Source organism: Pseudomonas kuykendallii (genome assembly GCF_900106975.1).
GTDB classification, from domain to species: Bacteria; Pseudomonadota; Gammaproteobacteria; order Pseudomonadales; family Pseudomonadaceae; genus Pseudomonas_O; species Pseudomonas_O kuykendallii.
Map to the genome: position 1 here is coordinate 170,529 of NZ_FNNU01000005.1, position 57,671 is coordinate 228,199.

Consider the following 57,671-nt stretch of genomic DNA (forward strand, 5'->3'; position numbering starts at 1 on the left):
AGGCACGCCGATGCTGGTCGCCGGTGACGAATTCGCCCGGACCCAGCATGGCAACAACAATGCCTACTGCCAGGACAGCGAGATCGGCTGGATCGACTGGAACCTCGACGAAGACGGCGAAGCCCTGCTCGCCTTCGTTCGTCAGGCCATTCAGCTGCGTCTGAAGTACCCGATGCTGCGTCGAGGGCGTTTCCTGGTCGGCGCCTACAACGAGGAACTGGGCGTCAAGGACGTCACCTGGGTCGCGCCGAATGGCGAGGAAATGACCGTCGAGCAATGGCACGATCCGCACGGCAAATGCCTCGGCATGCTGCTCGACGGCCGCGCCCAGCCGACCGGCATTCGCCGCGCCGGCGCCGACGTCACCCTGCTGCTGATCTTCAACTCGCACTTCGACGTGGTGAATTTCCGCCTGCCAGCGGTGCCCGAGGGCGAGCACTGGACCTGCCTGGTGGATACCAACCGCGCGGACGCCAGCGGTGAGGAACTCTTCGAGTTCGACACCGAGTACGGCATCACCGGCCGCTCGCTGTTGCTCTTCGAACTGCAGAAGGTGAAGTCGGAGTGAATGAACGGGCTCTGTTGCCCGCAGCGCTGGGCGAATGGCTGAACGGCCGCGAGGATGGCCACGCGGGGCTGGGCGAGTTGATCGCCTGTCTGCGCGAGCTGCGCCTCGCCGGCCTGGACGATCTCCCTCTGCCCGGTTCCGGGCAGACCCTTCAACGCTGGCGCGCGCTCTCCTGCGTCGCCAGCCATGACCTCAACCTGTGCAAGCTCTACGAAGGCCACACCGACGCGTTGGCGGTGATGGCCGAGCTAGGCGCGCCGGCACCGGAGGAAGATTCGCTGTGGGGCATGTGGGCGGCCGAACCGCCGCAGGCCAAGGTGCGCATCGTTGCCGAGTCCGGCGGCGAAGTGCGCCTGGACGGCACCAAGGCCTGGTGCTCGGGTGCCGACCAGCTCACCCACGGCCTGCTCACCGCCTGGAACGCCAACGGCGAGCAGCAGTTGGTGGCGGTGAAGATGGACCAGCCTGGCATCAGCACAAACAGCGCTAGCTGGCAGGCGATCGGCATGGGCGCCACGCAGAGCGTCGAGGTCAGTTTCCGCCGTGCCCACGGCGTGCTCGTCGGCGGACCGGGCGATTACCTTCGTCGTCCCGGATTCTGGCAGGGCGGTGGCGGCATCGCGGCCTGCTGGCACGGTGCGGCTCAGGCCCTGGCGGAGTACCTGCGCGGCCAGGGGCGTCGCGGCGAGCCGCACACCCTGGCCCACCTGGGCGCGGTGGACGCGGCCTTGCAGGCCAGCGCCGCGCTGCTGCGCGACTGCGCCGAGTGGATCGATCGCAACCCCACCGCCAGTGCCGAATTGGCGGTCCGCCGTTCCCGTGCCGTGTGCGAGGACGCCGCGGAATCGCTGCTGCGGCACGTCGGCCGCGCGCTCGGCGCTGCGCCGCTGTGCCTGAACCGGCGCTACGCCCGGCTGGCCACCGATCTGCCGGTATTTCTGCGCCAGAGCCATGCCGAACGTGACCTGGCCGCACTCGGCGAACTGGTGGTGAGGGATCCGGCGGGCAGCTGGCTGCTATGAAGGCCAATCCCATCGTCGGCAGCGGCACCTCGATCGAGGCCTGGGCCGGGTCCCGGCACCTGGCGGAAGTGGAAGAAATCGACCTGCAGCACCTGGTCCCGACCGGCAGTCGCGCGGTGATCGTCGCGCCGCATCCGGACGATGAGGTGCTGGGGTGCGGCGGCCTGTTGCAAGCGCTGTCGCGCGCCGGCAATCCGCTGCTGCTGATTTCCGTCACCGACGGCGATGCCAGCCATCCCGGTTCGCGGCGCTGGCCGGTGGAACGGCTGGTCCAGGCCCGCCCGCTGGAAAGCGCCGAGGCGTTGCGTCGGCTGCAGATCGATGTCGACGCACTGCCGTGGATTCGCGCCGCGTTGCCCGACAGCGCCGTGGCCTCCCGGGAAGACAAGCTGCGAGCCCTCATCGCCGGGGCCTTGCAGCCGGGCGACGTGGTTTTCGCCACCTGGCGCGAGGACGGCCACTGCGACCACGAAGCGGTCGGTCGCGCCGCGGCGGCGGCTGCGAGCGCGGCAGGTGCCCGCCTTGTGGAAGTACCGATCTGGGCCTGGCACTGGGCGGACCCCGAGGACCCACGCCTGCCCTGGCAACGCGCCCGCAAGCTGGTCATCGACGAGGCCATGCTCGCGCGCAAACGCCAGGCCATGCAGGCGCACGCCAGCCAGTTGGAGGGCGATCCCGACATTCATCTGCCACCGGTGCTGGACGCGCATGCGCTCGAGCGCCTGTTGCGACCCTTCGAGGTGTTCTTCCTATGAGCGTGGGCGATGCCTATTTCGATGAACTGTTCGCCGGCAACGATGATCCCTGGGCGTTTCGCCAGCGCTGGTACGAGCGTCGCAAGCGCGCCCTGACCCTGGCCGCCCTGCCCCGCGACCGCTTCGCCGCGGCCTTCGAGCCCGGCTGCGCCAATGGTGAACTGAGCGCGGAGCTGGCCGAGCGCTGCGACAGCCTGCTCTGCGGCGATACCTCGGCCGCCGCCGTTCGGCTGGCGCGCCAGCGTCTGGAAGGGTTTCCCCACGCCCGCGTCGAGCAGATGCGCCTGCCGCAGGGGTGGCCGGAGCAGCGTTTCGACCTGATCGTCCTCAGCGAGGTCGGCTACTACCTGGCGCAGGACGATCTTCTGGCCCTGGCCGAGTGCATGCGCTCGTCGCTCACCGAGGACGGGATTCTCGTCGCCTGCCACTGGCGGCATCCCATCGACGGCTGCCCGCTGGTGGGCGACCAGGTGCACCGGCTGCTGGGCGAAGCCTTGCAGATGGAGTGCCTGATGACCCATCTCGAGCCGGATTTCGTCATGCAATCGTGGTCGCGCGACGGCGCCAGCGTGGCCGCACGCGAAGGCCTGGCCTGATTCACGTTCGGCGGCGCTGATCCTCATCGCCGAAACGCCGCTCCTCCCCGTCATCGCCCTCTGGCACGTCTCGTGCCGGAACCCTCTTCCTCCTGATCAGTCGGAATAACTAGGCGCCCATTGCGGGCGCAGCCTGCGGCCTTGCGGCTGCAGCGCCGGTTTTTCGCAAATGGAGCCAGCCCATGAAGATCAATCAGATCATGACCCGCAACGTGCAGACGCTGCGTCCGGATCAGAGCATTCGCGATGCGGCGACGCTGATGGCGAGGATCGACACCGGCGCCCTTCTGGTTCACGAGAACGGCCGCCTGGTGGGCATGGTCACCGACCGCGACATCACCCTGCGCGCCGTCGCCCAGGGTCTCGACGCTGACACGCCGGTACGCCGGATCATGAGCTCGGGGGTGCGCTACTGCTTCGATGACGAGGACGTGCAGCAGGTCGCCCGCAACATGGCGCACAACCAGATGCGCCGTCTGCCGGTCCTCAATCGCGAGAAGCGCCTGGTTGGCGTGGTGTCGCTCGGCAACATCGCCAGCACGTTCAGTGATCGCGCCCAGAGCACCGTGCTGCTCGGTGTGGCCCAGGCCCACTGAGCGCCCCGCACCGGCAAAGACGCCAAGGAGTTCGGATTTGAATTTGCAAAGCTCTCAACTGGATGCGCACCTGGCAAGTTCGGTGCATTCGCTGAAGGTGCTGACGGTGAACACGCACAAGGGTTTCACGCTGTTCAACCGGCGCTTCATCCTGCCCGAGCTGCGCGATGCGGTGCGCAGCATTTCCGCCGACATCGTGTTCCTGCAGGAAGTCCACGGCACCCATGAGAAGCACGCGCTGCGGTTTCCCGACTGGCCGGCCACCTCGCAGTACGAGTTTCTCGCCGACAGCATGTGGAGCGACTTCGCCTATGGCCGCAACGCGGTCTACCAGGATGGCGACCACGGCAACGCGCTGCTCTCCAAGTTTCCGATCCTGCGCTACCAGAACCTCGACGTGTCGATCAGCGGTCCGGAGCGGCGCGGGCTGCTGCACTGCGAGTTGCAGGTGCCCGGTCATGACGCCTTCCACGCCATCTGCGTTCACCTCGGGCTGCGCGAGGCGCACCGCCAGCAGCAGCTGGGTCTGCTCTGCGAACTGATCTCCAGCCTGCCACCGGATGCGCCGGTGGTGGTGGCCGGCGACTTCAACGACTGGCGGCTCAAGGCCAGCCCGGTGCTGGAGCGCGGCGCGAACATGCACGAGGCCTTCGCCCGGGAGCACGGCATCGTCGCCCGGAGCTTCCCGGCGCACTGGCCACTGCTGCGCCTGGACCGCGTCTACGTGCGCAACGCCACCACGCGCAACCCGCAGGTTCTGTCGAACCGGCCCTGGTCGCACTTGTCAGACCATGTACCCCTGGCCGTGGAGATCCACCTATGAAATTCAGCTGGCGTGATGGAAACCGCCTGCAGTTGCTGGAAAACGGTGAGGAGTTCTTCCCACGCGTATTCGAGATGATTCGTCAGGCGAAAAAGGAAGTCCTGCTGGAGACCTTCATCGTCTATCAGGACAAGGTCGGCAACGAGCTGCGCGACGTGTTGATCGAGGCCGCCCAACGCGGTGTGCGCGTCGACATCACGCTGGACGGCTATGGCTGCGCGGACCTGACCCCGGACTACATCTCCGGGCTGACCTCCGCTGGCGTGCGCCTGCACCTGTTCGACCCGCAGCCCAAGTTCCTAGGCATGCGCACCAACCTGTTCCGCCGCCTGCACCGCAAGATCGTGGTGATCGACGGTGAGCGCGCGTTCATCGGCGGAATCAACTACTCCGCCGATCACCTGGCCGATTTCGGCCCGGAGGCCAAGCAGGACTATGCCGTGGAGATCGAAGGCCCGGCCGTCGACGACATCCACCGCTTCGCGCTGAAGACCATCGCCCCCCGCGAGCATCCGAAGCGCTGGTGGCAGCGCCGCGTACAGGAGTCCATCGGGCGAACCTACAACCACAGCCGGGGCAACGCCCGGGTGCTGTTGGTCACTCGGGACAACGAGAACCATCGCAATGACATCGAGGAGCACTACCTCGAGGCGATCCGTTCGGCGCGCAGCCACCTGCTGATCGCCAACGCCTACTTCTTCCCCGGTTATCGTGTGCTCCGGGAAATTCGCAATGCGGCCCGCCGTGGCGTGCGGGTTCGCCTGATTCTGCAGGGCCAGCCGGACATGCCGATCGCCAAGCTCGCCGCACGGATGCTCTACAACTACCTGCTGCGCGACGGTGTGCAGATCTTCGAATACTGCCGGCGCCCACTGCACGGCAAGGTGGCGTTGGCGGATCACGACTGGTCCACCGTGGGTTCCAGCAACCTCGACCCGCTGAGCCTGTCGCTGAACTTGGAAGCCAACGTGATCGTCCGCGACCCGGTGTTCAACCGGCACCTGCACGAGCGCCTCGACCTGCTGATCCAGGACCACTGCAAGACGGTTCCCCTGGAGCGCATGGTGCGCGGCTACTTCTGGCGTGCGCCGCTGGTGTTCCTGATCTTCCACTTCCTGCGCTATTTCCCCTCGATGATCGCCAAGTTGCCGGCTAGCCCGCCGCGCCTCGCACTCATCGAACCTCCGACGGTGGAATCCCCCGCCGTCGCCAATCTGCAGCGAGACGGCCAATGAGCGCATCCAGCGGAACCCGGCAGCCTTCGTTCGCCGAACGCCATCGATGGTGGCCGGTCGCGAAGAAACTGCTGACCTATGCGTTCTTCATTATGGTGGTGGTGCTGCTGGTCGCCCTGGCGAAGAAGGTGGACTGGGACGAAGTGGTGACCACCCTGCGTGCGTACAGCATGAAGACGCTCCTGCTGGCCGGCCTTGCGACGCTGGGCAGCTACCTCGTCTACACCAGCTTCGACCTGCTGGGTAAGCGCTACACGCGGCACAGCCTGCCGGCATCGCAAATCCTGCCGGTGACCTTCGTCTGCTATGCCTTCAACCTCAACCTCAGTGCCTGGGTGGGCGGTATCGCCTTCCGCTACCGGCTGTATTCGCGCCTCGGCCTGAAGAATTCGGTGATCACCCAGATCTTCACCCTGAGCCTGATGACCAACTGGCTTGGCTACATGGCGCTGGGCGGGACGGTATTCGCCCTGGGCTGGGTGAAGATGCCGGAAAGCTGGTCCATCGGCACGGGCACCTTACGTCTGATCGGCGTGCTGCTGGTCGCGGTGACGCTGATCTACCTCGGCCTCTGCGCCTTCTCCAAACGCCGTGCCTGGACCATCCGTGGCCATGAGATCGGCTTGCCGTCGCTGCGCATGGCCGCCAGCCAACTGGTGCTTGGCGGCTGCAACTGGGGGCTGATGGCGCTGGTGGTGTACATCATGCTGCAGGAGAAGGTCGATTATCCGACCGTGCTGGGCGTCCTGCTGATCAGCAGTATCGCCGGGGTCGTCACCCACATTCCGGCCGGGCTTGGGGTGCTGGAGACGGTGTTCGTGACCCTGCTGCAGGGGCAGGTTTCCAAAGGCAGCATGCTCGCCGCGCTGATCGGCTATCGCGTGCTCTACTTCCTGATCCCGCTGTTGCTCGCCTCGCTGGTGTACCTCCTGCTGGAGTCCCAGGCGAAAAAACTGCGCAACATGAACAGCGACAAACAGGCCGTCTGATCCTCGCCCGGCACGCTCCGCCCGGCCCGTGCGCCACCGGGCGGAATGCCGCTTCGCTTCGTTGAAATGTCACCAAATACGGCTAGCCTTGTTGGACACTACGAACGTGGGTGAGCCAACATGATGACGATCTCTTTTCAGGAGGCTCGGCAAATCATCGAGCTGTCCTTCGTACCGCTTGCCTGCGAATGCAAGGAAGAGGAACAGGGCATTACTGTCCGTCTGTTCCACGCGCAGAGCGGCGAACCGCAACTGGTGGTCACGGCCATCGCGCCCGAGCGCTATGCCAGCATCCGTGCGATTTCCCAGCTGGTCTTGGAGATTCGCCAGGAGCTGTCCGTTGCCAAACTCCGCAAGCAGATGAGCTACAGCCTCTAAGCCCCTGCCCGACCGTGTTCACGGTCGGGCTTTCGCCCTTCCCGCCCCGACCTATCCTTGAATGCAAAACGCCGGACGATCATGTCCGGCGTTTGCTTTTCAGGGAAGGCGCGCGAGGCAGCCGATCAGGCGGGGCGCAGGATCAGCACGCCAAGCGGTGGCAGGTTGAGGGACAGCGACTGCTTCTCGCCGTGGCTATCGATGCTCTCGGCGAGGATCGTCCCTGAATTGCCCAGGTTCGAGCCGGCGTAGCATTCGGCGTCACTGTTGAACAGCTCCTGCCAGTTGCCTCCACGCGGCACGCCGATGCGATAACCGTGACGTGGCACCGGCGTGAAGTTGGCGACCACCAGCAAGGGCTCGCCCGCCAGGCTCCAGCGCAGCCAGGCGTAGACACTATTCCCCGAGTCGTCCCCGATCAGCCACTGGAAGCCTTCCGCATCGCAGTCGCGCTCGTGCAACGCGGGCTGCTCGCGATACAGCCGGTTGAGGTCGCTGACCAGGCGCTGCACGCCCTGGTGATCGGCGTACTTCGTCAGGTACCAGTCCAGTTCGCGGTCGTGGCTCCATTCGCGCCACTGGCCGAACTCGCAGCCCATGAACAGCAGCTTCTTGCCCGGATGCGTCCACATGAACGACAGGTAGGCGCGCAGGTTGGCGAATTTCTGCCAGCGATCGCCGGGCATCTTGTCGATCAGCGAACGTTTGCCGTGCACCACTTCATCGTGGGAGATCGGCAGCACGAAGCGTTCGGAGAAGGCGTACAGCAGGCCGAACGTCAGCTTGTCGTGGTGATAGCGGCGGTTGATCGAGTCTTCTTCGATGTACTTGAGGCTGTCGTGCATCCAGCCCATGTTCCATTTGTAATCGAAGCCCAGCCCGCCTTCCGAGGTCGGCTTGCTGACGCCCGGCCAGGCGGTGGATTCTTCGGCGATCACCAGGGCGCCGGGCGCCTCGACGTTCACCACATCGTTCAGGTGGCGGAGGAAGTCGATGGCTTCGAGGTTCTCGCGCCCGCCGAAGCGGTTCGGCACCCATTCGCCCTGCTTGCGCGAATAGTCGCGGTAGAGCATCGAGGCCACCGCATCCACGCGCAGCGCGTCGATGTGGAAGTCCTTCAGCCAGTGCAGCGCCGAAGCGATCATGAAACCGTGCACCTCGGTGCGGCCGAGGTTGTAGATGTAGGTTTCCCAATCCTGGTGGAAGCCTTCCAGCGGGTTTTCGTACTCGTACAGCGCGGTGCCGTCGAAGCGCGCCAGGCCGTGCGGGTCGGTGGGGAAATGCGCGGGCACCCAGTCGAGAATCACACCGATGCCGGCACCGTGGCAGGCGTCGACGAAGGCGGCGAAGTCCTGTGGTGTGCCGAAGCGTCCGCTCGGGGCGAACTGCGACAGCGGCTGGTAACCCCAGGAACCGCCGAACGGGTGTTCCATGATCGGCAGCAGCTCGATGTGGGTGAAGCCCATTTCCTGGACGTAGGGAATCAGTCGCTCGGCCAGTTCCCGCCAGTTGTAGAGGCGCCCTTCGTCACCGCCCTCGCGGCGCCAGGAGGCGGCGTGCAACTCGTAGATCGACAACGGCGCGCTCACCGCCTGGCGCTGCCCGCGCTGCTCCATCCACTCGCGGTCCTGCCAGTCGTGGCGCAACGGCGCCGCAACGATGGACGCGGTGCTGGGTGGCGTCTCCGTGGACAGCGCCATCGGGTCCGCCTTCAGTGGCAGCACACCGTCCTGGCCGAGCAGCTCGAACTTGTAGGGTTCGCCGGGCTGCAGCCGCGGAATGAAGATCTCCCACACACCGCTAGGATGGCGCAGGCGCATCGGGTGGCGACGACCGTCCCAGCCGTTGAAGGCGCCGACCACCGAAACGCGCCGGGCATTCGGTGCCCACACGGCGAAGCGCACGCCCTCGACGTCGCCCAGCGTGACCACCTGCGCGCCGAGGCAGCGCCCCAGGTCGCGGTGATTGCCTTCGGCGAACAGGTAGAGGTCCATTTCGCCCAGCAGCTCACCATAGCTGTAGGGGTCTTCGGTGATCTGCTCGCCGGTCGCCCAGCGGATGTGCAGCAGGTACGGCTGGGCGATGTCGAGACGGCAGAAATACAGGCCGGGCGCCTGCGCCTGGTCCATCGCGCAGATGCGGTTGCCGGTGTCGCGTTCGAGGACATCCACCCCCAGCGCGTTGGGCAGGTAGGCGCGGATGATCAGCCCGTCGCGGTCCGGGTGTGGACCGAGAATCGAGAACGGGTCGCCATGCTCGGCGCGAATCAGCGCCTCCACGGCGGAATCGTCGGGCAGCAGGCCGACCCCTGGGAGGGAAATGGCCGGGCGGTCACTCATGAGTTGGTGTCTCCATCGGATAGCTGTTGCGCCAGGTCGAGCAGGCCCTGCACCGGCACGCTTAACCACGCCGGGCGGTTCTCGGCTTCGTAGGCAATTTCGTAAGCGGCCTTCTCGAGGCTGAACAATACCAGCGCAGCCTCGTCTCCACCCTCCTCTGACCACGCGTGCGGCAAATCGGCAGCAGCGGCCCGGTAGGCTTCGAGGAAAACCAGACCAGCCGTCTGCCGATAGGTCTCGGCGATCTTGCGTCGGGCGGCATCCGCCTCGGCGGAAACGTCCGCCGTATGGGTGCTCCTGATCGCCATCGCGGCGGCGTAGTCGAACGAGCGCAGGATGCCGCTGACGTCCTTGTACGGGCTGTGCTTGGCGCGCCGCTCCGCCAGCGACCGGGCCGGCTCGCCCTCGAAGTCGATGAAGTAGGCATCGCCCTTCACCACCAGCACCTGGCCGAGGTGCAGGTCGCCATGCACACGAATGCGCAGGCCACCCACCGCCCGCTTGGCCAGCGTATCGACGGCGCCGAGCAGGCGTTTGCGCTGCTTGAGCAGCGCGGCGATGGCCTCTCCCGTTTCCACGTCGACAGTGCTGCGGCCTTCGAGAAGGGAGAACGCATGCTCGAGCTGCTGGCGAATGCTCTTCGCCAGGGCGGCGCCGTCCTTCTTGCTGGTCGCCTCCGCCTTGAAGTCGGCATTGTCGGTCGGCGCGGCGAGCACCGTGTGCATCTCACCCAGGCGCTGCCCGAGCAGGCGCGAGAAGTCCTGCAACTCGGCGAGGGTGCTGTACTGGTTCTCGTGGCCGGAGAGCCCGCCGGCGATCTCGTCGCGGATCGCCCGTTCCAGGCTGTTCTGCGTCCACTCCCAGGCATCGCCCTGGTTGGCCATGTAGCGCTGCAGGATCATCAGCACGTGGCCTTCGCCGTTGGCGTCTATGCGCTGCACTTCGCCCAGCACGGCGGCGATGTTGGGGAATTCCCCGGCGGTGAGGTAGAGGCCCATCTCCAGTTCCGGATGCACACCGGCGGACACGCGGCGCAACAGCTTGAGCACCATCGAGTCGCCGATCACCACCGAGCTGTTGGACTGCTCGGCGGACAGGTAGCGCACGCTGGAGTCGGCAGGTTCCTCGATGGCCGCCAGCTGCGCCGTAGGCACGAAGCGGATTTCGCCAGCCTCGCTGCTCACCTGCTGCTCGCTGCGCAACGCCTGGAGCACCGAACGAACGAAGCTCTCCAGGGTAAAGGCGTCGGTCAGCAGGCCGACCTGGCGCCCGCGGCGCACCCGCGCCAGCGCGAGTTGTTGCGGCAGCGCGGCGCCGAATTCCTCTTCCGGCAGGAAGCCGAGCGGCAGCTGGAAGCGGCTGGTGGCGGTATCGGTTTCCACCTCGATCTCGCTGAGCAGCATCGGCCGCGGGCCGTCGTTCAGGCGCGTCGCGTAGGCGATCCTGACGTTCCTGATCACCGAATCCTTGCCGGGGAACCAGCGCCGCTTGGGCAGATAAGCCGGCAGCGAGGTGCCTTCCAGCACGCCGCGCGACGGCTCCTCGAGGAGTTCCTCGACGCGGCGCTTGAGCACCAGCGTCGGGAAGTCCGGCATGGTTTCGACCGGAACCTGGTGCCAGCTCGGCATGGTCGCCTCGGAGGCCAGCAGGAACCAGTAGAAGCCATAGGGCGGCAGCGTCAGCAGGTACGGCAGTTGACCGATGGGCGGGAAGGCACTGCCACCGAGCATTTCCACCGGCACCCGGCCTTCCAGCGCGGAAAGATCCAGCTCCACGGCCTGGGCGGCGCGGGACACGTTGGCCACGCAGAGGATGGTTTCGTGTTCGCCGTTGGGGCCGTCGAACTCGCGCAGGTAAGCGAGGATGCGCCGGTTGCTCGGTGCGAGCATCTTCAGCGTGCCGCGGCCGAAGGCCTTCTGCTGCTTGCGCACGGCGAGCATGCGCCGCGTCCAGTTGAGCAGCGAATGCGGATCGCGCGACTGTGCCTCGACGTTGATCGCCTGATAGCCGTACAGCGAATCCATGATCGAGGGCAGCACCAGACTGGCCGGATCGGCGCGCGAGAAGCCGCCGTTGCGGTCCACCGACCACTGCATTGGCGTGCGCACGCCGTCACGGTCGCCCAGGTGGATGTTGTCGCCCATGCCGATCTCGTCGCCGTAATACAGCGTCGGCGTGCCCGGCATCGACAGCAGCAGGCTGTTGAGCAGCTCGATGCGCCGGCGGTCGCGCTCCAGCAGCGGCGCCAGGCGGCGACGGATGCCGAGGTTGATGCGCGCGCGGCGGTCGGCGGCGTAGTAGTTCCAGAGGTAGTCGCGCTCGCGGTCGGTGACCATCTCCAGGGTCAGCTCATCGTGGTTGCGCAGGAAGATCGACCATTGGCAGTTGGCCGGGATTTCAGGGGTCTGGCGCAGGATGTCGGTGATCGGGAAGCGGTCTTCCTGGGCGATTGCCATGTACATCCGCGGCATCAGCGGGAAGTGGAACGCCATGTGGCACTCGTCGCCATCGCCGAAGTACAGCTGGGTGTCTTCCGGCCACTGGTTGGCCTCGGCCAGCAGCATCCGGTCCGGGTAGTTGGCGTCGATCTCGGCGCGGATCTGCTTGAGCACCGCATGGGTTTCCGGCAGGTTCTCGTTGTTGGTGCCGTCGCGCTCGATCAGGTAGGGAATCGCGTCCAGGCGCAGGCCGTCGATACCCATGTCCAGCCAGTAGCGCATGATCGAGATCACCGCTTTCATCACCTGCGGGTTGTCGAAGTTCAGATCCGGCTGGTGCGAATAGAAACGGTGCCAGAAGTACTGCTGGGCGACCGGGTCCCAGGTCCAATTGGACTTTTCGGTATCGAGGAAGATGATCCGCGTGCCGTCGTATTTCTGGTCGCTATCGGACCAGACGTAGAAGTCACGGGCCTTGGAGCCTTTCTTCGCCTTGCGCGCGCGCTGGAACCACGGGTGCTGGTCCGAGGTGTGGTTGATGACCAGCTCGGTGATCACCCGCAGCCCGCGGGCATGCGCCTCGGCGATGAAGCGGCGGGCGTCGGCCATGGTCCCGTAATCGGGATGGATGCCGCGGTATTCGGCGATGTCGTAGCCATCGTCGCGACGCGGCGAGGGATAGAACGGCAGTAGCCAGATGGTGTTCACGCCGAGTTCGGCGATGTAGTCGAGCTTCTCGATCAGGCCGGGGAAGTCGCCGATTCCGTCGTTGTTGGAGTCGTAGAAGGATTTCACATGGACCTGGTAGATGACCGCGTCCTTGTACCAGAGCGGATCGTCGATGAACGCGGCAGGCTTGCGGGAACGTGGGCTTTTCTTGGGCTTCGCCATCGTGGCTTTCCTTCTTGGCCGGGCGCGCGGCGCCCGAAATGTCGCTGTGAGGCGGTTGGGTTCAGTTCGCGCTGATGCGCCAGATTCCGAACGGCTGATGCCAGGGCTCGATGCGCATCCACTGGTTCTTGCCGTGCCAGGTCCAGCGGTGCCCGGTCATCAGGTCTTCACCGTGGGTGTCGGCATGGTCGGGCAGGCCCAGTTCCCAGAGCGGCAACTCGAAGTGCGCTTCCTGAGCGTTGAACGGATCGAGGCAGACGGCGACCAGGATGAAGTTGGAGCGATCCGCCGTGCGCTTGCCGAAGTAGAAGATGTTGTCGTTCCAGGCGGTGTAGGCCTGGAAGCCCAGGTGCGTCTGCAGCGCGGGGTTCTGCCGGCGAATGCGGTTGAGCTGGGCGATCTCGGCGCTGATGTTGCCGGGCGCGGTGTAGTCGCGCGGGCGCAGCTGGTACTTCTCGGAGTCCAGGTACTCTTCCTTGCCCGGTATCGGCGCGGACTCGCACAGCTCGAAGCCGGAATACATGCCCCACAGGCCGGAGCCCATGGTCGCCAGGGCGGCGCGGATGAGAAACCCGGCGCGCCCGCTTTCATGCAGGAACACCGGGTTGATATCCGGTGTGTTGACGAAGAAATTCGGTCGGTAGCAGTCGCGCAGCGGCGGCTGGTTCAGCTCGGTGTAATAGCTAGTCAGCTCGTCCTTGGTGGTGCGCCAGGTGAAGTAGGTGTAGCTCTGGTTGAAGCCGGCCTTGCCCAGGCGCGCCATCATCGCCGGCTTGGTGAAGGCCTCGGCGAGGAACAGCACCTCGGGATGCTTGTGGCGGATATCGGCGATCAGCCACTCCCAGAAGGGCAGCGGCTTGGTGTGCGGGTTGTCGACGCGGAAAATCTTGACGCCCTCTTCCACCCAGCCGGCCACCACGTCGCGCAGGGCGATCCACAGGTCGGGCATGGCGTCTTCGGCGTAGAAGTCGACGTTGACGATGTCCTGGTACTTCTTCGGCGGGTTCTCCGCGTAGCGGATGGTCCCGTCCGGACGCCAGGCGAACCAGCCCGGATGCTCCTTGAGCCAGGGATGGTCCTGGGAACACTGGATGGCGAAATCCAGGGCGATCTCAAGCCCGTGCTCGGCCGCCGCGGCCACCAGCTCGCGGAAATCCTCGCGGCTGCCGAGTTGCGGGTGGATCGCCTCGTGGCCGCCTTCGGCGCTACCGATGGCATACGGGCTGCCGGGATCGTCCGGCCCGGCGAACAGGGAGTTGTTCGGGCCCTTGCGATGCGCCCGGCCGATCGGATGGATCGGCGGGAAGTACAGGACATCGAAGCCCATGTCGCGGATGCGCGGCAACTGGCCGATGACATCGTTGAAGGTGCCGTGACGCGCCGGGTCGTCGGTCTGCGAGCGCGGGAAGAGCTCGTACCAGCTGGCGAACTGGCTTTGCGTGCGCTCCACCTCCAGCGGGAACACGTTGCTGCGCACCAGGTGCTTCTTCTCGTCCGCCTCGGCCATCGCCTGCGCCGCCTCGTCGGAGAGCAGCACGGCGACCCTGGCGGTCTGGTCCGGCGCCGTGCCGAACTTGTCCAGCAGCCCGCTGATCACGTCGCGGGCCTGGCCCTGGGCGAAGCCGAACACGCGCATCAGGTGAGCGCGACCTTCCTCGATTTCGAGATCGATGGACACGCCGGCCGCGTGCTTCTTGCTCAACTCGTAGCGATAGGACTCGAACAGGTCCCACCAGGCCTCTACGACGAAATGGTGGCGACAGACGCGGATCGGCGTGAAACGCCCTTGCCAGGCGTCGTTGCCCAGCTCGGCCAGCGGCACCCGGTGCCACTCGGCTTCGTCGTCGGCGCGCCAGGCGATGCAGGCGCCGAGCTTGTCGTGGCCATCGGCGAAAATCTTCGCGTCGACGATCACCGGTTGCCCGGCGATGGTCTTGGCGGCGAAACGGCCCTCATCGAGCGTGGGCTGACACGCTTCGATGGCGATTCGTGGCAGTTGCAGGGCGCGATCCAGCGTCAGCAGCGTGCCCTGTTCGCGTGGATCGTGGATGGGAGCATCTGGCATCGAGCGACTCCTGAATGGCGCATCGGGTGAACTGCTTCGCCTGCCGCCCTGGCAAGAAGCTGATCGTTGAAGGCGGTAGGAGAGGCTGAAAAGAGATGGCCGCGGTGCGCTGCGACCCTGTTAATTCCGAACGGGAGGCATCCCAAAAGTTCCTCCCGCAAGACGCCCGTCGCCGCCACCGATGGATCGGTGAGGCCTCTGCGGCGCGGGCGTTCGGCCATTCTCCGACAGCCGCCTGCTCAACTGGCCTTTTTCTTCGTTGTACGGCCGGCGGCCGGTTTCGTCGCCGTCTTGGCCGCCGGTTTGCGCGCCGGTTTTTCGGCTTTTTCGATCTTCTCGGTTTTCTTTGGCGCCGCCTTCGCCGCCGGCTTGCTCGCGGCGGGCTTGGCGCCGAGGCTGCGCTTGAGCAGTTCGGTCAGGTCGATCACGTCGGCGCTGCGACGCTCGCCACCGTCGTCGTCGGGCTCGCTGACGGCTTCCACCTTGCCCTCCTTCGCCTTCTGCTCCACCAGCGCCATGATCTGTTCCTGGAAGGTGTCCTTGTACTGTTCCGGCTGCCAGTCTTCGCTCATTTCCTCGATGAGCCGGGTCGCCATGTCGAGTTCACGCTTGGCCAGGTCGGGCTTGATCGCCTCGTCCTTCAGTTCGAGTGCCTCGATCCCGCGGACCTCGTCAGCCCAGCGCAGGGTGTTGAGCACCAGCGCCTCGCCCAGCGGCATGACCACCGCCAGGTGCTGTTTGGTGTGCAGCACGACATTCGCCAGCCCGACCTTGCCGGTGGCTACCAGTGCCTCGCGCAGCAGCGCGTAGACCTTCTCGCCGCGGCGGTCGGGTGTCAGGTAGTACGGCGTATCGATGAACAGGAAGGGGATTTTCTCGGCATCGACGAAGGCGACGATATCCACGGTCTGGGTGACTTTCGGGTGCGCGGCGCGGATTTCCTCCTCGCTGATCACCACGTAGTTGCCCTTCTCCAGTTCGACGCCCTTGACGATGTTTTCCTTCTCGATGTCCTTGCCGGTGACCTTGTTGATCCGCTTGTAGCCCACCGGGTCCATGCTGCGCTTGTCCAGCCAGTCGAAGTCGACGCCCTGGCGCGTGGTCGCCGGCACCAGCGCCACGGGAATGTGCACCAGGCCGAAACTCACCGCGCCCTTCCAGATTACCCTCGGCATGTCGTTCTCCTCGTTTCTCACGTCCTATGAGGAGTGGGCCGGGCGAAAAAAAGTTTCGCCCGGACGACCAGCCGTCAAGCGCCGCCGTGCGGGCCGCCGCGGTTTTCGGCGCGCAAAAAAAATGCCGCCCGAGGGCGGCATTGTGTGTCATGAAACGCGCATCAGACCTTCAGTACGACCCGGCCACGGCAGTCGCCGCTTTCCAGATACTGGTGCGCCGCGACCACGTCCTCGAACGCGAAGACCTTGTCGATGTTCGCCCGCAGCAGCCCGTCGCGGGTCAGCTGGTTGATCTGCGCCAGCGCCCGCTCGACCACCTCGTGCTCCGGCTGGATGCCCAGCTCCGGGCTGCCGGTGAAATCCACCAGGCAGTGCACGAAGAACTTGAAGTTCTTCTCGAACGCCGCACAGGCCGGAAACGGTGTCTGGTTGCCGCCGTTCAGTCCGTAGAGAATCAGCTTACCGCGCGGCGCCATGATGTCGCCGAGCAGGCCCATCTGCGGGCCGCCGCAGGCATCCAGCACCACATCCACGCCGTGCCCGTCGGTGAGCTTCTTGAGGCGTCCGACCAGGTCTTCTTCCTCGGTGGCGATGACCTTGTCTGCGCCGAGGCCGATCAGGTAATCGCGATCGTCCGAGGTGTCGCTGGTGGCGAACACCTGGGCGCCCAGCGCCTTGGCCATCTGGATCGAGGATGGTCCCGAACAGTGGCTGGCGTCGGTGATCAGTACACGCTGGCCGGCCTTCATTCGCGCCAGCTCGGTGAAACCCAGATAGGCGATCAGCAGCGGCATGTAGTGCACCGCGGCCTGCTCGGCGCTGAGCACGTCCGGGTAACGAGTCAGCGAGGTGCTCGGCATCAGCATGCATTCGCCATACGCCGGGTACTCGTTGACGCTGTGGCCCAGGAAGCTCGCGACACGGTCGCCGACCTTGAAACGAGTGACTTCGCTACCGATCGCGATGACCTCGCCGGCCAGCTCGCTGCCAAGCCCCGCGGGGAGTTGCGCATGCTGCGGTGCCAGGTCCTGGCGCCAGAGCACATCGCCCCAATTGACGCCGATCGCCTCGACACGCACCAGCACTTCACCGGCATTCGGCTGGCGAACAGACTGTTCTTCGATCCTCAGCACATCGGCCGGACCGAACTGGTGGAAACGGATCACGCGGTTCATCGCATACCTCGAATTCACTCTCAATGCCTACGGACTTTATCCGTTGAAGGGAGGCAACTCTACCTGTCGGCATCGATAGTGGTCATGCCTGGCAGTGATTCGGTGTGCCGGCAGGCTGCAAAAAAGCCTTCAAATCCAGGCCCGGCTGAGTAAGATGCCGAAACGAAAAAAACGCCCGGCGTACGTCCGGGAGCCCCGCCTAGACCCCGTGCCGCGAGTGAAGGGAATGAACCGCAACGACTTGCGTCGCCTCGACCTCAACCTGCTGATCGTCTTCGAGACGCTGATGCACGAGCGCAGTGTGACCCGCGCCGCGGAGAAGCTGTTCCTCGGTCAGCCGGCGATCAGCGCGGCGCTTTCCCGCCTGCGCAGCCTGTTCGACGACGCCTTGTTCGTGCGCACCGGACGCAGCATGGAGCCGACCGCGCGGGCGCAGGAAATCTTCGCCCTGCTCTCGCCGGCGCTGGATTCGATTTCCACTGCGGTCAGCCGTGCCAGCGAGTTCGAGCCGTCCACCAGCAACCTGGTGTTCCGCATCGGCCTCTCCGATGAAGTCGAGTTCGCCCTGCTGCCGCCGCTGCTGCGCCGCATCCGAACCGAGGCCCCCGGCGTGGTGCTGGTGGTGCGTCGCGCCAACTACCTTCTGATGCCGAACCTGCTGGCCTCGGGCGAGATTTCCGTTGGCGTCAGCTACACCGACGAGCTGCCGGCCAACGCCAAGCGCAAGGTCCTGCGCCGCAGCAAACCCAAGGTGCTGCGCGCCGACTCGATTCCCGGCCCGTTGACGCTGGAGGATTTCTGCTCGAGGCCGCACGCGATGGTCTCGTTCGCCGGGGACCTCAACGGCTTCATCGACGAGGAACTCGAACTGGTCGACTGCAAGCGCCGCGTTGTGCTCGCCGTGCCTCAGTTCAACGGCCTGAGCACGCTGATCGCCGGCACCGACATCATCGCCACCGTGCCGGACTACGCCGCCGACGTGATGGCCGCCGGTGGCGGGCTGCGCGTCGAGCCGTTGCCGTTCGACAGCACCCGCTCCTTTGAACTGTCGATGGCCTGGCGCGGCGCCCAGGACAACGACCCGGCCGAACGCTGGCTGCGTTCGCGCATCCAGATGTTCATCGGCGATCCGGACAGCCTCTGACTGGCAACCGCGGACGATTCGACGCGCGCGGAAACACCTGTGACGGAACTATCGATATCGCGAGATGTATCCATCAGCCATATCGATAATCACATTCGGCTCGTTCGATTCGCCTAGCCGTGGCCCCCGAAGCAGACTCCGCTCCATTCAGCAATCGTCTGGCGGAGCAACCCTATGGAACAGTCAATCAATTCACTCTGGCGTCTGCCGCTAAGCCTCGCGGCTCTGCTGGTATTGACTGCCTGTGGCAAGAACACGGAAACCGCCCAGCAGATGCCGGTGCCGAAAGTCAGCGTCGCCGAGGTGATCGAACAGCCGGTCAACGAGTGGGACGAATTCACCGGTCGCCTGGAGGCTCCCGAGTCGGTGGAAATCCGTCCGCGCGTTTCCGGTTACGTCGACAAGGTGGCCTTCGAGGAAGGCTCGCTGGTGAAGAAAGGCGACCTGCTGTTCCAGATCGATCCGCGCCCCTTCCAGGCCGAGGTCGAACGCCTGCAGGCGCAACTGCAACAAGCCCGCGCCGCGCTGAGCCGCGCCGAGAACGAAGCCCGTCGCGGCGACCGTCTGCGTCAGAGCAACGCGATTTCCGCCGAGCTCGCCGACGCCCGCACCAGCACCGCTGCCGAAGCCAAGGCCGCGGTCGCGGCCATCCAGGCGCAACTGGATAACGCCCGCCTTGACCTCGGTTTCACCCGTGTAATCGCGCCCATCGACGGTCGTGTCGGCCGCGCCGAGATCACCGCGGGCAACCTGGTCAACGCCGGTCAGTCGCTGCTCACCTCGCTGGTCTCGACCGACAAGGTGTATGCCTATTTCGACGCCGACGAACGCGCCTTCCTCAAGTATTCCGCCCTCGCCCGCAGCCGCGGCGCCGATACCCGCGATGCCAGCCCGGTCTACCTGGGCCTGACCAGCGAAGACGGCACCCCGCATCTGGGCCAGCTGGACTTCCTCGACAACCAGGTCAACCCGCGCACCGGCACCATCCGCGGTCGCGCCGTGTTCGACAACAAGGACGGCCAGTTCACCCCGGGGCTCTATGCACGGCTCAAGCTGGTCGGCAGCAACACCTACGACGCCATGCTGATCCAGGATGTCGCCGTGGGCACCGACCTCGGCAAGAAATTCGTCCTGGTGCTCGATGCCGACAGCAAGGTCGCCTACCGGCCGGTCGAGCTGGGCCCCAAGCTGGAAGGTCTGCGGATCGTCCGCAAGGGTCTGGAAAAGGGTGAGCGGATCGTCGTCAACGGCCTGCAGCGGGCATTCCCCGGTGCACCGGTGGACCCGGAAACCGTGCCGATGGCCAGCGAGCAGACGCTCTCCGCGCTGAAAGAGCAACGCGAAGCCCTGGCCCAGCGGCCAGGCAAGCCGGAAGCGCTAAAGGTCAGCCTGAAGTAAGCCGTTCTGCCTCTCTTCGGAGAGGTCCGGACGGGTCGCCCGTCCGATAACCACCTGGAATGCCTCCACCCGTTCTCTCGATCCGAGGGGCCGGGGAACGGCTGTGCCTGTTCGTTCCACAAAGGAATACCCCGATGAACTTCTCCCAGTTCTTCATCCAGCGGCCGATCTTCGCCGCGGTGCTGTCGCTGATCATCCTGATCGGCGGCGCCATCTCGCTGTTCCAGCTGCCGATCAGCGAGTACCCGGAGGTCGTGCCGCCCACCGTGGTGGTGCGCGCCAACTTCCCGGGCGCCAACCCCAAGGTGATCGGCGAAACCGTCGCCGCACCGCTGGAACAGGCGATCACCGGCGTCGAAGGCATGCTCTACATGTCGTCCCAGGCCACCGCCGACGGCAAGATGACGCTGACCGTGACCTTCGCCCTCGGCACCGACCTGGACAACGCCCAGGTGCAGGTGCAGAACCGCGTGACGCGGACCCAGCCCAAGCTGCCCGAGGAGGTCACCCGGATCGGCATCACCGTGGACAAGAGCTCGCCCGAGCTGACCATGGTGGTCCATCTGACCTCGCCGGATGACCGCTACGACATGCTCTACCTGTCGAACTACGCGGTGCTCAACGTGAAGGACGAACTGGCCCGCCTCGGCGGCGTCGGTGACGTGCAGCTGTTCGGCCTTGGCGAGTACTCGCTGCGGGTGTGGCTGGATCCGGCCAAGGTCGCCCAGCGCAACCTGACCGCCACCGACGTGGTCACTGCGATTCGCGAGCAGAACCGCCAGGTCGCCGCCGGCCAGCTCGGCGCGCCGCCGTCGCCCGGCGACACCAGCTTCCAGCTGTCGGTGAACACCCAGGGTCGCCTGGTCAGCGAGGAGGAGTTCGAGAACATCATCATCCGCAGCGGCCCGAACGGCGAGATCACCCGCCTGCGCGACATCGCACGGGTCGAACTGGGGTCCGCCCAGTACGCCCTGCGTTCGCTGCTGGACAACCAGCCGGCCGTCGCCATCCCGATCTTCCAGCGTCCGGGCTCGAACGCCATCGAGGTGTCCAACCAAGTCCGCGCGAAGATGGCCGAGCTGAAGAAATCCTTCCCGCAGGGTATGGACTATTCGATCGTCTACGACCCGACCATCTTCGTTCGTGGTTCCATCGAGGCGGTGGTGCACACGCTGTTCGAAGCGCTGCTGCTGGTGGTGCTGGTGGTGATCCTGTTCCTGCAGACCTGGCGTGCCTCGATCATCCCGCTGGCCGCCGTGCCGGTCTCGCTGATCGGCACCTTCGCGGTCATGCACATGTTCGGCTTTTCGCTCAACGCGTTGTCGCTGTTTGGCCTGGTGCTGGCGATCGGCATCGTGGTGGACGACGCCATCGTGGTGGTGGAAAACGTCGAGCGGAACATCGGTCTCGGGCTGAAACCGGTTGAAGCAACCAAGAAAGCCATGGGCGAAGTCACCGGGCCGATCATCGCCACCGCGCTGGTGCTGTGCGCCGTGTTCGTGCCGACCGCGTTCATTTCCGGCCTCACCGGGCAGTTCTACAAGCAGTTCGCGCTGACCATCGCCATCTCGACGATCATCTCGGCGTTCAACTCGCTGACCCTCTCGCCGGCCTTGGCCGCGGTGCTGCTGCGTGACCACGATGCGCCGAAGGACCGCTTCTCGCGTGTCCTGGACACGATCTTCGGTGGCTGGCTGTTCCGTCCGTTCAACCGCTTCTTCGACCGCGCCAGTAACGGCTACGTCGGCACCGTGAAGCGCGTTTTGCGCGGCAGCGGCATCGCCCTGGTGGTCTACCTCGGGCTGCTCGGCCTCGGCTGGGCGGGTTTCGCCAGCACGCCGACCGGTTTCGTGCCGCAGCAGGACAAGCAGTACCTGGTGGCCTTCGCCCAGTTGCCCGATGCGGCGAGCCTCGACCGCACCGAGTCGGTGATCCGCAAGATGTCCGAGCTGGCGCTGAAGAACCCCGGCATCGACCACAGCGTTGCCTTCCCCGGCCTGAACATCAACGGCTTCACTAACAGCCCGAACAGCGGCGTGGTGTTCTTCGCGCTCAAGGATTTCGACCAGCGCAAGGACCCTTCGCTGTCCGCCGCCTCGATCGTCGCCGACATGAACGCGCAGTACGCCGGGATTCAGGACGCCTACATCGCGATCTTCCCGCCGCCGCCGGTCATGGGCCTGGGCACCATCGGTGGCTTCCGCCTGCAGGTGCAGGACCGCGGCAACCTCGGTTACGACGAGCTGTATAAGCAGACCCAGAACGTCATCAACAAGGCCCGTCAGCTGCCTGAACTGGCGCCCATGTCGGTATTCTCCAGCTATCAGGTGAACGTGCCGCAGGTCGAGGCCGCGATCGACCGCGACAAGGCCAAGACCCACGGCGTGGCGATCAGCGACATCTTCGACACCCTGCAGGTCTACCTCGGTTCGCTGTACGCCAATGACTTCAACCGTTTCGGCCGGACCTACCAGGTCAACGTGCAGGCCGAGCAGCAGTTCCGCCTCGAGCCTGAGCAGATCGGCCAACTGAAGGTGCGCAACGACCGTGGCGAGATGATCCCACTGTCCAGCTTCGTCAAGGTCGACGGTACCTCCGGTCCCGACCGGGTCATGCACTACAACGGTTTCGTCACCGCCGAGATCAACGGTGCACCTGCGCCGGGCTACAGCTCCGGCCAGGCGGAAGCGGCGATCAGTCGCCTGCTCAAGGAGGAGCTGCCGATCGGCATCACCTACGAGTGGACCGACCTGACCTACCAGCAGATTCTCGCCGGCAATACCGCGCTGTTCGTCTTCCCGCTCTGCGTGCTGCTGGCGTTCCTCGTGCTCGCCGCGCAGTACGAAAGCTGGAGCCTGCCGCTGGCGGTGATCCTGATCGTGCCGATGACGCTGGTATCGGCGATCAGCGGGGTGATCCTCTCCGGTGGCGATAACAACATCTTCACCCAGATCGGATTGATCGTACTGGTGGGCCTGGCGTGCAAGAACGCGATCCTCATCGTCGAGTTCGCCAAGGACAAGCAGGAAGAAGGCATGGACCGCATGGCGGCGATCCTGGAAGCTTGCCGCCTGCGTCTGCGGCCGATCCTGATGACCTCCATCGCCTTCATCATGGGTGTGGTGCCGCTGGTGCTTTCCTCCGGCGCCGGCGCCGAGATGCGCCACGCCATGGGGGTCGCGGTGTTCTCCGGGATGCTCGGCGTGACCTTCTTCGGCCTGCTGCTGACCCCGGTGTTCTATGTACTGATCCGCGCCTTCGTCGAGAAGCGCGAGGCCCGCAAGGCCCGTTCGCAGGAGCTGCACGCATGAAAGCGATCTTCGCCCCTACCCTGCTCGTCCTGGCGCTGAGCGCCTGTGCGGTGGGCCCGGACTACAAGGCGCCGCAGACCGAGGCGGCGCTGGTCACCGCCGCGCAGAGCACTGACTATGACCACAGCCGTTTCGAGGCCGCCTGGTGGCAGCAGTTCGAGGACCCGATCCTCGATTCGCTGGTCACCGAGGCGCTCGGCCAGAACCGCGAGCTGCGCGTCGCCTTCGCCCGCCTCAAGGCGGCCCGGGCGATCCGCGACGACGTCGCCAACGACAACCTGCCCACCGTCACCAGCCGCGCCAGTTCGGAAGTCGGCAAGGCGCAGCAGCCGGGCCAGACCACCGACCGGGTCAACGTCGAGCGCTACGACCTGGGCCTGGACATGGCCTGGGAGGTCGACCTGTTCGGTCGTATCCAGCGCCAGCTGGAAGCCAGCGAAGCGCAGATCGAGGTCTCCGAAGCGGAGCTGTACCAACTGCAGGTCAGCCTGATCGCCGAACTGGTGGATGCCTACGGCGACCTGCGCGGTGCCCAGCTGCGCGAGCAGATCGCCAGCGACAACCTGAAGAACCAGCGCGCCTCGCGTGGCGTCACTGTCGATCTGCGCGACGCCGGCGTCGGCAGCGAGCTGGACGTGCTGCGTTCCGATGCGCGGGTCGCCGCCGTCGAGGCCAGCCTGCCGGTGCTGCAGGCCGAACAGGTCCGCGCGCGCAACCGCATCGCCACCCTGCTCGGCGAGCGTCCTGCCGAGCTGACCGTCGACCTCTCGCCGAAGAAGCTGCCGAGCATTTCCAAGGCGCTGCCGGTGGGCGATCCGGCCGAGCTGCTGCGCCGCCGTCCGGACGTGCGTGCAGCCGAGCGCCAGTTGGCGGCCTCCACCGCCAACATCGGCGTGGCCACCGCGGACCTGTTCCCGCGGGTCAGCCTGTCCGGGTTCCTCGGCTTCACCGCCGGGCGCGGCTCGCAGATCGGCTCCAGCGCGGCGCAGGCCTGGGGCCTCGGCCCGACGATCACCTGGGCGGCCTTCGACCTCGGCAGCGTGCGTGCCCGTCTGCGCGGCGCCAAGGCCGACAGCGAAGGCGCGCTGGCCAACTACGAGCAGCAGGTATTGCTGGCGCTGGAAGAGTCGGAAAACGCCTTCAGCGACTACGGCAAGACCCAGCAACGCCTGCTCGCGCTGATCCGCCAGTCCGAAGCCAGCCGCGCGGCGGCCGAGCAGGCCGGCATTCGCTACCGCGAAGGTACCGTCGACTTTCTCGTGCTGCTGGACGCCGAACGCGAGCGCCTGGCCGCCGAAGACGCGCAGGCGCAGGCCGAGATCGACCTCTATCGCGGCATCGTTTCCATCTACAAGGCCCTCGGCGGCGGGTGGCAACTGCAGGGCTGATCGAGCTCCTCCGAGCCGGCTGCCCCTGGCCGGCTTTTTCCAACCTCACGGATACCGCTCCTGGCCGTGGGGTTTTTTTTGGCCTGGGAAAAGGTGAAGCCTGTTGGGCGTAACCCGGTGCGCGCGGCGCACCCTACGGGCAGCGGAGAGACAGACGTAGGGTGCGCATGCGCACCAGCGACCACTTCGTATGGCGCGGTGCGCGCGGCGCACCCTACGGGCAGCGGAGAACCGGACGTAGGGTGCGCCATGCGCACCAGGGGACCACTTCGCATGAACCGGTGCGCGCGGCGGACGCTCAGGCACACCCCGGCACGGCGCGCGCCGAATCCGGCACGCCGAACAGGCGGTCGAAACACCACTGGAAGACGAACGCGTAGACGAAGAAGAACGCCAGCAGACCAATATCGGTGAACAGCGCGGCGACCAGGCTGATCTCCAGCCACCAGGCCATCACCGGGACCAGCAGCAGGGTCAGGCCGCCCTCGAAACCCAGCGAATGCAGCAGGCGCCGGCGCAGGGTGCGTTCGCGACTCGGCTGGCGCGCTTCCCAGCGCTCGAACAGGGCGTTGAACAGCATGTTCCAGGACATCGCGATGGACGACAGCATCACCGCCAGAATCCCCGAATAACTCATGCTGCGGTCGAAGGCGAGCGCGATGGCGGGCGACACGAAACCCATCGCGCAAAGCTCGTAAAGCAGCGCCTGGACGACCTTTCGTTTGGTGCCTTGCATGATTTCATCTCCATGTTCGGTGCGGCGCGGCGAAGTAGCCGCGCTCATGGACCTGACTCTATGCGGGCGGTGCGCGAGGGACAAATGAGCTGTAGTCTCTTCAGGTGAATTTAAATCATCCGAGGGATTGCTGTGTTCGCCCGCTTGCCGCTCACCGCACTGCGCACCTTCGAGTCCGCCGCGCGTCTTGCCAGCTTCAAGGGCGCCGCCGAGGAGCTCTGCGTCACGCCCACGGCGGTCTCCCACCAGATTCGTGCGCTGGAGGAACTGCTCGGGGTGTCGCTGTTCGAGCGCCTTGGCCGGCGCGTCAGCTTGAGCGCCGACGGCGAGCGCCTGCAGCGCAGCCTGCACGGCGCCTTTCTGGAGATCAGCCGCAGCCTGGAAAGCTTCCAGCCGGTGGGCCGCGACGACAGCCTGAGCCTGACCACCACCCCGGCGTTCGCGGCGCTCTGGCTGATCCCCCGCCTCGGCCGTTTCTACCGCACGCATCCGCAGATCCGCGTGCGCATCGAGACCAGTAATGGCCTCGCCGACCTGCAGCGCGATGCCAGCATCGACCTGGCGATCCGCTGCGGCTTCGAGGAATTTCCGCAGTTGCTGCGCTTCCCGCTGATGAGCGAACACTTCTGCGCCTACGGCACGCCGCAGTTGCTGGCGAGCCTGCCGGAAGCCGGGGTGGAGCTGATCAACGTGGCCTGGACCACGCCGCAGGTCGGTGAGCTGCCGAGCTGGGAAGACTGGAACGCGGCCATCGGCGAGGACTGGGTGGCACAGGCCGCGCGGCGCGATTACCCGGACGAGCACTATGCGCTGCAGGCGGCGATCTCAGGCCAGGGGCTGGTGCTGGCCAGCTCGGTGCTGGCCTCGGACAGCGTCGCCACCGGCCTGCTGCAGCCCTATCGCAGCGACGTCACCCTGCCCGGCCCGCAGTACCGCGCGGTGTGCGTACCCGGAAGGGAGCGGCAACCGGCGGTGCAGGCGTTCCTGCGCTGGATCGAAAAGGAAGCGGCAGCGGACTGAAGTGGGGATCGTGGCTGAAGTGCGGAGGGTGGGCTGAAGCCCACCCTACGGTTACTCGGGTATGTAGGGTGGGCTTCAGCCCACCGCTGCCCCGCAGAGGTTTCCCGTTACTTCGCCGCCGGCTCTTCGCTCAACTGGGCCGAACTCCAGCCGCCGCCCAGCGCGGCGATCAGTTGCACGCTGGCGGTAAGCCGGCTGCCCAGCAGGGTCAGGTTGGTGCGCTCGTTGGACAGCGTGGTGGCCTGCACGCTGACGACGTCGTTGTAATCCACGGTGCCGGCCCTGTACTGGTTTTCGATCAGGCGCAGGGATTCGCGGGCGGCGTCGAGGGCCTCGCGCTGGTAGCCGGATTCGCGCTCGAGCACCTGCAGCTGCACCAGGTAGTCCTCCACCTCGCGGAAGCCGTCGAGCACGGCCTGGCGGTACTCGGCGACGGTCTGGTCATAGCCGGCGCGGCTGCGTTCCAGCTCGGCGGCGCGGGCGCCGCCGTCGAACAGGGTCAGCGCCAGGGACGGACCGAGCGACCAGAAGCGGTTCGGCACGTTGATCCAGTCGGCGAAGCTGTCGTTGCGGTAGCCGCCGTTAGCGGACAGGCTCAGGTCGGGGAAATAGGCGGCCTTGGCCACGCCGATCTGCGCGTTGGCGGCGATCACGCTGCGCTCGGCGGAGGCGATGTCCGGGCGCCGCTCGAGCAGTTCCGAGGGCAGTTCCAGGGGAACCGCCGGTAGTTGCGGAATCGACTCGCGCACGGCGATGGAAAACTCCGCCGGCGGCGCGCCGGTCAGCACGGCGATGGCGTGTTCCAGCTGCGCGCGTTGCCAGTCGAGGTCGATGGACTGCGCCTGGGTACTTTTCAACTGGGTCAGCGCCTGGCTGACGTCGGACTTCGGCACGATGCCGGCGTTGTACTGGTTCTGGGTCAGCCGCAGCGAGCGCTGATAGGCCGCCACGGTGGCATCCAGCAGGCGTTTCTGTTCATCCATCACGCGCAGTTGTAGGTAGTTCTGCACCAGTTCCGATTGCAGGCTCAGGCGCGCCGCCGCGAGGTCGGCGAGGCTCGCCTCGGCGCTCGCGCGGTCGGCCTCCAGCCCACGGCGCAGGCGGCCCCAGACGTCCAGTTCCCAGCTCACCCCGAGATTCGCGTTGTAGCTCTTGGAGATGCCGCCGCCGCCCGAGCTGGTGATCACCGAACCGTCCGAGGTGCGCACCGTGTTGCTGCCGCCGCCTTGCCCCGAGCGGGTCATGCTGGTGTTGGCCGACAGCGTCGGGTAGAACGCCGCCCGTGCGCTTTGCACCAGGGCGCGCGCCTGGCGGTAGGCGGCCTCGGACGCAGCGACGTTCTGGTTGGAGACGTTGAGCTTCTCCACCAGCGTGTTCAGTTCGGCGTCGCCATACAGCTCCCACCAGGCGCCCCGCTCCAGCGCATCCGCTGGCGCCGCGGCTTTCCAGCCCTGCGCCTGCTTGAACTGTACCGGGGTGTCCACGGACGGCCGCTGGTAGTCCGGCCCCAGGGCGCAGCCGGACAGCATCACGAACAGGGCGAGCGCGACGGGAGGAAGCGGCAGGTGCGAATGGCTCATAGCGGAGTATCCAGGGCGGCATCGGTACGCACGCCGCGCCAGCGGTTGAAGCGGTGGCGCAGGCGGTCGAGGGACAGGTAGACCACCGGGGTGGTGTAGAGGGTGAGGATCTGGCTCAGCACCAGACCGCCGACGATGGTGACACCCAGCGGCTGGCGCATTTCCGCGCCCTCGGTGCCGCCGATCAGCAGCGGCAAGGCGCCGAGGATCGCCGCCAGCGTGGTCATCAGGATCGGCCGCAGGCGCAGCAGGCAGGCCTGGCGGATCGACTCCGCCGGCGACTGTCCCTCGCGCTCCAGTTGCAGCGCGAGGTCGATCATCATGATCGCGTTCTTCTTGACGATGCCGATCAGCAGGAACAGGCCCAGCAGCGAGATCAGGCTGAACTGGCCGCGGATCAGGATGATCGTCAGCAGCGCGCCGACCCCGGCCGACGGCAGCGTCGAGAGGATGGTCAGCGGGTGGATGTAGCTTTCGTAGAGGATGCCGAGCACCAGGTAGACCAGTACCAGCGAGGCCAGGATCATCCACGGCTGGTTCTGCTGGGTGCTCTTGAAGGCGTCGCCGGCGCCGCCGAGGCGGCCGATCACTTCGGTGGGCATGCCGATCGCCGCCACCGCTTTGTCGATGGCGACGGTGGCCGCATCCAGGCTGACGCCCGGCGCCAGGTCGAAGGAAATCGCTTCCGAGGCGAACTGGCCCTCATGGTTGACCCGGTCGTCCGCCAGGCTGTTGGAGTAGCTGGCCACCGCCGACAGCGGCACGCGCCCACCCTCCGCGGTGATTAGGTAGACCTGTTCCAGGGTCTTCGGGTCCTGGGCGTATTTCGGGTTGACCTCCATCACCACCTGGTACTGGTTGAGGCTGTCGTAGATGGTGGAAATTTGTCGCTGGCTGTAGGCGTTGTTCAGCGCGGCGCTGACCATCGCCATGTCCACGCCCAGGCGCCGGGCTTCGTCGCGGTTGACCTGCAGGGTCACCTGCTGGGTGCCGCCGCCGTCGTTGGCGTCGATCGCGGTCAGTTCGGGCAGCGCCTTGAGCGCCGCCGCGACCTGCGGCAGCCATTTGCGCAGCAGGCTCAGCTCGTCGGTCTGCAACAGGTACTGGTACTGCGAACTGTCCTGCTCGCGCGAGCCGCCGAACATCAGGTCCTGGTCCGCCATCAGCATCAGCCGGCCGCCGGGCACCTTGGGCATGTTCTTGCGCAGCCGCTCGATGACCTGCTGCGCGGACAGCGAACGCTCCTTCATCGGTTTCAGGCGGACGATCATGAAGGCGTTGTTGGTCCCGCCGTTGCCGCCGATGAATCCGGCGACGCTTTCCACCGCGGGGTCCTTGAGCAGCGAGCGGCGGAAGGTCTCCATCTTCGGCTGCATGACGCTGAACGAGAGGCCGTCGTCGCCGCGGATGAAACCGGTCAGCTGGCCGGTGTCCTGCTGCGGCATGAAGGTCTTCGGCACCGCGACGTACAGGTAGACGTTGAGCACCACCGTGGCCAGCAGGCTCAACAGCGTCAGCTTCGGATGGCGCAGCACCCAGCCCAGCGTGCGGTCGTAGAAGCGCACCAGACGCTGGTGCTGCGCCTCGCTCCAGCGTTGCAGGCGGCTTTGCCGCGCCGGGTCGTGGGGTTTCAGCCAGCGCGCGCAGAGCATCGGCGTGAGCGTCAGCGAGACCACCAGCGAGACGATGATCGCCGCCGCCAGGGTGATCGAGAACTCCTTGAACAACTGGCCGACGATGCCGCCCATGAACAGAATCGAGACGAACACCGCGACCAGCGACAGGTTCATCGACAGCAGCGTGAAACCGACTTCCTTGGTGCCCAGCAGCGCCGCGCGAAACGGCGGCTCACCGTTGTCGATGTGCCGGGCGATGTTCTCCAGCACGACGATGGCGTCATCCACCACCAGCCCGGCGGCGAGGATCAGCGCCATCAGCGATAGGGTGTTCAGCGAAAAGCCGGCCAGGTGCATCACGGCGAAGGTGCCGATCAGCGACACCGGCACGGCCAGCGCCGGAATCAGCGAGGCGCGCAGGTTGCCCAGCGACAGGAAGACCACCAGGATCACCAGCGCCACGGCGATCAGCAGGGTGCGCTCGGCTTCGTGCAGGGTCGCGCGGATGGTCGCCGAGCGGTCCATCGCCAGGTTCAGCTTGACGCTCGCCGGGAGCACGGCCTGCAACGCCGGAAGCTGGTCCTTGATCGACCGGATGGTCTCGATGATGTTCGCCCCGGCCTGCCGGTTGACCACCAGCAGCACGGCCGATTCGTCGTTGTAGAAGCCACTGTTATAGCGATCCTCGACGCCGTCGCTGACCTTCGCCACGTCGCGCAGGCGCAGCGCCGCGCCGTCCTGGTAATGGATGATCACCGGCTCGTAGTCGGCGGCGCGCTCGAGCTGGTCGTTGGCCTGGATCTGCCAGTTGTGCTGGTCGTTCTCCACCGCGCCGACCGGCCGCCGCACGTTGGCGGCGGTGATCGCGTTGCGCACCTCGTCGAGGGAAACGCCGTACTGGTAGAGCAACTGCGGTTCCAGTTCGACGCGCACCGCCGGCAGCGAGCTGCCGCCGATCTGCACTTCGCCGACGCCGGTCACCTGCGACAGGCTCTGCGCCAGGATGGTCGAGGCCAGGTCGTACAGCTGGCCCTTTTGCAGCACGTCGGAGGTCAGCGAGAGCACCATGATCGGCGCCTGCGAGGGGTTCACCTTGCGGTAGGTGGGCATGCTGCGCATGCCGCTGGGCAACAGGTTGCGCGAGGCGTTGATGGCCGCCTGTACGTCGCGCGCGGCGCCGTTGATGTCCCGGTCCGCCTCGAACTGCAGGATGATCCGCGTCGAGCCCTGGCTGGTCCGGCTGGTCATCTGGGTGATGCCGGCGATGCTGCCGAACGAGCGCTCCAGCGGCGTGGTGACGCTGGACGCCATGACCTCCGGGCTCGCCCCCGCCAGGTTGGCCTGCACGGTGATCACCGGGAAGTCGATCTGCGGCAGCGGCGCCACCGGCAGCAGGCCGAAGCTCAGGCTGCCGAGCAGGAGGATCGCCAGGCTCAGCAGCATGGTCGCCACCGGCCGGCGGATGAAGGGCGCGGAGAGGTTCATCGCAGGATCATCGACGCGTTCATGCCGGAACCTCGCCCTCTTCGTCCCGCGGCCGGCGGAAGCGCGTGGCCAGGCGGTCGAAGTACAGGTAGATCACCGGCGTGGTGAACAGCGTCAGCACCTGGCTGACCAGCAGCCCGCCGACCATCACCAGACCCAGCGGCTGGCGCAGTTCCGCGCCCGAACCGCTGGCGAGCATCAGCGGCACCGCGCCGAACAGCGCCGCCAGGGTGGTCATGAGGATCGGTCGGAAGCGCAGAAGCGCGGCCTGGTAGATCGCCGCTTCCGGCGCCATGCCCTGGTTGCGTTCGGCGTCGAGGGCGAAGTCGATCATCATGATCGCGTTCTTTTTGACGATGCCGATCAGCAGGATGATGCCGATGATTGCGATCAGTCCGAGGTCGTTGCCGGTCAGCAGCAGCGCGAGCAACGCGCCGACACCGGCCGACGGCAGCGTCGAGAGGATGGTGATCGGATGCACGTAGCTCTCGTAGAGCACGCCGAGCACGATGTACATGGTCACCACCGCCGCCAGGATCAGCAGCAGGGTCGACGACAGCGAGGCGCGGAAGGCCTCGGCGGCGCCCTGGAAGCGGCTCTGCACGCCGGCCGGCATGCCGATTTCCTGCTGGGTGCGCTCGATCACTTCGACCGCCTTGCCCAGCGATACGCCGTCGGCGAGGTTGAACGACAGCGTGCTGGAGGGGAACTGGCCGATGTGGTTGATCACCAGTTGCGCCTGCCGCTCCTCGATCCGCGCCAGGCTCGACAGCGGCACCTGGGTGCCCTCCCGGGTGGCGACGTGGATCTGCCCCAGCGCCTGCGGGCCGATCTGCTCGCCGGCGGCCGCCTGCAGCACCACGCGGTACTGGCTGGACTGGGTGAAGATGGTGGAAATCTGCCGCTGGCCGAAGGCGTCGTAAAGCGCATCGGTGATCGCGCTCATGTTCACCCCGAGCCGGCTGGCGAGGTCGCGATCGACGTTCAGGTAGACCTGCAGCCCTTTGCCCTGCAGGTCGCTGGCGACATCGGTGAGTTCGGGCTGGCGGCGCAGCGCGTCCACCAGCTTGCCGTTCCATTCGCTGAGCAGCTCGGTGTCCGGGGACTCCAGGCTGAACTGGAACTGGGTGCGGCTGACCCGATCCTCGATGGTCAGGTCCTGGACCGGTTGCAGATACAGGCGAATGTCGCTGAGCCGCGCCAGCTTCGGTTGCAGGCGCTCGATCACCTGGGTGGCGCTGACGTCGCGCTCGGCGTGCGGTTTCAGGTTGATCAGCAGACGACCGCTGTTCAGCGTGACGTTGTCGCCGTCGACGCCGATGTAGGACGACAGGCTGGCGACCGCCGGGTCCTCGAGGATCAGCCGCGACAGCTCCTGCTGGCGCTCGCTCATGGCGCGGAACGACACCGACTGCGGCGCCTCGGAAATGCCCTGGATGACCCCGGTGTCCTGCACCGGGAAGAAGCCCTTGGGCACCGCCAGGTAGAGCACCACGGTCAGGCCGAGGGTGGCCACGGCCACCATCAGGGTCAGCGGCTGATGCCTGAGCACCCAGCGCAGGCCGCCGGAATAGCGCTCGATCAGCCAGTCGATCCAGGCACCGCTGGCGTGGTAGAAACGGCCCTGCTCGGCTTCCGGCGGTTCGCGCTTGAGCAGCCGTGCGCACATCATCGGCGTCAGCGTCAGCGAAACCATCAGGGAAATCAGGATCGCCACGGCCAGCGTGATGGCGAATTCGCGGAACAGCCGGCCGACCACGTCGGCCATGAACAGCAGCGGAATCAGCACGGCGATCAGCGAGAAGGTCAGCGAGATCAGGGTGAAACCGATCTGCCGCGCGCCCTTCAGCGCCGCCTGCAGGGGCGAGTCGCCCTCCTCCACGAATCGCGCGATGTTCTCCAGCATGACGATGGCGTCGTCCACCACGAAACCGGTGGCGATGGTCAGCGCCATCAGCGTCAGGTTGTTCACCGAGAAGCCGGCGAGGTACATCACGCCGAAGGTGCCGACCAGCGACAGCGGCACGGCGATCGACGGGATGATGGTCGCCGAGAAGCGCCGCAGGAACAGGAAGGTGACCATCACCACCAGTGCGATGGACAGCAGCAGTTCGTGCTGCACGTCCCTGACCGCCGTGCGCACGGTCTGCGTGCGGTCGGTGAGCACGACGACGTCGAGCCCCGAAGGCAGGGTCGAGGTGATCGCCGGCAGCAGCGCCTTGATCCGGTCGACTACCTGGATGACGTTGGCGCCGGGCTGGCGCTGGATGTTGATCAGCACGGCCTGGTTCTGGTTGGCCCAGGCGGCGAGGCGCTCGTTCTCCGCGCCACTGACGACCTCCGCCACGTCGCGCAGGCGCAGCGCGGCGCCGGCGTTGTAGCCGAGGATCAGGTTGGCGTACTCCTCGGGCGAGCGCAGCTGGTCGTTGGCATCGAGCATCGAGGTGCGCGTGGGGCCGTCGAAGTTGCCCTTCGGCTGGTTGACGTTGGACGAGGTGATCAGCGTGCGCACGTCGGACAGGTTCAGCCCGGCGGCGGCCAGCGCCTGCGCGTTGACCTTCACCCGCACCGCCTGGCGCTGGCCGCCGGCGAGGCTGACCATGCCGACGCCATTCACCTGGGAGAGCTTCTGCGCCATGCGCGTATCGACCAGGTCGTGCAGCTTGGGCAACGGCATGGTCTTGGAGCTGACCGCCACGGTGAGCACCGGGGTGTCGGCCGGGTTGACCTTGTTGTACACCGGCGGTGCCGGCAGGTCGTTGGGCAGCAGGTTGCTGGCGGAGTTGATCGCCGCCTGCACTTCCTGCTCGGCGACATCCAGGTCCATCGCCAGGCTGAACCGCAGGGTGATCACCGAGGCGCCGCCGGAGCTGGTCGAGGACATCTGCGCGAGCCCCGGCATCTGCCCGAACTGGCGCTCCAGCGGCGCGGTGACCGCGCTGGTCATGACGTCCGGGCTGGCGCCAGGGTACAGCGTGAGGACGCGGATGGTCGGGTAGTCCACCTGCGGCAACGCCGACACGGGCAGCATGCGATAGGCGATCAGCCCGGCGAGGAGGATCGCCAGCATGCTCAGCGTGGTGGCGACCGGACGCAGTATGAACAGCCGCGAAACGTTCATCGGGCGTCTTTCGCCGCCGCGTCGGGCGTGCCCGCAGGGGCTTTCGGCGAGCCCTGCAGTTGCTCGCTGGGTGAGGTCGGCATGGCGTCGCTGTCATGCACCACTAGCACCTTGCTGCCCTCGCGCAGGCGGTCGGTGCCTTCCAGCACGACGCGGTCGCCACTGGCCAGGCCTTCGAGGATCACCGTGTTGGCGCCGTCGTTGGGGCCGACCTTGAGAGTGCGGATGGTGACCTTGTCATCGCCGTCCATGACGTAGGCGAAGGAGCCGGCATTGCCGAACTGCACCGCCGGGGTCGGCACCAGAACCACGTTGCGCAGCGTGTCTGCGAGTACCCGCACGTTGACGAACTGGTTGGGGAACAGGGTTTCCTTGTCGTTGCCGAAGCGCGCCTTGAACTTCAGGGTGCCGGTGGTGGTGTCGATCTGGTTGTCCAGGCTCTGCAGCACGCCTTCGGCCTGCAGGCGGGTTTCGGCGCGGTCCCAGGCCTCGACGCGGAGCTTCTCGCCGGAGCGGAAGCGCTGGACCACCGTGGGCAGCTCGTTTTCCGGCAGGGTGAAGGCGACGCTGATCGGCTGCGTCTGGGTGATGGTCACCAGCGAGGTGGTGTCGCTGGAGCCGACCAGGTTGCCGACGTCGACCTGGCGCAGGCCCAGGCGCCCGGAGATGGGCGCGCGCACGTTGGTGAAATCGAGGTTCAGCTTGGCCTGGTTGACCGCCGCCTGGTTGCCCTGCAGCGTGCCTTTGTACTGATTGACCAGCGCTTCCTGGGTGTCCAGCGTCTGCTTGGCGATGCTGTCTTCGGCATACAGCCCGCGGTAACGGTCGTAGTCGATCTGCGCGTTCTTCAGCTGCGCCTGGTTTTCCGCCAGGGTGCCCTTGGCCTGCTGCAGGGCGATCTGGTAGGTGCGTGGGTCGATCACCGCCAGCAGGTCGCCTGCCTTGACCTTCTGCCCTTCCTCGAACGCCACCTTGACCAGTTCGCCATCGACTCGGCCGCGCACGCTCACTGTGTTCAGCGCGGTAACGGTGCCGAGCGCCTTGTAGTAGACGGGAAAGTCACCCTGCCGGGCGGCAGCCACGCGTACCGGGGTCGGCTCGTTGTTGAACAGTCCGCCGCCCGGACCTCCCATGCCGCCGGGACCGCGGCCGACGCCGGCACCGCCGGGGCCCCGGCGGCTGGTGTGCTGCGCCGCGTCGGTAGACGTGGAGCTGGCGGGCCAGAATTTCCAGGCCACGGCGGCCAGCAGCAGGAGGACGACGATACCGATCAGCCAGGCGCGCGGGCGACGGTAAAACGCGGGGGGCGGCGTTTGCTCGGACATGAATAGGATTCGGAATTTGAAGGAGCCTGAACGATAAGGACTGTTGCCCCCGATGCAAAGGCTCTTTACCGCCTATTTACCCTTTACTTACCTCTCCAAGTGTATGAGGCACAAACAAAAAACGGCCCGCCGCAGCGGACCGTTCGGTCAGCTTTCGGCGGATCAGGCAAGCACGCCGATGGCCGCCTGGTAGTTCGGCTCCTGGCCGATCTCCGGAACCAGCTCGCTGTGCAGCACCTGGTCGTTCTCATCCAGCACCACCACCGCGCGAGTCGCGAGGCCCGCCATCGGACCGCTGGCGATGGCGACGCCGTAGTCGCGGAGGAACGCCTGGCCGCGCAGGGTCGACAGGTTGACCACGTTCTCCAGCCCTTCGGCGCCGCAGAAGCGCTTCTGCGCGAACGGCAGGTCGGCGGAGATGCACAGCACCACGGTGTTGTTCAGCTTGCTGGCCTCGGCGTTGAACTTGCGTACCGAGGTGGCGCAGGTAGGCGTATCGACGCTGGGGAAGATGTTCAGCACCTTGCGTTTGCCTGCGAAGGCTTCGAGGGTCACGTCGGCGAGGTCGCCATTGACCAGGCTGAATGTGGGCGCGGCCTGGCCGACCTTCGGCAGTTCGCCGTCGATGTCCACGGGGCTGCCGCGGCGGGTCACTTGGGGCATGGGAGGTTTCCTTCTTGTGGGGAGGATGGAGCGTTCAGTAAATCATGCCCGCGCGCGAATGTGGCAGGTCGCGCTGCCGGGAAAGCGTCCGCTTTCGCCTGTTTTCAGCCGTCAGCGGTCAGGCCCTGCCATCCAGTCGGGCTGCTCGAACAGCTCCACCAGCCAGTCGACGAACACCCTCACCCGCCGCGACAGCTGGCGATGCGGCGGGTAGACCACGCTCAGCGGGTACACCGGCGGGCGGCAATCGGCGAGGACTTCCACCAGGCTGCCGGCGCGCAGTTGTTCGGTGACGTGGTAGACCGGCACCTGGATAAGGCCCAATCCTGCTTCGCAGGCGGCGACGTAGGCATCCGCCCCGTTCACCGCGATCTGCGCCGGCAGACGCCGCGTCTGCGTTGCGCCGGCGACCTGGAACTCCAGCTCGAAGCGCTGGCCGCTGGAGCCGATGAAGTCGATGGCGCGATGATCGTCGAGTTGCGCCAAGGTGCGCGGCACGCCACGGGCGGTGAGGTACGCCGGGCTGGCGCAGGTGACTTGCGTCAGCTGCGTCACCGGCCGGGCCACCAGCCCCGGGTCCAGCGGCGCACCGCCGCGCAGCACGCAGTCAACGCCTTCGCGGATGAGGTCGAGGGTGCGGTCCGAGGTGCCCACTTCCAGCTCGATCTGCGGGTAGCGGCTGCAGAACGCCGGGATTCGCGGGATCACCACCAGCCGCGCCAGCGAATGCGACAGGTCGATGCGCAGCTTGCCTCGGGGGTTGCGCCGCGCCTCGGAAAACGAACCCTCGGCGTCGTCCAGATCCGCCAGCAGGCGCACGCAGCGCTCGTAGAACTCGGCGCCATCCACGGTCGGGCTGACCTGGCGGGTGGTGCGCTGCAGCAGTTGCACGCCGAGGTGGCTCTCCAGTTGCCTGATCAGTTGGCTGCTGGACGCCGGAGCCAGCCCGAGGCTTTCGCCGGCACGGCCGAAGGCGCCCATCTCGACGATGCGAGTGAACAGCTGCATCGCGAGAAAGCGGTCCATTACCCATCCACTATGTAGAAATTACGAATAGTGAATACGTTTTCGGCAGGTTTATCCAGCCAGGAGTGAGGCAGACACTGGACCGACATTTCCCACGGAGAACCCCTCAATGAAGACTCGCCAACTGGGCCACGACGGCCCGCAGGTTTCCGCCATCGGTCTCGGCTGCATGGGTATGAGCGATTTCTACGGCGCCGGACGCGACGAAGCGGAATCCGTCGCCACCCTGCACCGCGCGCTGGAACTGGGCGTCAGCCTGCTCGACACCGCCGACATGTATGGGCCGTTCAGCAACGAGGAACTGATCGGCAAGGCAATTCGCGGCAAACGCGACCAGGTGTTCCTCGCCAGCAAGTTCGGCATCCTCCGCGACCCGGCCAACCCGGCGCTGCGCGGTGTCAGCGGGCGCCCGGAGTACGTGCGCTCCTCCATCGAAGGCAGCCTCAAGCGTTTGCGCGTCGACCACCTCGACCTCTACTACCAGCACCGTATCGATCCGCAGGTGCCGATCGAGGAAACCGTGGGCGCGATGGCCGCGCTGGTGAAGGAAGGCAAGGTGCGCTACCTGGGCCTCAGCGAGGCGTCGGCGGCGACCCTGGAGCGCGCCCATGCCGTGCACCCGATCAGCGCGCTGCAAAGCGAGTACTCGCTGTGGACGCGCGACCCGGAAAGCAACGGCGCGCTGGCGGCCTGTCGGCGCCTGGGCATCGCTTTCGTGCCCTACAGTCCACTGGGACGGGGCTTCCTCACCGGCGCCCTGACCTCGCCTGAGGACTTCGCCGAAGACGATTACCGGCGCTTCAGCCCGCGCTTCCAGGGCGAGAATTTCGCCCGCAACCTGCTGCTGGTGGAGAAGGTGAAGGCGTTGGCCGAAGCCCGGGGCGTGACGCCCTCGCAACTGGCCCTGGCCTGGGTCCTGGCCCAGGGCGACGACCTCATCCCGATTCCCGGCACCAAGCGGCGCAAATACCTGGAAGAAAACGTGGGCGCGCTGGACGTCGTGCTGAGCGCGGCCGAACGGGCGCAGATCGACGCGATCTTCCCGGCCGATGCGGTGGCCGGCGGGCGCTATCCGGAACAGGTGATGAAGATGCTCGACGTTTAAATGGCGTCCTGGACGCACGTGTCCAATCAGAAATCGCGCTTGTAGAACAGGTCCAGCGAGCTGGCCAGCCCGCTGGCGACTTCGAGGTACAGCCGCCTGGTCAGTTCGTAACGCAGCGCCACGGTGTTCGCCGGCTCGAACACGCCGACGCCGTAGCGCAGGCTGAGGCGATCGGTGAGGCTGCCGCTGGCCACCACGCTGGTGGTGTTGCCGGTGCCTTCGGTGTCGAGCTGGAAGTTCTCGATGCCAAGGTTGCGCGCCAGGCCGCCGGTAATCGAGGCGCTCTGCGCCAGGCCCAGACCGAGCGCGGCTTCGGCGAGCATGTTGCTGTCGCCACTGTCACCGCCCAGCGGACGCCCGAGCACCAGGTAGGACAGCGCCTGCTCCTGGCTCATCGCCGGTTCGGAGAACACCTCGCTGCGCGGCGCCGAGGCACTGCCGGTGAGGCGGATGCCGGCGGTGACATCGTCGACCACGCGCACCGCCTCCACGTCGAGATAGGGCTGGTCGATCGGCCCGGTGAACAGCAGGCGCGCGCGGCGGATGGTCAGGCGCTGGCCGTAGGCGCGGTAGCGGCCCTTGTTCAGGCTCAGCTCGCCCCGCGTGTCGAGGTTGTCGCCAACGTGTATCTGCCCCGCCAGTTCGGCATTCAGGCCAAAGCCGCTGAAGGTCAGCTTGTCTTCGCCGACCGCCACGTCGACGTTCATCCGCAGCGCCGGCGATGCGCCCTTGACCGGCGCATCCGCGCCGACGATTTCGGCGTCCGCCGATACCTTCACGGTGGACGGCGGCAGCTCGCGAACGATGATGCTGCCGCGGGGCACCCGCACCTTGCCACGGAGCGCCAGTTGCTCGCCATCGAAGGCGACCTGCAGGTCGGGCGCCACTTCCAGATCGGCATAGGGCGCCACCGATACCGGCAGACGATCGCCCCGAATGCGCAGGTCGAGGTCCAGCGCACGGCTCCAGTCCAGCGATCCGCTGATGCTGCCCTGCCCTTCGCGCCCGGCACTCCAGTCGCCGCTGAGCTGCAGGTTCTCGCCGGCGATCAGCGCCTGGGCCTGGAGGTTCTCCAGGCGCGTCGGCAGCTCCGCCCCGGACACGTGGCCGCCGCGCAGTTGCAGGCGACCGTCGATGCGCGGCTCCTGCAGATCGCCGGACAAGGTGCCGGAACCGTCCAGATAGCCTTCCAGGCGCTCGACCATGGGCACGAACGGCCGCGCCACCGACAGGTCGAGGCCACTGAGGGAAAACTCTCCGCGCAGCGGTTTGTTTGCCGCCCGAGGGTCGATGCGTGCGTGCAGCGAAAGCTCGCCCAAGGGCCCGCCGGCAAAACTCACCTGGGTGTCTACCCGGCTGGGTTGCAGTTGGCTGTCCAGGCTCAGCTGCCGGTAGGGAAAGTCCGCCCAGTCGTCGCCATCGCGCACGCGCAGGGTGCCATTGCCGGCGTCGACGAGGATGTGGCCGCTGGGGCCGGCAGCCGGCAGGTCGAGCAGCAGGTCAGCGTTCAGCTTGCCCTTCCAGGCGAAGTCTTCGGGGAGGAACTGCGCCAGCCCCTCGAGGGCGAAATTGCGCAGGTGATAGCGCAGTCTGGGTTCCGGCATCAGCCGCTGTTCCTCGCCGCACAGGCTGGCGTCGCCATAGGCCCAGCAGTGCGCGCCCAGCTCCAGGCGGCCATCGGCGCGACGTTCCAGGCGTGCGGGCGTGCGCAGCGTCCAGGTCTGGCCGCCGGCGGCGACTTCGCCTTTGCCGAGCTGGCCGCGCCAGTGCCAACCCTTCGTCCCATCGCCATCCAGGCGCCCGGACAGGCCAAGCGCGGTACGCAGCAGCGGGCCGACCAGGCTCAGGTCGAGGCGCTGATCCTTGCGATCGCCCTGCCCGGTCAGGCGCAGATCGCCCAGCGCGGTGTCGCCGGAGTGGATATCGCGGGCGTTCAGCGTCAGCGTGCCGCGCTGCGCCGCATCGAGCGTCGCCGCCAGATCCAGCGCGGCCAGGCGGCGGTCGCCGAACGACAGCGTCTGCCCCTTCAGCGCCAATTGGCCTTGGGGGGCGGCGAGGCTGCCGGCCAGGTCGAGCGTGCCGTTCAGAGCGCCCTGCAGCTCGGGCCACAGCTGGCCCAGACGCGGCAGATCGAGCGCAAGTTGCCCCTGCAAGCGTTGATCCAGCTGACCCTTGCCGCGTACCTGGTTGTCGCCCACACGCAGGTCGAGGTTGGCCAGGTTCCAGCGCTCGCCGGCGCCCTCCGCGGCGAGTTGCAGCCGGGTCGTCTGCCCGCGCAGCCGGCCGTCCAGTCGCAGCTCGGCGTTCAGTGCCAGTTCGCCATTCGTCAGGCTGCCTTCGCTGCGCAGCGGGCCGGCCAGGCTACCGGGCAGCTCGGCGAGCCAGTAGGACGGATCGAACCGGTCGAGCTGCAGCGCCGCCTTCCAGGCGATGCCCTCGGCGAAGCCGAGGTTCAACTGCCCTTCGGCGTTGCCCTGCCCGGCCACCAGGCGCAGTGAAGGCAAATTCAGCTGTTCGAGGTCGCCGCTCAGCGGGCTGCTGAGGCTGAAGGGCCCCGCCGGCCCCAGCAGCTCGGCGGCGAAATTGCCCAGGTAACTGCCGTTGTCGTAATGCAGATCGCCCTTGAAGGTCTTCAGCGCGACCGGCGGTTCGTCGATCTCGGCATACAGCCGGCGCCAGGGGAAATCCTGCCAGTCGATGTGCGTGTCGGCGATCAGCCCTTCGCGCCAGTCCAATTCGCCCGTCAGCGCCAGGCGCTGCTCCGCGCTCGCGGTGAGGTCGAGCGCCTCGATACGCGCGCCTTCGGCGGTGACCCGGCCGCTCAGGCCTAGGCTCATCGGCCGCTCCTGCGCCGGCAGCCGGGCGTTGCCGAGCACCCGGTAACCGTCGGACAGATCGCCTTCGGCGGTCAGCTCCAGCTCCTCGAGGGTCAGGGTGTCCGGCAACTCTTCGTTGGCCTTGAAACGCGGCACCACCAGCCGCAACCGGGCCGGAAGGTGCTCAATCAGCGGGCTCACCCGCCCGTCCAGCCGGCCCTGCAGGTAGCCGTTGCTGTCGGCGTGCAGGCTTAGTTCACGTTGCAGGTCGCCATCGACGGTGATCGCCAGCGTCCACGGCTGCTCACCCGGTGCCGGCAGCGACAGCGAGCCCTCGGCCTTCAGCGACCAGTCGCCGGTGGGCGTGAGCAGGCCTTGCAGGTGCAGGGAAAGTGCATCGCGCTGCACGCTCAGCGAGTCGATGCGCAGCCCCTCGCCGGTCCATTGCCCGGCCAGACGCAGGCCGCGCAATTCTTCCTGTCCGTCCAGCAGCAGGCTGCCGATCTGAACCTCGCCCAGACGCAGGGACAGCGGCAGGCTGATGTCCGGCAATCCACCCGGGCCTTCTTCGTCGTCTGTGGACGGCGGCAAGGCGAGGATCACCTGCCCGGCGACCACCCGGTCCAGGCACAACGTCAGGCGCAGCAGGCAGCCCGGCGACCAGTCCAGCTGCGGTGCGACCAGCTCCACGCGCCGTTCGCCCTGCGTCCACACCAACCGCTCGGCTCGCCAGGCCCCGCCGAGCCGGCCGTTGAAGCCCTGCACCTGCAAGCCCGGCACCTGCGCCAGCGCCCAGCGGCTGCCGGCCTGGCTGCCGAGCAGCAGCGTCAGGCCCAGCACCGGGAGCAGCACCAGGGCGAGCACTCCCCAGCCGACGCGCCTCACAGCTCGGGGCCCATGGAAAAGTGCAGGCGCACGCCGCCGTCGCCGTCCAGCGGATGCGCGAGGTCGACGCGCAACGGCCCCACCGGCGAGACCCAGCGCACGCCGAAGCCGACGCCGGTCTTCAGCGACGGCAGCTCAAGCGATGAGAACGCGTTGCCCTGGTCGACGAAGGTCGCGATGCGCCAGCGATCGGCGATCGCGTACTGGTACTCGAGGCTGCCGGCGATCATGTAGCGACCGCCGATGCGGTCGCCGTCGGAGTTTTCCGGCGAGAGCATCTGGTAGTCGTAGCCGCGCACGGTCTGGTCGCCACCGGCGAAGAAGCGCAGCGACGGCGGAATCGCCTTGTATTCGTCGGTGTAGTTGCCGCCCAGTTGCAGACGCCCAAGGAAACGGTGCTTGTCCGCCAGCGTGGTCAGGCCCTTGATCGCCCCTTCGACATGCACCAGGTCGGCGTCCGACAACAACCCGTCCTTGGCCGCCGACACATCGAACTGCAGGCGATAGCCGTGGCTGGGATCGAGGCGGTTGTTGCTGCGCAGCAGCGAGTAGCTGGCGCCTGGCATCAGCAGCGTGCTCAGCCCGGAGTCGTCGCCCAGGCGGTATTCCTCGCGTTGCCACTTCACCGAGAGCACGCGCGTCCAGCCGCTCGGTCGCAGGCTGTGCCATTCCGGGCCGATTGTGAGCAGGCGGCTCAGCGAGTCGGTGTCGGCCAGCTCCTCGTACTGATAGCCGGCGGCCAGGCGCAGTTTGTCGGTCAGGGGCGCCTGGCCCGGAATGTCGTACCACAGGCCGACGTTCTGCCGCGGCGCCGAAAGCTCCAGCTCGGCGCCGTAGCTGTGTCCCTGCGGGTTCACCCAGTGGCGCGTCCAGTTGATCTTGCCGCGCGGGCCGACGTCAGTGGAGTAGCCAAGGCCCACGCCGAAGGTGCGCGGCTTGCGCGTGGTCAGCCGTACATCCACCGGGATCTGCTCGTCGCGTGCCTGCTCGGGCGCGGCGTCGACGCGCACGGCATCGAAATAGCCGCTGGTCTGCAGCGCCTGGTTCAGCTCGGCGATCAGTTCGGAGTCGTAGGGATCGCCTCGTTTGAACGGCACCAGGCGTTGCAACAGGTCCTCGGACAGCGGCGCATCGCCGCCGAACTTGACCGCGCCGAGCCGGTAACGCGGGCCGCTGTCGTAGATCAGTTCGATATCGGCGAAGCCCTCGCGCGGGTCGATCAGCAGCTTCTGCCGGATGAAGCGGCCGCTGAAGAAACCGAAGCGCGACGCCTGGTTCTCGATGAGCTTCTTCGCGTCTTCGTAATGGCCGTGGTCGAGTATCGCGCCGGGCTTGAGCATCTCGCGGTCGGGCGAGCGAAAGCTGGCCAGCTGCGCGGCCGGGCCTTCGATGCGGACGCTGACGTTGCGCAGTCGCACCGGCTCGCCCGGCTGCACGGTGAGCACCAGGCGCGGCGGCTGGCGTTGGTCGACTTCGCTGTCGATCTGCGCGTTGTAGTAGCCAAGGGCTTGCGCGGCCTGCTGTGCCTGGGTTTCGGCGACCCGCGTGAGCTGTTCCAGCGCCTGCCGGTCACGGCCTTCCAGGCTGCCGACATAGCCCTGGATATTGCCGCGAAGCTTCGCGTTGTTCGGCTGCACGCGCACGTCCAGCTGCTCCTGCGCCAGCACCGAAGTGCTGAGCAGCGAGCAGAACGATAGGCAGAAGCTGAAGCTGGATCGGGACATCATGGGCCGGATGCTACCATGCAAGCGGGCTCGATCCGGCAACCCTTGGTCGCGCTAACCCCTCGAATTATCGAAGATTTTCCCCTGTCGGGAAATCCGGGGCGCCGTCGTGCGCGGCGACCGGAGCGTTCGCATGGAGGAAGACGTGCTCGCGAATCGGCCCGATCGCCACTTCGCCGATCTCCTGGTAACCCTGGCGCCGATAGAACTCCAGATAGCGGGTGTTGCCGGTATCCAGCACCACGCCTTGCGACGCGCTGTCCCCGGCGCACCAGGCGTGCACGGCCTCGAGCATCTGCTCGCCGTAGTGCAGGCCCTGGCAGCGCGGATGGATGCCGATCAGCGGCAAGACGTGGAACGGGCCGGGCGGCAGGCAGGCCAGCACGGCCGCGTGGTAGTCGAGGTAACGCTGGGTGCAGCGCAATCCGGTGGTCAGCAGCATGCGCATGCGCCACACCCAGCTCTCGGTGATCTCCAGCCGGCGTTGCGGCGGCGCGATCAGCGCGACACCGATCAGCCTGTCCTCCACCAGCAGGCCGATCGCCGGCAGGTCCTCACTGAAATGCTGATTCACCAGTTCGCGAACGGTGGCGCGCACGCGATGGTCGTAGCCCGGCCGCTCGGCTTCGAACAGGTAGGCGAAGGTGGGTTCGTGGCGATAGGCCTGGTACAGCAGCGAGCGCGCCTCGCGCGCGTAGCCGCTGTCGAGGAAGCGCGTCGTGGCGGGCGCGGCGGGTTGAGTTGCGGGCATGGCGATCGACCTCTCTAGTTATGGTTATGGGTCTTCGCTGACGTTAGCAGCGTCATGGGCGGGCCGCCAGCGCTGGCTGGCGCGGCGCCGGATGGGCTAGCATCGGGGTTTTACTAGGAGTCCCGCGATGAAAGTCGTTTCCTTCAATATCAACGGCCTGCGCGCACGTCCTCACCAACTGGCGGCATTGGTCGAAAAACATCGCCCGGACATCATTGGCCTGCAGGAAACCAAGGTCTCCGACGACCAGTTCCCCTTCGCCGAAGTCGAGGCGCTGGGTTACCACGTGCATTTCCACGGGCAGAAAGGTCATTACGGAGTTGCGCTGATGTCCCTGGCGAAGCCGCTGGAGGTGTTCAAGGGCTTCCCCGGCGATGACGAGGAATCCCAGCGGCGCTGGATCGGCGGCACCTTCGCCGATGCGGACGGCCAGCTGGTCCATGTGTTCAACGGTTACTTCCCCCAGGGCGAAAGTCGCGACCATCCGGTGAAGTTCCCGGCCAAGACGCGTTTCTATGCCGACCTGCAGCGCCTGCTTGAGGAGCGCTTCCAGCCCGACCATCGCCTGCTGGTGATGGGCGACTTCAACATCTCGCCGCAGGATTGCGACATCGGCATCGGTGCCGACAACGCCAGGCGCTGGTTGCGTACCGGCAAGTGCAGCTTCCTGCCCGAGGAGCGCGAGTGGCTCGAGAAGCTAAAGAGCTGGGGGCTGGCGGATACCTTCAGATTGCAGAATCCGACCGTGGAAGACCGCTTCAGCTGGTTCGACTACCGCAGCCGCGGTTTCGAGGACGAACCCAAGCGCGGCCTGCGCATCGACCTGATCATGGCTTCCAGGCCGCTGCAGGAACGCATCCTCGCCACCGGCGTCGACTATGAGTTGCGCGCGATGGAGAAGCCTTCCGACCACGCGCCGGTGTGGCTCGAACTGAGCTGACCGGTTTTTTTCGGCTGTCATATGGGCGACATGCAACTGACTTAGTCTGCCGGCACCTCCTCTCCAACAGGTGCCTGCCGCATGTCCAACGTGTCCGATCACGAAGCCGATACCTGGAGCCGCGTGCTCGGCATGCTGATCCTCGGCTTCGTCTGCTACGCCCTGCCCTGGTCGGTGTTCGCTGCCTTGCCGATCCCCGAGGGCAACGCCCCGCTCCTGCGCATCCAGGGCTCCAATACCATCGGTGCGCGCCTGGCGCCGGCGCTGGTCGAAGGGCTGATGCGCCAGCAGGGTCTGCTCATGGTGCGCAGCCAGCCCGGCCCGGCGGATAACGAGCAGCGCATATCGGCGCGCACTGCCGAGGGCCGCGAAGTGCACGTGGACATCGCCGCCCACGGCTCCAGCACGGGGTTCGTCGCCCTTCAACAAGGCCGCGCCGAGCTGGCCGCCTCGTCCCGACCGATCAAGGACAGCGAAGTCGCCGCACTCGCCGAACTGGGCGACCTGCGCAGCCGCTCCGCGGAACAGGTGATCGGTATCGACGGCCTGGCGATCCTCGTACATCCCGACAACGGTCTGAAAAGCCTGACCAGCGAGCAACTGGCGAAGGTGTTCGCCGGCGAGATTCGTGACTGGGCGGCCCTCGGTGGCAAGGCCGGAGCGATCCATCTGTATGCGCGGGACGACAAGTCCGGCACCTTCGATACCTTCAAGGAACTGGTGCTGGTCGCCAGCGGCAAGGCCCTGGCGCCGGACGCCGCGCGTTTCGAATCCAGCGACCGGCTCTCCGAGACCGTCGCCGGTGATCCGCAGGGCATCGGTTTCGCCGGACTGGCCTCGGTGGGCAGGGCCAAGACGCTGGCGATTTCCGCCGGAGAGTCGCAAGCCATGGAACCCTCGGTCAGCCTGATCGCCACCGAGGACTATCCGCTCTCGCGTCGGTTGTTCCTTTACAACGCCCCGGAGGAGAACAACCCCTGGGTGCTGGCGCTGGTCGCCTTCGCCCACAGCGCCGCGGGGCAGGCGATTGTCGCTAAGGTAGGGTTCGTCGCCCAGGACGTGCGTGCCATGCAGGTCGCCGCCGCGCCGGCCATGCCTGCGGAGTATTTCCAGCTGGCCAGCGAAGCCCAGCGCCTGTCGGTGAATTTCCGTTTCCAGTACGGCAGTGCCCGGCTGGACAACAAGGCCCAGCGGGACATCGATCGCGTTACCGACTACCTGCGACAGAACGACAAACTCTACAAACGCACGGTGCTGGTCGGCTTCGCGGACGACAAGGTCGACCCGCAACGCGCCTCGCTGCTGTCCAAACTGCGCGCCATGGCGGTGCGCCGCGAACTGTCGAAGGCAGGCGTGATCTTCCGCGACGTCACCGGCCTCGGTGACGAAATGCCGGTGGCCGCCAACAGTGCAGACGAGGGACGTATCAAGAACCGTCGTGTGGAAGTCTGGGTTTACTGAGGCGCGACCGATTCAACCCGCTGTTCGGATCGCGTAGTCTTCCGCCCATCGCGCCATCTGCTGCGCGACAGGGAATCGGAATCCGCTCATGGTGGTTCGCATCGAGGTACGTGAGGAACATGGCCAACGGCGGTGGCAGGTCCGCGCCGGACGACGCTGCCTGACCTTCCAGGACGAGCATGCTGCTCGCCATTTCGCTGCGCAATTGCAGGTGCGCCTGCAATGGCTGACGGAGCGCTCGGGCGGGCTGAACACCTCCCCGACTTCGACCCCGGAAACGCAACGGCCCGACAGCGATTGACGCTGTCGGGCCGTTTTTCAACCAACTCCAGCGTTCAGGGATGCTGGGCGACCGCCTGACGCTGGGATTGCATGGCGGCGATTTCGGCGACCACACCACCGGCCTGGGCGATGTCGCGGCGAATCGCGCTGAGGAGCCATTCGACACGAACCGGAGCACTCAACTGGGGCGACGGGATCACCCGAGTGACCTGCATGCCGTCCTTCTCCAGCGACAGCAGCTGGCTGCCATCCGGACGCTGGGTAGCGGTTACGGTGTAGTCGGGAAAGGCGGAAATGATTGGCTGCAGGGAGATGGTCATTGTTCTACTCCGAAGGGGGTGGGGCCAGGACTCGCATCTCTAAAGCAGCCTTCATGCCAAATCCGTTTCACCCTTAAACCCTTTGTTTATCAGGGGGCTGAGAGCGTCGCTCGCGGTACCGTCATTTATTCTGCAATGTCGGCGCGAAACACTCATGCATTTTGCAGGGTCCGACGCACCACCTTTCTCCAGGCATGAAAAAGCCCGCCGAAGCGGGCTTCATTCATCGCGGCCAGGATCAGTCGTCGCGACCGAAGATGCCGAAGATCTGCAACAGGCTGATGAACAGGTTGTAGATCGACACGTAGAGGCTGATGGTCGCCATGATGTAGTTACGCTCGCCACCATGGATGATCGCACTCGTCTGCAACAGGATCGCCGCCGAGGAGAACAGCACGAAGCCAGCGCTGATCGCGAGCTGCAGGCCGCTGATCTGGAAGAACATGCTGACCAGCACAGCACCGAGCAGGACGAAGAAGCCCGCAGTGATGAAACCGGCGAGGAAGCTCATGTCCTTGCGGGTTGTGAGCACATAGGCCGACAGGCCGAAAAACACCAGCGCGGTCATGGCGAATGCCGAGCTGATGACCTCGGCGCCATTGCTCATACCCATATAGCGGTTGAGGATCGGGCCGAGCGTGTAGCCCATGAACCCGGTCAGGGCGAAGGTCGACAGCAATCCCCAGGCGGAATCGCGGAGTTTCACGGTCAGGAAGAACAGCCCGTAGAAACCTGCCAGCACGATGAGGAAGTTCGGGTAGCCCACGCGCATCTGCTGCGCGACGAACGCGACCAGACCGCTGAATGCCAGGGTCATGGCCAGTAGCCCGTAGGTGTTGCGCAGAACTCGACCGACCTCGGCCTGTTCGACTTGCACCTGACTGTTCAGGGAGTATTCACGATCTTGCATGGCAACGCTCCTGTAAAAATGGGTCCTGCGGCAAGGATGAACGGATCATAACAAAGGCTCGCCCGCTGCCAAGGCACAGTGTTTGACAGCGTGTTGCGATCCGGTACTATTGCCGCCCGCAATACCTGCGGAAGTGTGGCCGAGTGGTTTAAGGCAGCGGTCTTGAAAACCGCCGACTGTAACAGGTCCCAGAGTTCGAATCTCTGCGCTTCCGCCATTCATCTGCCGCGTCTCCCTCTCCTATGTCCGCTGGTCATCCCGTTACCTGCACCGCGCTAGGTGACGCTTCGGCTTTTTGTTAAGGTGACGCGATGCCGTGAAAACGGCGTTGTGCAACGAGGTGTCGCTTGATTAGGGTCCTGGTGGTCGACGATCACGATCTGGTACGTACGGGCATTACCCGAATGCTCGCAGATATAGAAGGTCTGCAAGTCATCGGTCAGGCCGACAGCGGCGAGCTGGCGCTGAAGAAAGCGCGCGAACTCAAGCCTGACATCGTTCTCATGGACATCAAGATGCCCGGTATCGGCGGTCTGGAAGCGACACGCAAGCTGTTGCGCAGCCAGCCGGACGTCAAGGTGATCGCGGTGACCATCTGCGAAGAAGACCCCTTCCCCACGCGCCTGCTGCAGGCCGGTGCCGCCGGTTACCTGACCAAGGGCGCCGCGCTCGAGGAGATGGTCCAGGCCATTCGCCTGGTCTTCGCCGGGCAGCGCTACATCAGTCCGCAAATCGCACAGCAACTGGCGCTCAAGTCGTTCCAGCCACAGGTCAACGGTTCGCCGTTCGACCTGCTCTCCGAACGCGAGATCCAGATCGCGCTGATGATCGCCAACTGCCAGAAGGTGCAGAGCATCTCCGACAAGCTCTGCCTGTCGCCGAAGACGGTGAACACCTACCGTTATCGCATCTACGAGAAGCTCTCGATCACCAGCGATGTGGAATTGGCCCTGCTGGCGGTGCGCCACGGCATGGTCGACACCATCAATTGACGATGTCGCACGCGTTCGACCCCAGCGCCTTCCTCGCCCACTGCAGCGGTCGCCCCGGCGTTTACCGCATGTTCGACGCGGACGCCAAGCTGCTCTACGTCGGCAAGGCGAAGAACCTCAAGAAGCGCCTGGCCAGTTACTTCCGCAAGGTCGGCCTGGCGCCGAAGACCGCTGCCCTGGTGGCGCGCATCGCGCAGATCGAAACCACCATCACCGCCAACGAAACCGAGGCGCTGCTGCTGGAGCAGACGCTGATCAAGGAATGGCGGCCGCCGTACAACATCCTGCTGCGCGACGACAAATCCTACCCGTACGTCTTCCTTTCCAGCGAGGACGCGTTTCCTCGCCTGGGCATCCATCGCGGCGCGAAGAAGCAGAAGGGCCGCTATTTCGGCCCCTACCCCAGCGCCGGAGCGATTCGCGAGAGTCTCGGCCTGCTACAGAAGGCGTTCCTGGTCCGGCAATGCGAGGACAGCTACTACCGCAATCGCACGCGGCCGTGCCTGCAGTACCAGATCAAGCGCTGCAAGGGCCCTTGCGTGGGCCTGGTCGAGCCCGAGGAATATGCCGAGGACGTGCGCCATTCGGTGATGTTCCTCGAAGGCCGCAGCAACGCGCTGTCTGCCGAGCTGTCGGCGAACATGGAGCAGGCGGCGATGCGGCTGGACTTCGAACGGGCCGCCGAGCTGCGCGACAAGGCCGCCATCCTGCGTCGCGTGCAGGACCAGCAGAGCATGGAGGGCGGCACCGGCGACGTCGACGTGGTTGCGGCCATGGTCAACCCCGGCGGCGCCTGCGTGCACCTGATCAGCGTGCGCGGCGGGCGAGTGCTCGGCAGCAAGAACTTCTTCCCGCAGGTCGCCATCGAGGAAGACACCGGCGAGGTGCTCTATGCATTCCTTGCCCAGTACTACCTGACCAACAGCGAACGCGACCTGCCCAGCGAACTGATCGTCAACGTGCTCCACGATGATTACCCGACGCTGCTCTCGGCGATCCACGAACTGCGTGGGCGCGAACTCGACATCAGCCACCGGGTGCGGGGCACGCGCGCGCGCTGGCAGGCGCTGGCGGTGACCAACGCCGAGCAGGCACTGGCGGCGCGACTGGCGAACCGGCAACACCTCAGCGCGCGCTTCGACGCCCTGGCCGAAGCGCTCGGCCTCGACGAACCGCCACAACGCCTGGAGTGCTACGACATCAGCCATTCCAGCGGCGAAGCGACGGTGGCGTCCTGCGTGGTGTTCGGCCCGGAAGGTCCGTTAAAGTCCGACTATCGCCGCTACAACATCGAAGGCGTCACCGCGGGCGACGATTACGCCGCCATGCACCAGGCACTGACCCGGCGCTTCAGCAAGTTGAAGGAAGGTGAAGGCAAGCTGCCGGACGTGCTGCTGGTCGACGGCGGCAAGGGGCAGCTGACGATGGCCCAGGAGGTGCTCCAGGAGCTGGCGGTACCGGATCTGATCCTGCTTGGCGTGGCGAAGGGCGTAACGCGCAAGCCAGGCCTGGAAACGCTGTACCTGAACGATGCGGCCCACGAATTCACCCTGCCAGGCGATTCACCTGCCCTGCACCTGATCCAGCAGATTCGCGACGAAGCGCACCGATTCGCCATCACCGGACACCGCGCGCGCCGCGGCAAGACCCGTCGCACCTCCACGCTGGAGGACGTCGCGGGCGTCGGGCCGAAGCGTCGAAGGGACCTGCTCAAGCACTTCGGCGGCCTGCAGGAGCTGGCCCGCGCCAGTGCCGAGGAAATCGCCAAAGCGCCCGGCGTCAGCAAAAAGCTCGCCGAGTCGATTTATGCAGCCCTGCACAGCGAGTAGAATACCGCTTCACTTAGCAGCCAGTTCGCGCCGATGAATATCCCAAATTTGCTCACCGTGTTGCGCGTTCTTCTGATCCCGGTCTTCATCCTCTTCTTCTATCTGCCGTTCTCCTGGAGCTATTGGGCGTCCAGCGGCGTATTCGCCATCGCTGCGGTCACCGACTGGTTCGATGGCTACCTCGCTCGCCGCCTGGAACAAAGCACGCCGTTCGGCGCCTTTCTCGATCCGGTGGCGGACAAGCTGATGGTCGCGGTCGCCCTCGTGCTGCTGGTCGAAGAGCACGCCACGCTGTGGCTGACGCTGCCGGCCGCGATCATCATCGGCCGCGAGATCGTGGTGTCCGCCCTGCGCGAATGGATGGCCGAGCTTGGCGCCCGCGCCCATGTCGCGGTGTCCAGCTGGGGTAAATGGAAGACTGCTGCGCAGATGGCCGCGCTGATCATCCTGCTGGCCAACCCGCCAGTAATGAGCAACTGGGTGCTGCTCGGTTTCGTCCTGCTGATCATCTCCGCGGTGCTGACGCTGTGGTCGATGCTGCAATACCTGATCGCCGCATGGCCGCATCTGAGCATCAACCCTGAAAAGAAATAAACTTTTTTGAATCAAGGGGTTGACGGGGCGTTCCGAATCGCTAGAATGGCGCCCGTCACCAAGACGCGGGAATAGCTCAGTTGGTAGAGCACGACCTTGCCAAGGTCGGGGTCGCGAGTTCGAGTCTCGTTTCCCGCTCCAGTTTGTTGACGTTGACGCCGCAGTTTGCGGCGTCTTCGTTTTTGAGGCCGGTTGGCAGAGTGGTTATGCAGCGGATTGCAAATCCGTGTACGCCGGTTCGATTCCGACATCGGCCTCCATTATGAAAGCCCCGTAGATCAAGCATCTACGGGGTTTTTTCATTTCTGCGCCCCTCTCCCATTTCCGCAACTATCGACGATCATTTCCGCAACCCAGCTGCTGAGTCTGCTGTTGCGAGGGCACGCAGATGGCACAGCGGACAGAGCTTGCGACTAGCAAGCGAGGACCATGAATCCGACCCTCCAGCTGAGACTCCGAAATTTAGGTTGAGGGCTGGGAAAAAGGTAATTTTGGTAAGGGGGGATTCAGCTTTACTTCATAAGTTATACGTATCAATGAGTTATGGAGGTTTCTTAAAGGTAATAAAATGGTAATTTCGAGGTCAGGTGCTTACCTTTTCGGCTGTAAGAATGTCCATTTTGAAAATCCTTTACAAACAGACACTTAGGAAAAAATTACCTTTCTCCTTACCTTAGATTACCCTCCGAGGTAATCGCTGTACCCTTAGAGCCACGCGGGTTTCAGCCGAGTTTCGAACCCTCCTTACCAAAATTACCTGTTTTGAATGCCACCTCTGGAAATCGGCGTGGAAGCCCTTTTCCCGCCCCGAGGTGATGACAACCTTCGCAGGGTTCCGCAGGCATTTCCCAGCCTGTCCGGTCGCAGCAAGCCCCCGTCCTGAGCCGCAGAGAGGCATCCGCAGGGCTGCAGTGAAAGCCACCTATTTAGCCCGCAGGCGTGGCGGGGGGACGACGGCGCGCCGTGGGGTCCGCCTGGTGCCCGGCGACGCCCCCGCGTTCGACCGGCGAGCCTCGGGCCCCGGTCCCTGCCTCGCCCCAGTCGCACGCCGAGCGGAAGACCTGAAACCCGCGTCATTGCTGGGCCGCAGGCGTGTTTCTGCTGGACGAAAAGCCACCGCTATGGCATGATTTGATGGGTTTTTTCATGCTGCTGACCGGTCGAAATCCTTCCGCGCGGGCACAAAAAAGCCGCCCGAGAAGGCGGCTTGTTGGTGAAGCTGATCGGCGTTAGCTGCTGGCAGTGGGCACGAACTCCTTGAAGCGAATCACCTCCTCCCCCAGCCACTCGTTGATCGGCTCGAAGCGGTACTGCAGCGGCTCCAGCTCGTTCGCCATCCACACCTCAGTGGCCTCCTTCGCCGAGCCGAATCCGCCTGCGTTCTGCGGCACCACAGCCAGGCACTGCAGCGGAATGCGCTGAGCGGCCAGCAGATCGTCGCGGCTGATGTTCTTGATGTTGTTGAACTCATCCTTCGCCGACACCTCACTCACCGGGATGAGCTGCATGCCGTCCTTCTTCCCACCTGGTGCGTACACCAACATGTTCTTGAAGTTGCCCGGGCCCTTTGAGTTCTTCAGCGCCGTGCGCAGGTTGTTGATGTCGTCCTCGTTGTGGGCGTTGTCGGTGATGTAGAGGATGAACCCGGCGTGGCTTCCGTTCTGGTAGTACTTGCGGCGGAACAGTGTTGCCGACTCGTTTAGCAGCGCGCTCTGCAGGGCTGATAGCCACTCGGGCAGCCCGTAGATTTCCTGGTTGATATCCGTCTCGCGCAGCTGGCACACCGTGCCACGGGCGAATTCGTGTTCCTGCCGCCAGCCGCGGACCATGAAGTAGCTGTCCAGATCCACCCCGCGCCGCATGTACTTCGCCAGCGAGGGCTGCAGGCCGATCGCCTGGCGCAGCATGTTGTCGCGCTTCTCCAGGTAAGCGTTGCCGAACGAAAGCCAGTCCATCGCCAGCTGCCCGAACGCCTGGCGGCTCAGCAGCCGATGCGGGATGAACATCTTCTCCAGCTGGTTACGCTTGAACTGGATGCCCGACTGCAGATGCACCGAGGCGCGCACGCTCTTCGCCAGCCCATCCAGGGACAGCGGCGGTTCATACCACCGCCCATTGGCCCAGCACTCGATGTAATCGAGGATCTCCCGCCCATCCAGTACCGGCGTCGGGTCCCCGAAGCTGAACGACTCGATACCGCCACCCGCCTGGCCTGTCGGGATGAATTCCTGCCGTGGCACGCTCGCCACCTGCTGCCTGTTGCCGCGGCTTTTCTTACTCATCAGAACGTCTCCATGAAGCCGCTGTTCGTGCCGGTCTGGCCCTCCAGCGGCTCGTTGTGCAATGCGTGGAAGAGCGCCCACGCCAGATCCGCGTGGCCGGTGTTATCGGTGCGCCCGGCGGTGTAGGTGAATTGGCGGCCGCTGGCCGTCACCGTCTTGCGGATGGCCATCAGCGCCTGGGCGAAATCGGTCCAGCCGGCGTCGAACTCCAGCCTGCCCTTGTGCAGCACGTCCCACGCCTTCATCACCAGGCGGGTTTTCACCTCCGGCGAGTAGCTGAACGTCGTCAGCCCGGGGAAGAACTGCCGCACCAACTGCGCCACGCCAGAGCCCATGCCGGTCACGTCGATGCCGATGTACGTCACCCAGTAGCGCCGCGTGACCTGGCGGATCGTCTCGGCCTGGGCGGCGAAATCCATCCCGCGGAACTGATGCCGCTCGAGCACACGGAATTTCCCGCCCGGTACAGCCGGCGGTGCCACCACCACCAGGCCAGCGGTATCGCCGGTTTCTGCGGGGTCGTAGCCCACCCACACCTGGCGATCGCCCAGCGGGCGCGCGGCGAACGGCTTATAGTCCTCGCCCCACACCACCCAGCTGTCCACCATGCACGGCTGCAGCATCTGGAGCGGGAAGATAGAAGCCCCGTCGTCGACGAACTGGCACATCAGCAGGTTCTGGAAGGCATCAGCCGCGTATTCCTGCCGCAGCTCATCGATGTCGAACAGATCACAGCCACGCGCCTCGGCGTCGAGGATCGTCACGATCTGCCGCCAGATCTTGTCTTCGCACAGCCGCCCCTGCTGTAGCGCGCCATGCGAGGTATCAACGCTGATCCGCTGCGCCGCGGGCTTGCCCTTGTTGAAGCGCTCCCCCGTCCAGAACGTGTAAGCCTCATGGGCCATGCTCGAGGGCGTTGAAAAATAAGTCCGGCGGTACTGCTTCTGCATCGCCATGCCCGAGGCGACCTTGTTCAGCTCGTTGAACTTGAACGTCCAGAAGAATTCGTCGAAGTAGAAATTGCCGTGGTAGCCCTGCGCGGTGCGCGCGTTGGTGCCCAGGAAGTGCAGCTCGGCACCGTTGGCCAGAATGATCGGGTCACCCGTCAGCTCAACGCCGCACACCTCGCGGGCGAACGCCTGGATGTACGCCTTGAAGATATGCGCCTGGTTCTTCGACGCGGACAGGAAAATCTGGTTACGCCCGGTGACCAGGGCGTCAATCAACGCTTCGCGGGCGAAGTAAAACGTGGCGCCAATCTGCCGGCTCTTCAGGATCGCCCGGGTGCGCTGGTTTCCCGCCCGGTACCAGTCCAGCTGATAGCCGAAACAGCCATCGATGAATGCCTGGGTAAGCTGCTCGACCTCCTCTTCGCTGAACGCGTTGCGGCTGGGTTTCTTCTTCGGCCCGGCGTTGCGCGCATCCAGCTTCGGGTTGAGTTCCGCCTCGGTACCGCCGCCCTGGAAGCGCTGGATTCGCGCCTGCCGCTCCAGTTGGCGGTGCAACAGGTCGATTTCCTTGAAGTCACCGCCGGTCTTCGCGTCCTTCAGGATCAGCTGCACCAGGCGCGCTTCCAGCGCCCCGCCGATCCGCTCCACGTTGTCCGAGCGGTCCCACTCGTCGCGACTCTTCCAGCTGTGGACCGTGCGGTCCTTCTCGCCCAGGAACTCAGCGATTTCGGTGATGCGCCAGCCCATCCAGTACAGAAATTTGGCCTGGCGGCGGTTGTCGCGGATCGGAATCTGAACGGTATCGGTCATGGCGGCGATGCTGCCGTCACGCGCGCGAACACCTGTAGCCCGGGGCTCTGTAGCTCTGCGCCCTACAAAGCCGGCTCGTTGCCCGCCAGCAGCGGCCTGCCGAACATGCCCTCAACGCTAACGCCATCAGCACAGCACCGAGGAATCAACGCATGGCCGGCAAAACCGACACCCCTGCCAAGAAATTTCGCTCCAAGTTTTTTCGCGTCGCCGTTGAGGGCGCCACCACCGATGGCCGCCAGATCGAACGCCAGTGGCTGATCGATGCCGCCGAGACCTACAGCGCCAACACCTACGCCGCCCGCGTCTGGCTCGAGCATTACCGCAGCACCCTGCCCGACAGCCCCTTCCGGGCCTATGGCGACGTCGTTGCGTTGAAGACCGAAGACGTCGAAATCGCTGGCGTGAAGAAGCTGGCTCTGTTCGCCCAGATCGACCCCACCAGCGACCTGATCGCCATGAACAAGGCGCGGCAGAAAATCTTCACCAGCATCGAGATCCGCCCCGAGTTCGCCGACAGCGGCCGGGCCTACCTGGATGGCATCGCGGTCACCGACAGCCCCGCCAGCCTGGGTACCGAGATGCTCACCTTCAGTGCTCAGCATCCGGACGCCAACCCGCTCAAGGGCCGCAAATCCAACCCGGCCAACCTGTTTTCCGAGGCCATCGAAGCCTCGCTGGAATTCGAGGAAATCGAGGACGAAGCGAACAAGGTCACCGGCCTGTTCAGCCGCGTGCTCGAGGCCCTCGGCAAGAGCAAGGACAAGGAAGGCAAGGACGCCGCTTCCTTCGCCGAGGTGACCGAATCCCTTGAGGCGGTCGCCGAGCACGTGGCCAATCAGGGCAAGGCCTTCGCCGCGGAGCAGGAGGCACGCACTGCCCTGCAGACGAAGCACGAAGCGCTGGCCGCCCAGTTCGCCGACCTGCTGAAAACGCTGGGATCGACCACCGCACCGAACAACCCAAGCAAGCCGCAGTTTTCGTCCCGGCCCCCGGCCACGGGCGGTGACGGCCGCATCGTCACCGACTGCTGATCCTCCCCACGGACCAAGCCCAGCCAAGGAACACCGGAGAAACCCATGCGTAACGAAACCCGCGCCCTGTTCAACGCCTACCTGCAGCAGCTCGCCCAGCTGCACGGCGTGCCCGACGTCACCACCAAGTTCGCCGCCGCCCCCGCCGTGGCTCAGACCCTGGAAACTCGCATCCAGGAATCCAGCGAATTCCTCAGCCGTATCAACATCTACGGCGTCAGCGACCAGATGGGCGAGAAAATCGGCCTCGGCGTCAACGGCACCATTGCCGGCACCACCGACACCGACACCAAGGACCGCGAAACCCGCGACCCGAGCGGCCTGGATAACCGCGGCTACGTCTGCACCCAGACCAACTTCGACACCCACCTGAAGTACGCGAAGCTGGACGCCTGGTCGAAATTCCCGGATTTCCAGAACCGCATTCGCGACGCGATCATCAAACTGATGGCGCTCAACCGCATCATGATCGGCTGGAACGGTACCAGCCGCGCGGCCACCTCCAACCCGGTCGCCAACCCGCTGCTGCAGGATGTGAACATCGGCTGGCTGCAGAAGATGCGCACCGAAAACGCCGCGCGCGTGATGAAGGAAGTCGTAGACGGCAGCAACAAGATTGCAATCGGCGCCGGCAAGGACTTCGAGAACATCGACGCCCTGGTCTTCGCCATGGTCAACGAGCTGCTCGAGCCCTGGTATCAGGAAGATCCGGATCTGGTCGTCGTCTGCGGCCGCAAAATCCTGGCCGACAAGTACTTCCCGATCATCAACAAGAACCAGGACCCGTCCGAGATGCTCGCGGCGGATGTCGTCACCAGCCAGAAGCGCATCGGCAACCTGCCGGCAGTGCGTGTGCCCTACTTCCCGGCCAACGGCCTGCTGGTCACTCGCCTGGACAACCTGTCGATCTACTGGCAGGAAGGCACCCGCCGCCGCACCGTCACGGACAACGCCAAGCGCGACCGCATCGAGAACTACGAATCGGTGAACGAAGCCTATGTCCTCGAGGACCTGGGCTGCGCGGGCCTCGCCGAAAACATCGAACTCAGCTGAGGCCGGCCACCATGACCAACCCCTGCCGCCGCCACTTCCAGCGCGTCACCGCCGCCCTCGCGGCGGCGGCAGTTG

Annotated in this window: 43 protein-coding genes and 3 tRNA genes (2 of these 46 cut by a window edge); 27 read left to right on the forward strand and 19 right to left on the reverse strand. The window is 65.7% G+C overall.

From position 1 onward, the window contains the following. The 9 genes from glgX to BLV15_RS16730 all read left to right on the forward strand — a co-directional run. Positions 1 to 568, forward strand: the 3' end of a protein-coding gene (glgX, locus tag BLV15_RS16690; RefSeq protein WP_090230751.1) for a glycogen debranching protein GlgX. 1,589 nt of this gene lie to the left of the window's left edge; 568 of the gene's 2,157 nt are visible here — the last part of the coding sequence; its start codon lies beyond the left edge, outside the window; its stop codon occupies positions 566 to 568. Next, a complete protein-coding gene (locus tag BLV15_RS16695) occupies positions 565 to 1,590 on the forward strand; it encodes an acyl-CoA dehydrogenase (protein ID WP_376747751.1) in 1,026 nt (341 codons plus the stop codon). The genes glgX and BLV15_RS16695 overlap by 4 nt, the downstream gene beginning before the upstream one ends. Continuing rightward, entirely contained in the window at positions 1,587 to 2,345 is a 759-nt protein-coding gene (locus BLV15_RS16700; RefSeq protein ID WP_090230756.1) for a PIG-L deacetylase family protein, read from the forward strand. The genes BLV15_RS16695 and BLV15_RS16700 overlap by 4 nt, the downstream gene beginning before the upstream one ends. Beyond that, positions 2,342 to 2,941 (forward strand): SAM-dependent methyltransferase, encoded by a 600-nt coding sequence (locus tag BLV15_RS16705; RefSeq protein ID WP_090230759.1) that lies wholly within the window; start codon positions 2,342 to 2,344, stop codon positions 2,939 to 2,941. The genes BLV15_RS16700 and BLV15_RS16705 overlap by 4 nt, the downstream gene beginning before the upstream one ends. A gap of 182 nt (positions 2,942 to 3,123) precedes the next feature. Then, positions 3,124 to 3,537, forward strand: a complete 414-nt coding sequence (locus BLV15_RS16710) for a CBS domain-containing protein (protein WP_090230762.1) — start codon at positions 3,124 to 3,126, stop codon at positions 3,535 to 3,537. A gap of 37 nt (positions 3,538 to 3,574) precedes the next feature. Then, on the forward strand, positions 3,575 to 4,360 hold the full coding sequence (locus tag BLV15_RS16715) for an endonuclease/exonuclease/phosphatase family protein (RefSeq protein ID WP_245728214.1): 786 nt from the start codon (positions 3,575 to 3,577) through the stop codon (positions 4,358 to 4,360). Then, on the forward strand, positions 4,357 to 5,595 hold the full coding sequence (clsB, locus tag BLV15_RS16720) for a cardiolipin synthase ClsB (RefSeq protein ID WP_090230764.1): 1,239 nt from the start codon (positions 4,357 to 4,359) through the stop codon (positions 5,593 to 5,595). Before BLV15_RS16715 ends, clsB begins: the two co-directional genes overlap by 4 nt. Continuing rightward, a complete protein-coding gene (locus BLV15_RS16725) occupies positions 5,592 to 6,584 on the forward strand; it encodes a lysylphosphatidylglycerol synthase domain-containing protein (protein WP_090230767.1) in 993 nt (330 codons plus the stop codon). The genes clsB and BLV15_RS16725 overlap by 4 nt, the downstream gene beginning before the upstream one ends. 120 nt (positions 6,585 to 6,704) lie before the next feature. Next, positions 6,705 to 6,962 carry a DUF1652 domain-containing protein gene (locus tag BLV15_RS16730; RefSeq protein WP_090230768.1) on the forward strand — a complete coding sequence of 86 codons (258 nt, stop codon included), beginning with the start codon at positions 6,705 to 6,707 and terminating at the stop codon, positions 6,960 to 6,962. 125 nt (positions 6,963 to 7,087) lie between these two features. Here BLV15_RS16730 and glgB read toward each other — a convergent pair whose 3' ends face one another. The 5 genes from glgB to BLV15_RS16755 all read right to left on the reverse strand — a co-directional run bounded on the left by glgB (position 7,088) and on the right by BLV15_RS16755 (position 17,045). After that, entirely contained in the window at positions 7,088 to 9,301 is a 2,214-nt protein-coding gene (gene glgB, locus BLV15_RS16735; protein WP_090230771.1) for a 1,4-alpha-glucan branching protein GlgB, read from the reverse strand. Beyond that, entirely contained in the window at positions 9,298 to 12,630 is a 3,333-nt protein-coding gene (gene treS, locus BLV15_RS16740; protein ID WP_090230774.1) for a maltose alpha-D-glucosyltransferase, read from the reverse strand. Before treS ends, glgB begins: the two co-directional genes overlap by 4 nt. 61 nt (positions 12,631 to 12,691) lie before the next feature. Further along, positions 12,692 to 14,695, reverse strand: coding sequence for an alpha-1,4-glucan--maltose-1-phosphate maltosyltransferase (locus BLV15_RS16745; protein ID WP_090230776.1), 2,004 nt, complete (start codon positions 14,693 to 14,695; stop codon positions 12,692 to 12,694). Positions 14,696 to 14,934: 239 nt separating this feature from the next. After that, a complete protein-coding gene (gene ku, locus BLV15_RS16750) occupies positions 14,935 to 15,870 on the reverse strand; it encodes a non-homologous end joining protein Ku (RefSeq protein WP_090230779.1) in 936 nt (311 codons plus the stop codon). A 161-nt stretch (positions 15,871 to 16,031) separates the two neighbouring features. Continuing rightward, complete coding sequence (locus tag BLV15_RS16755; RefSeq protein WP_090230782.1) at positions 16,032 to 17,045, reverse strand: zinc-dependent alcohol dehydrogenase family protein; 1,014 nt, start codon at positions 17,043 to 17,045, stop codon at positions 16,032 to 16,034. A gap of 226 nt (positions 17,046 to 17,271) precedes the next feature. On the opposite strand from BLV15_RS16755, the gene BLV15_RS16760 reads away from it, so the two are divergent. The 4 genes from BLV15_RS16760 to BLV15_RS16775 all read left to right on the forward strand — a co-directional run bounded on the left by BLV15_RS16760 (position 17,272) and on the right by BLV15_RS16775 (position 24,286). Beyond that, the gene (locus BLV15_RS16760) at positions 17,272 to 18,189 is read left to right on the forward strand and encodes a LysR family transcriptional regulator (RefSeq protein WP_090230784.1); all 918 of its coding nucleotides are present in this window, start codon (positions 17,272 to 17,274) and stop codon (positions 18,187 to 18,189) included. A 174-nt stretch (positions 18,190 to 18,363) separates the two neighbouring features. Further along, complete coding sequence (gene mexE / locus BLV15_RS16765; protein WP_090230787.1) at positions 18,364 to 19,587, forward strand: multidrug efflux RND transporter periplasmic adaptor subunit MexE; 1,224 nt, start codon at positions 18,364 to 18,366, stop codon at positions 19,585 to 19,587. A 134-nt stretch (positions 19,588 to 19,721) separates the two neighbouring features. Continuing rightward, a complete protein-coding gene (locus BLV15_RS16770; protein ID WP_090230789.1) occupies positions 19,722 to 22,898 on the forward strand; it encodes an efflux RND transporter permease subunit in 3,177 nt (1,058 codons plus the stop codon). Continuing rightward, complete coding sequence (locus BLV15_RS16775) at positions 22,895 to 24,286, forward strand: efflux transporter outer membrane subunit (protein WP_090230792.1); 1,392 nt, start codon at positions 22,895 to 22,897, stop codon at positions 24,284 to 24,286. Before BLV15_RS16770 ends, BLV15_RS16775 begins: the two co-directional genes overlap by 4 nt. A gap of 298 nt (positions 24,287 to 24,584) precedes the next feature. Here the strand turns inward: BLV15_RS16775 and BLV15_RS16780 are convergent, their stop codons facing one another. Then, the gene (locus tag BLV15_RS16780; protein ID WP_090230795.1) at positions 24,585 to 25,022 is read right to left on the reverse strand and encodes a PACE efflux transporter; all 438 of its coding nucleotides are present in this window, start codon (positions 25,020 to 25,022) and stop codon (positions 24,585 to 24,587) included. A 132-nt stretch (positions 25,023 to 25,154) separates the two neighbouring features. Between BLV15_RS16780 and BLV15_RS16785 the strand changes: the two genes are divergently transcribed. Then, positions 25,155 to 26,042 (forward strand): LysR substrate-binding domain-containing protein, encoded by an 888-nt coding sequence (locus BLV15_RS16785; protein ID WP_090230797.1) that lies wholly within the window; start codon positions 25,155 to 25,157, stop codon positions 26,040 to 26,042. A gap of 107 nt (positions 26,043 to 26,149) precedes the next feature. Here BLV15_RS16785 and BLV15_RS16790 read toward each other — a convergent pair whose 3' ends face one another. The 6 genes from BLV15_RS16790 to BLV15_RS16815 all read right to left on the reverse strand — a co-directional run bounded on the left by BLV15_RS16790 (position 26,150) and on the right by BLV15_RS16815 (position 36,858). Further along, a complete protein-coding gene (locus tag BLV15_RS16790; protein WP_090230800.1) occupies positions 26,150 to 27,622 on the reverse strand; it encodes an efflux transporter outer membrane subunit in 1,473 nt (490 codons plus the stop codon). Further along, positions 27,619 to 30,723 carry an efflux RND transporter permease subunit gene (locus BLV15_RS16795; RefSeq protein ID WP_090230802.1) on the reverse strand — a complete coding sequence of 1,035 codons (3,105 nt, stop codon included), beginning with the start codon at positions 30,721 to 30,723 and terminating at the stop codon, positions 27,619 to 27,621. Before BLV15_RS16795 ends, BLV15_RS16790 begins: the two co-directional genes overlap by 4 nt. Before the next feature lie 19 nt (positions 30,724 to 30,742). Further along, on the reverse strand, positions 30,743 to 33,844 hold the full coding sequence (locus BLV15_RS16800; protein WP_090230805.1) for an MdtB/MuxB family multidrug efflux RND transporter permease subunit: 3,102 nt from the start codon (positions 33,842 to 33,844) through the stop codon (positions 30,743 to 30,745). Further along, entirely contained in the window at positions 33,841 to 35,169 is a 1,329-nt protein-coding gene (locus BLV15_RS16805) for an MdtA/MuxA family multidrug efflux RND transporter periplasmic adaptor subunit (protein ID WP_090230808.1), read from the reverse strand. The genes BLV15_RS16800 and BLV15_RS16805 overlap by 4 nt, the downstream gene beginning before the upstream one ends. Positions 35,170 to 35,331: 162 nt before the next feature. Continuing rightward, a complete protein-coding gene (gene tpx, locus BLV15_RS16810) occupies positions 35,332 to 35,832 on the reverse strand; it encodes a thiol peroxidase (RefSeq protein ID WP_090230810.1) in 501 nt (166 codons plus the stop codon). 111 nt (positions 35,833 to 35,943) lie between these two features. Further along, positions 35,944 to 36,858, reverse strand: coding sequence for a LysR family transcriptional regulator (locus tag BLV15_RS16815; protein ID WP_090230812.1), 915 nt, complete (start codon positions 36,856 to 36,858; stop codon positions 35,944 to 35,946). A 109-nt stretch (positions 36,859 to 36,967) separates the two neighbouring features. On the opposite strand from BLV15_RS16815, the gene BLV15_RS16820 reads away from it, so the two are divergent. After that, the gene (locus BLV15_RS16820; RefSeq protein ID WP_090230814.1) at positions 36,968 to 37,963 is read left to right on the forward strand and encodes an aldo/keto reductase; all 996 of its coding nucleotides are present in this window, start codon (positions 36,968 to 36,970) and stop codon (positions 37,961 to 37,963) included. Between the two features lie 26 nt (positions 37,964 to 37,989). Here BLV15_RS16820 and BLV15_RS16825 read toward each other — a convergent pair whose 3' ends face one another. The 3 genes from BLV15_RS16825 to BLV15_RS16835 all read right to left on the reverse strand — a co-directional run bounded on the left by BLV15_RS16825 (position 37,990) and on the right by BLV15_RS16835 (position 44,139). Then, positions 37,990 to 41,664 carry a translocation/assembly module TamB domain-containing protein gene (locus BLV15_RS16825; protein ID WP_090230817.1) on the reverse strand — a complete coding sequence of 1,225 codons (3,675 nt, stop codon included), beginning with the start codon at positions 41,662 to 41,664 and terminating at the stop codon, positions 37,990 to 37,992. After that, the gene (locus BLV15_RS16830) at positions 41,661 to 43,388 is read right to left on the reverse strand and encodes an autotransporter assembly complex protein TamA (RefSeq protein ID WP_090231075.1); all 1,728 of its coding nucleotides are present in this window, start codon (positions 43,386 to 43,388) and stop codon (positions 41,661 to 41,663) included. Before BLV15_RS16830 ends, BLV15_RS16825 begins: the two co-directional genes overlap by 4 nt. A gap of 67 nt (positions 43,389 to 43,455) precedes the next feature. Continuing rightward, on the reverse strand, positions 43,456 to 44,139 hold the full coding sequence (locus BLV15_RS16835; protein WP_090230819.1) for a GNAT family N-acetyltransferase: 684 nt from the start codon (positions 44,137 to 44,139) through the stop codon (positions 43,456 to 43,458). Between the two features lie 127 nt (positions 44,140 to 44,266). Here BLV15_RS16835 and xthA point away from each other — a divergent pair, with 127 nt between their 5' ends. The 3 genes from xthA to BLV15_RS16850 all read left to right on the forward strand — a co-directional run bounded on the left by xthA (position 44,267) and on the right by BLV15_RS16850 (position 46,841). After that, a complete protein-coding gene (xthA, locus tag BLV15_RS16840; protein WP_090230822.1) occupies positions 44,267 to 45,079 on the forward strand; it encodes an exodeoxyribonuclease III in 813 nt (270 codons plus the stop codon). Between the two features lie 81 nt (positions 45,080 to 45,160). Further along, entirely contained in the window at positions 45,161 to 46,540 is a 1,380-nt protein-coding gene (locus BLV15_RS16845; protein WP_090230823.1) for a substrate-binding domain-containing protein, read from the forward strand. Positions 46,541 to 46,628: 88 nt separating this feature from the next. Beyond that, the gene (locus tag BLV15_RS16850; RefSeq protein WP_090230826.1) at positions 46,629 to 46,841 is read left to right on the forward strand and encodes a hypothetical protein; all 213 of its coding nucleotides are present in this window, start codon (positions 46,629 to 46,631) and stop codon (positions 46,839 to 46,841) included. Between the two features lie 34 nt (positions 46,842 to 46,875). Here BLV15_RS16850 and BLV15_RS16855 read toward each other — a convergent pair whose 3' ends face one another. Then, positions 46,876 to 47,142 (reverse strand): DUF3509 domain-containing protein, encoded by a 267-nt coding sequence (locus BLV15_RS16855; RefSeq protein WP_090230828.1) that lies wholly within the window; start codon positions 47,140 to 47,142, stop codon positions 46,876 to 46,878. Between the two features lie 238 nt (positions 47,143 to 47,380). Further along, positions 47,381 to 48,052 (reverse strand): Bax inhibitor-1/YccA family protein, encoded by a 672-nt coding sequence (locus BLV15_RS16860; RefSeq protein WP_090230831.1) that lies wholly within the window; start codon positions 48,050 to 48,052, stop codon positions 47,381 to 47,383. Between the two features lie 129 nt (positions 48,053 to 48,181). Here BLV15_RS16860 and BLV15_RS16865 point away from each other — a divergent pair. The 6 genes from BLV15_RS16865 to BLV15_RS16890 all read left to right on the forward strand — a co-directional run bounded on the left by BLV15_RS16865 (position 48,182) and on the right by BLV15_RS16890 (position 51,727). Continuing rightward, positions 48,182 to 48,269 (forward strand) — tRNA-Ser (locus tag BLV15_RS16865). Between the two features lie 130 nt (positions 48,270 to 48,399). Next, entirely contained in the window at positions 48,400 to 49,044 is a 645-nt protein-coding gene (gacA, locus tag BLV15_RS16870; RefSeq protein WP_090230834.1) for a response regulator transcription factor GacA, read from the forward strand. 2 nt (positions 49,045 to 49,046) lie between these two features. Continuing rightward, positions 49,047 to 50,873 carry an excinuclease ABC subunit UvrC gene (gene uvrC, locus BLV15_RS16875; protein ID WP_090230837.1) on the forward strand — a complete coding sequence of 609 codons (1,827 nt, stop codon included), beginning with the start codon at positions 49,047 to 49,049 and terminating at the stop codon, positions 50,871 to 50,873. Positions 50,874 to 50,906: 33 nt separating this feature from the next. Then, positions 50,907 to 51,467, forward strand: coding sequence for a CDP-diacylglycerol--glycerol-3-phosphate 3-phosphatidyltransferase (gene pgsA / locus BLV15_RS16880; RefSeq protein WP_090230839.1), 561 nt, complete (start codon positions 50,907 to 50,909; stop codon positions 51,465 to 51,467). Between the two features lie 65 nt (positions 51,468 to 51,532). Then, positions 51,533 to 51,608 (forward strand) — tRNA-Gly (locus BLV15_RS16885). A gap of 45 nt (positions 51,609 to 51,653) precedes the next feature. Further along, a tRNA-Cys gene (locus tag BLV15_RS16890) sits at positions 51,654 to 51,727 on the forward strand. Between the two features lie 969 nt (positions 51,728 to 52,696). Here the strand turns inward: BLV15_RS16890 and BLV15_RS16895 are convergent. Both BLV15_RS16895 and BLV15_RS16900 read right to left on the reverse strand, forming a co-directional pair. Next, complete coding sequence (locus BLV15_RS16895; RefSeq protein ID WP_090230842.1) at positions 52,697 to 53,749, reverse strand: phage portal protein; 1,053 nt, start codon at positions 53,747 to 53,749, stop codon at positions 52,697 to 52,699. After that, the gene (locus BLV15_RS16900) at positions 53,749 to 55,509 is read right to left on the reverse strand and encodes a terminase ATPase subunit family protein (RefSeq protein ID WP_090230845.1); all 1,761 of its coding nucleotides are present in this window, start codon (positions 55,507 to 55,509) and stop codon (positions 53,749 to 53,751) included. Before BLV15_RS16900 ends, BLV15_RS16895 begins: the two co-directional genes overlap by 1 nt. A 152-nt stretch (positions 55,510 to 55,661) precedes the next feature. Between BLV15_RS16900 and BLV15_RS16905 the strand changes: the two genes are divergently transcribed. The 3 genes in view from BLV15_RS16905 to BLV15_RS16915 are tightly spaced (at most 45 nt apart) and all read left to right on the forward strand, a layout consistent with a single transcriptional unit that may run on beyond the window. Further along, positions 55,662 to 56,543 carry a GPO family capsid scaffolding protein gene (locus BLV15_RS16905; RefSeq protein WP_090230849.1) on the forward strand — a complete coding sequence of 294 codons (882 nt, stop codon included), beginning with the start codon at positions 55,662 to 55,664 and terminating at the stop codon, positions 56,541 to 56,543. Positions 56,544 to 56,588: 45 nt separating this feature from the next. Then, positions 56,589 to 57,596 (forward strand): phage major capsid protein, P2 family, encoded by a 1,008-nt coding sequence (locus tag BLV15_RS16910; protein WP_090230851.1) that lies wholly within the window; start codon positions 56,589 to 56,591, stop codon positions 57,594 to 57,596. Between the two features lie 11 nt (positions 57,597 to 57,607). Beyond that, a protein-coding gene (locus tag BLV15_RS16915; protein WP_090230854.1) for a phage terminase small subunit crosses the window boundary here: on the forward strand, positions 57,608 to 57,671 show its start. 638 nt of this gene lie beyond the right edge of the window; only the first 64 of its 702 coding nucleotides appear in the window; the start codon lies at positions 57,608 to 57,610; its stop codon lies off the right edge, out of view.

Bases quoted from the DNA above. Each gene is read 5' to 3' on its own strand.
- BLV15_RS16700 (WP_090230756.1), top strand. From the start codon at position 1,587: ATGAAGGCCAATCCCATCGTCGGCAGCGGCACCTCGATCGAGGCCTGG.
- BLV15_RS16705 (WP_090230759.1), top strand. From the start codon at position 2,342: ATGAGCGTGGGCGATGCCTATTTCGATGAACTGTTCGCCGGCAACGAT.
- BLV15_RS16710 (WP_090230762.1), top strand. From the start codon at position 3,124: ATGAAGATCAATCAGATCATGACCCGCAACGTGCAGACGCTGCGTCCG.
- clsB (WP_090230764.1), top strand. From the start codon at position 4,357: ATGAAATTCAGCTGGCGTGATGGAAACCGCCTGCAGTTGCTGGAAAAC.
- BLV15_RS16725 (WP_090230767.1), top strand. From the start codon at position 5,592: ATGAGCGCATCCAGCGGAACCCGGCAGCCTTCGTTCGCCGAACGCCAT.
- BLV15_RS16730 (WP_090230768.1), top strand. From the start codon at position 6,705: ATGATGACGATCTCTTTTCAGGAGGCTCGGCAAATCATCGAGCTGTCC.
- glgB (WP_090230771.1), bottom strand. From the start codon at position 9,301: ATGAGTGACCGCCCGGCCATTTCCCTCCCAGGGGTCGGCCTGCTGCCC.
- treS (WP_090230774.1), bottom strand. From the start codon at position 12,630: ATGGCGAAGCCCAAGAAAAGCCCACGTTCCCGCAAGCCTGCCGCGTTC.
- BLV15_RS16745 (WP_090230776.1), bottom strand. From the start codon at position 14,695: ATGCCAGATGCTCCCATCCACGATCCACGCGAACAGGGCACGCTGCTG.
- ku (WP_090230779.1), bottom strand. From the start codon at position 15,870: ATGCCGAGGGTAATCTGGAAGGGCGCGGTGAGTTTCGGCCTGGTGCAC.
- BLV15_RS16755 (WP_090230782.1), bottom strand. From the start codon at position 17,045: ATGAACCGCGTGATCCGTTTCCACCAGTTCGGTCCGGCCGATGTGCTG.
- BLV15_RS16760 (WP_090230784.1), top strand. From the start codon at position 17,272: ATGAACCGCAACGACTTGCGTCGCCTCGACCTCAACCTGCTGATCGTC.
- mexE (WP_090230787.1), top strand. From the start codon at position 18,364: ATGGAACAGTCAATCAATTCACTCTGGCGTCTGCCGCTAAGCCTCGCG.
- BLV15_RS16770 (WP_090230789.1), top strand. From the start codon at position 19,722: ATGAACTTCTCCCAGTTCTTCATCCAGCGGCCGATCTTCGCCGCGGTG.
- BLV15_RS16775 (WP_090230792.1), top strand. From the start codon at position 22,895: ATGAAAGCGATCTTCGCCCCTACCCTGCTCGTCCTGGCGCTGAGCGCC.
- BLV15_RS16780 (WP_090230795.1), bottom strand. From the start codon at position 25,022: ATGCAAGGCACCAAACGAAAGGTCGTCCAGGCGCTGCTTTACGAGCTT.
- BLV15_RS16790 (WP_090230800.1), bottom strand. From the start codon at position 27,622: ATGAGCCATTCGCACCTGCCGCTTCCTCCCGTCGCGCTCGCCCTGTTC.
- BLV15_RS16795 (WP_090230802.1), bottom strand. From the start codon at position 30,723: ATGAACCTCTCCGCGCCCTTCATCCGCCGGCCGGTGGCGACCATGCTG.
- BLV15_RS16800 (WP_090230805.1), bottom strand. From the start codon at position 33,844: ATGAACGTTTCGCGGCTGTTCATACTGCGTCCGGTCGCCACCACGCTG.
- BLV15_RS16805 (WP_090230808.1), bottom strand. From the start codon at position 35,169: ATGTCCGAGCAAACGCCGCCCCCCGCGTTTTACCGTCGCCCGCGCGCC.
- tpx (WP_090230810.1), bottom strand. From the start codon at position 35,832: ATGCCCCAAGTGACCCGCCGCGGCAGCCCCGTGGACATCGACGGCGAA.
- BLV15_RS16815 (WP_090230812.1), bottom strand. From the start codon at position 36,858: ATGGACCGCTTTCTCGCGATGCAGCTGTTCACTCGCATCGTCGAGATG.
- BLV15_RS16820 (WP_090230814.1), top strand. From the start codon at position 36,968: ATGAAGACTCGCCAACTGGGCCACGACGGCCCGCAGGTTTCCGCCATC.
- BLV15_RS16830 (WP_090231075.1), bottom strand. From the start codon at position 43,388: ATGTCCCGATCCAGCTTCAGCTTCTGCCTATCGTTCTGCTCGCTGCTC.
- BLV15_RS16835 (WP_090230819.1), bottom strand. From the start codon at position 44,139: ATGCCCGCAACTCAACCCGCCGCGCCCGCCACGACGCGCTTCCTCGAC.
- xthA (WP_090230822.1), top strand. From the start codon at position 44,267: ATGAAAGTCGTTTCCTTCAATATCAACGGCCTGCGCGCACGTCCTCAC.
- BLV15_RS16845 (WP_090230823.1), top strand. From the start codon at position 45,161: ATGTCCAACGTGTCCGATCACGAAGCCGATACCTGGAGCCGCGTGCTC.
- BLV15_RS16850 (WP_090230826.1), top strand. From the start codon at position 46,629: ATGGTGGTTCGCATCGAGGTACGTGAGGAACATGGCCAACGGCGGTGG.
- BLV15_RS16855 (WP_090230828.1), bottom strand. From the start codon at position 47,142: ATGACCATCTCCCTGCAGCCAATCATTTCCGCCTTTCCCGACTACACC.
- BLV15_RS16860 (WP_090230831.1), bottom strand. From the start codon at position 48,052: ATGCAAGATCGTGAATACTCCCTGAACAGTCAGGTGCAAGTCGAACAG.
- uvrC (WP_090230837.1), top strand. From the start codon at position 49,047: ATGTCGCACGCGTTCGACCCCAGCGCCTTCCTCGCCCACTGCAGCGGT.
- pgsA (WP_090230839.1), top strand. From the start codon at position 50,907: ATGAATATCCCAAATTTGCTCACCGTGTTGCGCGTTCTTCTGATCCCG.
- BLV15_RS16895 (WP_090230842.1), bottom strand. From the start codon at position 53,749: ATGAGTAAGAAAAGCCGCGGCAACAGGCAGCAGGTGGCGAGCGTGCCA.
- BLV15_RS16900 (WP_090230845.1), bottom strand. From the start codon at position 55,509: ATGACCGATACCGTTCAGATTCCGATCCGCGACAACCGCCGCCAGGCC.
- BLV15_RS16905 (WP_090230849.1), top strand. From the start codon at position 55,662: ATGGCCGGCAAAACCGACACCCCTGCCAAGAAATTTCGCTCCAAGTTT.
- BLV15_RS16910 (WP_090230851.1), top strand. From the start codon at position 56,589: ATGCGTAACGAAACCCGCGCCCTGTTCAACGCCTACCTGCAGCAGCTC.